Source organism: Paraburkholderia fungorum, from assembly GCF_046027605.1.
Lineage (GTDB): Bacteria > Pseudomonadota > Gammaproteobacteria > Burkholderiales > Burkholderiaceae > Paraburkholderia > Paraburkholderia fungorum_F.
Genome location: NZ_JAQQEF010000009.1, coordinates 1 through 55,040, shown reverse-complemented (window position 1 = coordinate 55,040; position 55,040 = coordinate 1). Strand labels below are relative to the sequence as shown.

Genomic DNA, 55,040 nt, shown 5'->3' with positions numbered 1-55,040 from the left:
GCCAATCTCGGTGTGGCCGTGTTACCTGCCGTGCTGCTCGATTCGCTCGCCTATCACACGCTGACCGCGCGGCGTATCGAACAACCCGTGGTGCCGCGCGATATCCAGTTGATCACGCATGCCGAGCATTCGCTGTCGCCGGCCGCACTCGGCTTCGTCGAGCTGTGGTACGAGCGCATGGGCAGGCCTGGCGATCTGACGGTGCACACGGTGCCGCGGGCGACGTCCGCGCAGTTGGAGCATTGAGCGCAGTTGGAACATTGAGCGTAGTTGGAGCACTAAGTCCCGCTTGCCACCGCCCCCTGGCCACGCGCTATCGCTCGTTCCCCGCTAGCGGACCGGCACATCGAACGTGTGACACAGCGCTTCGAGCGCGCTTGCGTCGTGGCATGCGTTCATCGCGGTTTGCACGAGTGCGCGGCCGCGCCTGCCGCCGATCACTCGCGTCGCCTTGTCGATCAACGCCGCGGCATCGAACGGCAAGGCCGGATCGCCCGGGCTGTCCACCACCAGGATCTGCTCGCGACGCTGCCCGGCGATCACCGTGACACGCGCGGGCCATTGCCGCGGATACAACGCATCGAGCGCCGGCTCCGCGCGCACCGTGACGTTCGCGGCGAAAGCGCCGAGCGGCCCACTCCAGTCGAGCGTGTCCCGCGATACATCGTCGAGCAATGCGGGTCGCAGCGCGGCCAGCGCCAGTTGTCCCGGCGCACTGACGATGCTCGCAATGCGGCTCACCGCCGGCGATTCACGCGCAATCATGCCGGCGTAAGCGCTCGGCACCTCAACCTCGATCGCGTCGATACGCGCCGGCTCGAGTCCACGTGCCAGCAGTTCGCGCAAGCCGTGTATCGCGGCAAGACTTTGCTTCGCGCTGCAATGCGGTTTGATGCTGGTCTGCGCACTCAGCGGTGACGCGGCATCGAGCTCGCGCAGTGGCGTCGCGTCAGCCGGCGCACCACGAATGCCGGCCAGCCACCCCTCGGTGAGCAAACCCGTGTCACCATCGATACCGTCCGCCGCGGCCAACGCGGAGAAGCAACCCGCACGCACCGCGTTGCCGAACAACGCCCAGCGTCCAGGGCACGGCGTGCGCGGCGAGCGGCCCACGGCACGCGGTGTCTGCGCAAGCGCCATCGCGAGAGCCTCGGCGGTGCGAGCCGCGTTCAGTCCCAGCAGCCGGGCCGTGGTGGCCGCCGCGCCAAACGGTGCGACGAGATAGCTCGGCCACAGTCCCTGCGCGAGCAACGCCGCACCGCCCATCGCGAGTGCAAGGCGCAGCGCCACTTCCTGACCCACGAAAATCGCATCGATGAAACGCGCCGGATCAGCGTCGGTTGCGAGCGCACGCATCGCGAGCGCGCACGGCACGGCGATTGCACTGGCGGTGACGGCGCTCGGCCGGTGGATGTCGTCGATCTCGGAGAGCCGCATCACGGCGGCGAGGCGCGCGCTATGCGCAAGCGGCGAGGCTTCGGTGCGATGGATCAAGGCTGCGACGGCATGGCCCTCGGTACTGCGCATGCCGGCCATCAGTGCGATCGACGCGTCGGCCAGATGCAGCGCAAGCCGGTCCCGACCGGCGCCGGCCGAGGCGTCAGCCGTGAACGCGGCAAGCTCGTCAAGCAGGGGGGAGGTTTTCATCAGGCGCGATTAAAGGTCGAGTACTAAATGTCGAGCAAGCGGCTCGGCTCACCGGCTCGCCCCATCACCAGCGGCACGCTGGCACGCCATGGGCCGTCGTCGAGCCGCAACTCGACCGACAGCATCGCGAGCGCACCGGGCGGCAGCGCGTGCAGGCGGCCGGTGTGTCGCGAGGCGACCCGTTCGAGCGAATGCAGCCCGATGCAGGCTTCAAGTGTCCAGTCCTGTACTTCGCCGGGCGCGCCGTCGAGATTCGGTTCTTCACTATCGGCGTGAAACACGGCGGCCGTCGCCGCGAACCAGCGCTGTGCGCGTTGCCACGAGATTGGCATGTGCACTGGCATCGGCAATGACAGCGGTATCGACGCCGGCAAAGGCAACGTCTCACGCACAACGCAGCGCGCGGCGCGCACCCACACGCCCTTGTACGCAAGCGACAAATCGATCGCATAGCGCGCGCCCAGCGGCACATGACCCTCGATGCGGCGTGGCGTCGGATCCGCCGCAAGATCCGGCGCGATCCGTTGCAGCACCTCTTCGGCACCCGCGAGCCGCGCCGCGGCTTCGATCGCGGCAATCACCCCGGGGGTGCAGTGCGCGTCGGCCGGGACGGCACGCATTGCACTGCGAGCAATCGACACCGCACGCACCGCGAGGTCGATTTCGGCCTGATCCGCCGGCTGCCGCAGCGTCGCGTAAAGTTCGCTCGCGTCGACCAGCGTTTCGCCACGCCCTGCGTCGATCAATTGCTTCGCGACGGGCCACGGCAGCGTCTCGAGTGCGATCACCCCGATGCGCTGACCCACCGGCACCCGCTCGTCGAGCAGTGCCTGAACGTTGGCCCCAAGTCGCGGCGCGGTCATGACGCCGCCGGTATGGGACACCGCGTGAATCCATGGATGCACACGGCGCGTGAGTGCCGTCAGCAGGATCGGCGGTCCTTCGGGAAACACGGCCAGCATCGCATCGCCCCAATAGGGCAGAAAATTCGACAGCCACTGCACGGCGGCCGGCTGCGCAAACGACCCGTAGGCGAGCACGGCATCCAGCCGCTGCGCGCGCATGGCCTGCTGAAGCCGGCCCACGCGCGCGTCCAATGAGGTTTGCGAAAGCTCCTCGCGCGACCAGCTGACGAGTCCACGACGCATGAATTCACTCCTCGATATCGAGGCGCGCGGAGCCGCTCGCGCCGTCGACGGGTTCAATGGGCTTCAAATGAGCTTCAAACGGGGACGGAAAACAGCTCGCGGGACGTCGCCGTCAGCACTTCGCAACCGGTTTCGGTGACGCGCACCGTGTCGCCCAGCACGATATAGCCGGCGTCCGGATGGTAGGTGTTCGGATGCACGATCAGCGTCATGTTCGGCTCCAGCACCTGGTCGACGCCCTCAAGCACATGCGGACCGTCGACATAGAGGCCGATGCCATGGCCCCGCACGCGCGTATATTCGGCGCTCACGTAGTCGCCGAGGCCGTGCCGGCGGAACACGTCGTTCTGTGCGACGGCAATCTCGCCATGCGTCACACCCGGACGCACCCGCGCAATGCCCGCCTCCATCGCTTCGACATAGACCGCGAAGGCGCGCCGCTGGATGTCGGTGGGCTCGCCGATCGTCAACGTGCGGCAGATCTGCGAGTAGTACCCGTCGACGCACGGCGTGAGTTCAGTCGTCACCAGATCGCCGGGCGCGAGGCGCCGCTCGCCGGGCGGATGCATGCTGCGCACTTCCTGCTGGCCCGAGCCCATGATGATGAAGTTCTCCCGACAACCTTGCGCGCGCAGCCATGCCTCGACGTCGGCGATCACTTCGTACTCGCGGCGCCCTACTCGCGACGCGGCCCGAAACACCTTGTAGCCTTCATCGGCAAGCGCGGCGGCGCGCGCGACCGCGGCGGCCTCGGCGGCCGACTTCGCGACCATCAGCCGGTCGAGCAGCTTCGTTGCCGCATCGATACCGGACCCGAACGCACCGCGCGCCAGACACCAGGGTGTCGCATGCGCCGGGGCCACGGCCGTGCGCAACGGATCCGCCGCGGCCAACAGCGACGCGGCATAAGCGGCCGCGTTCGGCGCGCACAGCACGTCGTAGGACGGTTGCTCGGCGGCGAGACGCGCCGCCTCGAACGGATGCTCGACCACCAGCCGCGTGCGCGCATCGCGTGCGAAAAGTGCGACCGCCTCGCCTTCCATCGGCGTGACATCGAGGGCAAAGCGCAGATAGTCGCTGCGCCATGCGTTGCCGGAAACGACCAGCAGATCGAGTCCGGCATCACGCATCGCCGCGCGCAGACGCGCGCGCCGCTCGTCGGACAATGCCGTGCTCACGAAACGTTCTCCCGCGGTTCCATTTCGTAGCCGTAATCGCGCGCGGCCCCTTCGACGCTCACGTAGCCGAGGCGCACGTCTTCCGCCAGCGCCTCTTTTGCGCGCTCGAACGGATCGCCATAGCCGCCGCCGCCGGCGGTCCAGAAGGTGACCGTATCGCCCTTGCCGAGCACCACGTTGCTCTCCTTCGTGACCGAGCGCTCGCTGCCGTTGCCGCTGCGGATCAACGACGCGTTGCTGCGTCCCGGCTTGCCGCCGCCCACGCCCCACGGCGGATCGATGATCCGTTCGAGGTTGATATTGACCGTGCTGTTCTGCAGACAGCGATAGCGCAATTCGACGCCGAGTCCGCCGCGCTGCCGGCCCGGACCACCACTATCCGCACGCAACTGATGGCATTCGACGAGGAACGGATAGCGGATCTCCTGCAACTCGACCGGCGTGTTGCGCACATCGCCCTGGCAGATCGACACCGAGGCGGATTCGCCGTCGGCCGTATCGCGGCCGCCCCATCCTCCGCCGAAGATATTCATCAGCACGTAGCGCTCGCCGTTTTCCTCGCGCTGGCCGTAGAACGAGCAGCCGCCCATGTCGCCCTTGTGCGCGGCCGGGATGAACTCGGGCAACGCCGGAGTCAGCGCGCGCAACAGCGTATCGATCACGGTCGGCAGCGCGACGCTCCACAGCCCGAGTGCCGCCGGCGGCCGGGCGTTGAGCATGGTGCCGAGCGGCGAGATCAGCGTGAGCGGCCGGAAGCAGCCTTCGTTGACCGGCGCATGAGGCATCGTGAGGCACTTGAACGCCACGCGCGCCGCCGATAGCCCGCCCGAATAACCCGAGTTCAAAGGCCCAGGCACCTGCTCGTTCATCTCCGAGTAATCGATCGTCAGATTCGAGCCTTCGACCTTGACCGTCACCTTCACGCGCAACGGTACGTTCAGGCGGCGGCCGTCGCTGTCCAGATGCGATTCGGCGCTGTACACGCCGTCCGGAATGCTTTCGACCACCGCGCGCGCCTCCGCCTCGGCCTGATCCCACGAAGCGGAGATGCAGTCGCGCACCGTCGCAATCGAATAGCGCCCGAACAGTTCCGCGAGCCTGCGTCCACCGAGCTGGCATGCCGCGATCTGCGCGCGCAGATCGCCGAGCGACGCCTCCGGAAAGCGGATGTTGTCGGAGATCATCTGCCAGACGCCTTCGTTGCGTTTGCCGGCGTCGTACAGCTTGATCGAGCGCATCTGGATGCCCTCGTGAAAGATCTCGTAGGTCTGCACGTTGCCAAAACCGGTGCGCAGGCCGCCGACGTCGACCCAGTGCGCGCGGTTCGCCGCGAACGCCACGACCTTGCCTTCATAGAAGCACGGCGTGTAGACCACGACGTTATTCAGATGCTGTCCGCACACGCCGGCGTGGTTCATGATCACCACGTCGCCCGGCGCGAAACCGTCGAGGCCGAAGCGCTCGATGCCGTCGCGCACGGCGATGTCGAGATCGGCGAGAAAGATCGGCAGGCCGCCGGAGTTCTGGCAGATCATCCGCCCGTCCGTGTCGATCAGGCCGCAACAGAAATCGCGCACCTCGTAGATCATCATGTTGTAGGCGGACTTGCAGAGCGCGAGCGCCATTTCTTCCGCGTATGCGATCAGCGAGTTCGTCACGACTTCGAGCGTAATAGGATTCACCCGGCGAGCGGTCGAAGGCCCCGGTGTCGAGTCGTGCGCGAGCGGTGCGGCTGAGGTGGAGTCGGCTGTCATTGCGTTTGCTCTTCCGGAAGTTTGATGGCGACCACGATGTGGCCGTGTTCGGTGACACGCGCGACGTCGCCCGGAAACAGCACCGTGGTCGAATGCGGTTCCTCGATGATCGCCGGTCCCTCGACCGTGAAGCCGGGTGCGAGACTCGGGCGCCACAGGATGCGGGTGGCAAGCGGCCGCGCCGGATCGTCGAAGATCACGTCGCGGGTCTGCTCTGCGCGCGGCGCTTCGACTTCGGGTGCGGCCCCGAGCAGGTTGTCGACCGAGCCGCTCGCGCGCTCGACGGTGACCGTCAGACGCAGATTGACGACCTCGATGATTTCGCCCACCGCTGAATGGCCGTAACGCTTGTCGTGCAGTTCGTCGAAGCGGTGGCGCATGTCGGTGTTGGTGTGCGATAGCGCGTCGGGCGCGGCGAGCGGCACGGTGATGCTGTGCTCCTGGCCGCGGTAGCGCAGATCGACGCCGAACTCGAATTGCGCTGCGGCCTCGTCGAGCTCGTCGCCGGCGAGTTGCTTGCGCGCGGCTGTGCGCAGTTCCTCGAACGCGTCGGCGACGGCCTGTGAATCGATTTGTCCGAGCGTGCCGACCAGCGTGCGCACCAGATCATGACGCCACGGTGCGAGCAGCATGCCGAGCGCCGAGAAGTTGCCGGGCAGCTTCGGAATCACCAGCGTCGGAATGTAGATCTCCTTGCACAGCGATGCCGCGTGCACCGGCCCGGCGCCACCGAACGCGATCATCGCGGCCTCGCGCGGATCCACGCCCTTGCGCACCGACACCGCGCGCACCGCCAGCGCCATCGCGGAATCGGCAATGCGGACGATGCCCATTGCCGCTTCCGCCGTCGTCAGGCTCATCGGTTCGCCAACGCGCGACGCGATCGCACGTTCGGCGCCGGGTGCGTCGAGCGCCATGCCGCCGTCGAGAAAACGGCCCGCGTTCAGGCGGCCGAGCACCAGGTTGGCGTCGGTGATGGTCGGCTCCGCGCCGCCGCGCCCGTAGCACACCGGTCCGGGTGCCGAACCGGCGCTTTGCGGACCGACGTGCAGGCCGCCCGAGCCGTCGCGCCATGCAATGCTGCCGCCGCCGGTGCCGACCTCGACGATCGCGACGACCGGCAACTGCATCGGCTGGCCCGTCGCATAGCCGCCGATGTAGTAGCCCTCCTCGATCGACATCTCGCCATCCGTAATCAGCGTCGCCTTCGCGGTGGTGCCGCCCATGTCGAAGCCGATCGCCTGACGCAGACCGAGCAATCTGGCGATATGTCCGGCACCGATCATGCCGGCGACCGGTCCGGACTCCATCATCGAGACCGGCTCGACGCAGGCATGCGCGAGCGACATGCTGCCGCCGCTCGAACGCATCATATGGATCGCACCGCTGAAGTCGCGTTCGCGCAGATGCGTTTCGAGCGTGCGCAGATAGCGCTGCACGCGTGGCCCGACGTAGGCGTTGAGCACCGTCGTGGAGGTGCGCTCATACTCGCGGCATTCGCGCAGAATCTCATGCGACAGCGTGACGAACAGCTTCGGAAACGCTTCACGCAGCACGTGGCCGGCCGCCCGTTCATGCACCGGGTTCGCGTACGAATGCAGGAAACACACCGCGACCGATTCGACGCCCGCAGCAACAAGCTGCTCGCCGAGCGCGAGCACTTCGGCGTCGTCGAGCGGCGTCAGAACCTCGCCGCGCGCGTTGAGCCGCTCCTGCACTTCGTAGCGCAACTCGCGCGATACCAGCGGGCGCGGCCGCTTGAAGTGGATATCGAATGCGTCGGGCCGGTTGCCGCGGCCGATCTCGTAGACATCGCGAAAGCCTTGGGTCGTGATCAATGCGGTGGCGACGCCGCTGCGCTCGAGTACCGTATTGATCGCGATGGTCGACCCATGCAGGAACTCGTCGATTTCACCTAGCCGGGTGCCGGCCAGATCGAGTGCATGCGCCACGCCCTCGGTTGGGTTCGCGGGCGTGGTGAGCGTCTTCGCGAGCACGAGTTCGCCCTCTCGATAGCCGACCAGGTCAGTGAAGGTACCGCCGATGTCTACGCCTATCAGGTTCATTTGCAGTTCCACGTTAACGGATGCCGGAATGCCGGGATGCCAGGTATCACTGAGCGCCCGTCCGGTGTTCGCACGACAGGTGACCCGCTGCCGGGCCGACGTTTTTTTGTTTGTTAAACGAGACTAAATGAGGGGTGCCAGGCCGGGCAATCCGCTATCGGGCTATGAGTTCATAGTAAGATGGCTATGAGCTAACAGGCTTCACAAGGGGAAGTAAATGCGACCGGTCACGATGCGGGGCCTCGAAGTTTTCGTCGCGGTCGTCGACACAGGCGGCTTCGGTTCGGCTGCGAGCGCGCTCGATATCACGCAGCCTTCGGTGAGCGTTCACATGCGCGAACTGGAGAGCAAAGTGGGCGGCCCGCTGTTCGAGCGCCATCCTGGTGTTTCCCCGCAGCTCACACCGGTCGGGCGTAACTTCTATGCCTATGCGGTGGACACGCTGGCGCGCACGCGGGCCATTTCGTCCGACGCGGGGCAATCCAAACGCAAGCTTCATTTCGCTGCGCAACGCTTTGTCGCGAACGCACTGCTGCGGCGGCCACTGGAAGAATTCACGTCGTTGCGCACGCAGGTCGAGCTGATCGTACGCACCGGCACGTTCGAGGAAGTCCACGCACTGTTCCTGAAAGGCGCGGTCGACCTCGTGTTCATGCTCAGCAACGGTGAAGTACCGGGATTGCAGACCGAGCAGATGGGCCGCTATCGGCTCGCCTTCGTCGCGCCGCCGAACCATCCGCTGGCGAAAGCGCAAAACATTTCGATCGATACGCTGTCGGCCTATCCGTTCGTCGCGGCCTATGAGCTGTCGTATTTCGGCCGGATGATTACGGAGAAGCTGCGCGCGGTGGGCCTGACCGATCCGATCATCGCGTCACAGGCCCAGGAAATGGGCACGGTACGTGACATGGTGGTGGCCGGCATGGGGATCGCCTGTGCGTTACGGCGTGCATTGCAGCCGGATATCGCGGCAGGCTCGCTGGTCGAACTGGATGTCGACGTCGAGCCAATGTATCTCACGCTCAACTATGCGCGCCGCGTGCGCCCGGAATTGCCGGAAATCGACAACCTGATCGAGATGATGCGGCGCTCGGAGGGATTACATGCTTGAGGCGTCGGCGTCGGCGTCGCCACGCTGACGCCGATCTCGCCTCTCTGAAAACCGGCGCCGGCATCACGAAGAATTATTACCGCGCGTTACGCGCGCATCACACGTGAGCCGGCTCACGCAGATTCAGAATGCGCCGCGCGTTTTCACCCAGCACCTTGTTCTGATCCGCTTCCGAAAGACCCGCTTCGCGCAGCACCTTCAACGCGGCATCCGGATCCCAGCATGGATAGTCGCTGCCGTACATTACATGATCGGCGCCATAGAATTCGACCGCGAAGCGCACCCCCATCTCGTGCGGCGACACCGTGTCCGTGTACATCCGCTTGATGTAGGTGCTCGGCGGCTGTGGCAGCCTGGCCTTCTTCGAATTCTTGTCCATGCGGCCAGCCTGATACGGTAACGCGCCGCCGGTGTGCGACATGACGATCTTCAGCGCCGGATGGCGCTCCATCAGCCCCGACAGGATCAGCCGGCAAGCGGACACGCTGACGTCGATCACGCGCCCGAGACTCAGATAGAGCGCGCCATCGTAGCCGTCGAGAATATCGTTGAAGACCGCGTCGGTTGGGTGCAGAAACATGGGAATGCCGAGTTCCTCGACGCGCGCATAAAACGGTTCGAGCCGCTCGGCGTCGATACGCGGATCCGCGCCGATGCTGCCCGGCAGATTCACGCCCATCAACCCGAGGCGGGTAATCGCATGCTCGAGCACTTCCAGCGCGACCTGCGTGTCGACTAGCGGCACCGCCGCGCTCGCCCACACGCGACCCGGATAGCGGCGCTGCGCGTCGGCCATTTCTTCATTCCACTGCATGGCCGCCGCCCGGCCTTCTTCGACAGGCAGATCGGAAAAGTGAACCGAGAACGGGCCGATCGAACACACCACGTCGATCTCATGGCCGGTTGCATCCATGCGTGCAAGTTGCTTCTCGATGTCGAACCAGTCGGCGCCAAGGTCAAAACCCGGCACGCCGTTGTCGGCGCGCCAATACTTATAGCCGCCCCGGCCGTTGGGCTCGGCGCGCGGGAAACCTTCCCGCTTGCACAGCGCCTCGAAAATGGACCGTGGCCACCAATGAAAGTGCGAATCGACAATGCGCATCGACATTCTCCTGAATGCAAGGGATCCGGCCGCGAACTCATGAACTCGCAAATTCGCAAACTCATTTCACGAGTCTCACGCTGACGCTTCGATTCTACGATCGCGGGAACGCCCACGGCCACTCGTCAAAAAGCTATGGGTTCGTAGAAGGAAGGTTATGAGTCCGCCGATATCCGGGACAACACTGAGCGGGACAACACCGAGAACCGATAAGAAAACTTTATGCAAGCATTAACCCATAGCCTTCTTTCTATCTACTCATAGCCCAAGTGTAGATTGCCGGAACAATATGGTCTAGTTAGCTTACGTCTCAATCCCCCGTCCAGGACTGGCGGGTGGATCTGGAGCATGCGAGCAAGACATTGTCATGACGCTCCAATAGTTTGGCTGAGGTTCGATCCGGAGCATCAGGTTGCAGATTTCACCATTAGGACTGCCACCCAACAATCATATCAATCGGGATGTCTGTGCTACCCAAACTGTCTTTCCAACCGCTCGCCATGTTTGATACCAGGCGCGGGCACGTCGATGTCGGTCTGTTCAAACGAAAAAAATAGGGGAAGTCGCGATGAAGAAGCAAGCAAGAGGATACGTGTCGCAGCTCGCAGGCGCGCTTGCAGCACTGAGCCTCGCAGGAGCCGTCCATGCGCAGTCGAGCGTCACCCTGTACGGCGTCGCGGATGCCAGCCTCCGATATCTGACAGGTGCAAACAAAGCCGACGATTCCCAGTTCTCGCTGGCCAACGGCGCGATCTCCCAAAGCCGTTGGGGGATGCGCGGCCGCGAGGATCTCGGTGGAGGCACCTATGCAATGTTCGACCTGCAGAGCGGCTTCAACCTGCCGAACGGCTCGATGTCCAGCGCGGGCGTGATCTTCAACCGTAATGCTTATGTCGGCGTCGGCAACCCGACCTACGGTTCGCTCAAGCTCGGTATCATGGACAACCCGACCTATCAGCTGCTCACCGACGGCTGGGATCCGCTGACGGTCGGCAACTACCTGCAGAACGAGTGGTTGCCGGTCGCGTTCTCCGGCGCGCTGCGCGGCGGCAGCAACATGGCGTTGTACACGCTGGATCGCGGCCCGTTGACGATGCGCGGCTCGTTCAGCCTCGGCGGCGTGGCGGGCAATTTCAATTCGGGCACGCTGAAGGTGCTGGCCATCGCGTACGATCCGAGTCCCTTCGGCGTCGAAGCCGGCTTCGTGCAGGGCTACAACGCAGCCAACTTCTCGCAGCGCGCGTTCAACGTCCAGCTCCGGTTCAAGGGTCTGCAGGCGTGGGAGTTCTGGCTCGGCTATTACAACGACGACGACCACACCGGCTCGGTTGACGCGTTCCTGACGGGCAACGCGGCGGTGGGCACGGCGGTCGGGCGCAAGGACAACGCGTTCGTCGCAGGCGCGGCGTATTACGTCACGCCGGCCTTCAGACTGACCGGCGCGGCCTACTACGACAACGCGCAGAACGTCTCGGCCGTCAGCGGCGCGGACGGCAAGCGCTATACCTATGTGGCGCTCGCCGAATACTTCCTGTCCAAGAAGGTGACGTTGTACGGCACCGTCGACTACAACCGCGTGACCGGCGCGACCACCAACGAAGAGCCAAACGGCAGCAACCAGTTCGGCGTCGGCACGGGCATCCGGTATCGGTTCTGATCCACGCGCGCGGCTTCGTGCCGCGCGCTCGAACCATGCAGTCACTTTATGTCCGCATTTCTTTATTTCGTTTGTCGATGAGGACAGCCGCCATTACAGTAAATTGCCGACCGCTCAACGCACCGCGCCAGCCGGCGTCGAACCCTGTATCCGGGTAGACCCTTCCCGGCTTGCCGCGAGCCACGGTCGGCAATCGTGCCGGGTGGACTGGAGGAGACCGATGCTGCATCGCACTCATAGCTTTCCGGCGATGCACTCATAACCCGATCGTCACTTGCCTCGTCAATATGGCGTGTTTAAGGTTGTCGGCACGCCAAGGGCAACAGGTACCGCAATCCGTCGGGTTCCGCGTCAGGAGACGATGCGGCGCGGCACATCAACATTCAAAACAAAGGATGAGGTAGGCATGTCAGAGTTTTTAACGCAGTGCGCGCCGCACATTCTCGACATTCCGCCGTATGTGGCGGGACGGCCGGTTTCCGATGTCATGCGCGAGTTCGGGCTCGAGCGTTCGACCATCGTGAAGCTGGCGTCGAACGAGAATCCGCTTGGCATGTCGCCTCACGCGCGCGCCGCCATCGTCGACGCGCTCGCCGAGGCGAGCCGTTATCCCGATGCAAACGGCTTTGACCTGAAACAGGCGCTGGCCAAGGCCTATTCCGTCGACGCCGCCTGCATCACGCTCGGCAACGGCAGTCACGATCTGCTCGAAATGGCCGCTCACGCCGTGCTGCATCCCGGACAATCCGCGGTGTATTCCCAGTATGCGTTCGTGGTCTACGGCAACGCGACTCAGGCCTGTGGCGCCGAACATATCGTGGTGCCGGTCGACGCGTCGATGGGTCACGATCTCGACGCGATGCTGGCGGCCATCAAGCCGAACACGCGGCTGATCTTCATCGCCAATCCGAACAACCCGACCGGCACGTTCATCGCCGGCAGCAGGATCGAGGCGTTTCTCGAACGCGTGCCGGCGAATATCGTCGTCGTGCTGGACGAGGCCTACACCGAGTATCTGGACGACGAGGACCGCTACGACTCGCTGCACTGGATCGAGCGTTTTCCGAATCTCTGCGTCACCCGCACTTTTTCGAAGGCATTCGGACTGGCCGGTCTGCGCGTTGGCTTCGGCGTTGCCGGTCCCGTGTTGACGGGTCTGCTCAACCGGCTGCGGCCCGCGTTCAACGTCAATTCGCTGGCCCAGGCCGCGGCCATCGCCGCGCTTGACGACAGCACGTTCCTCGAACATTCACGCGCGATCAACCGGCAAGGCCATCAGCGGCTCGCCGCGGCCTTCGACGAACTCGGCCTCACGTACGTGCCGTCATCCGGCAACTTCGTGATGGTCAAGGTCGGCGAGGAGAAAGACTCGGGGCAACGTGTCAACACCGCGCTGATGCGCCGCGGCGTGATCGTGCGTCCGCTCGCGAGCTACGGTTTGCCGCAGTGGCTGCGCGTGACAATCGGCACGCCTCATGAAAACGAGCGCTTTATCGCCGAACTGAGCGCGATTGTCAGCCCGGCGCGTGTCGCGTAAGCACAAGTCCGCGAATCACCGTGCGATGCCGATGCGCCGGGGCACACCGAAGTACTCCGGCGCGCAAGCGGAGATGCCCTGTGTTTCGTTTATCGCTCGCCCCTTCCTATCCGCGAGATCGCGTCCATGAATACCTATCGCTACTTCCATGTCGACGGCCAGTTGCGGCCGAGCACCGGCACGAACACGATCACGCTGGTCAGCCCGGTCACTGAACAACCGGTCGGCGAACTGTTGTCATGCAGCAAGGCCGACGTCGACGCGGCCATCGACTCGGCGCACCGCTGCTTTGCGCGCTGGGCGTCGAGCAGCATCGAGCAGCGCGAGCGGGCGTTGCTTGCGCTACGCGCGGCCATCGCCAAACGCACCGAGCGGATCGTCGAGAGCCTGGTTGTCGAAGTGGGCGTACCCGTGTGGGTCGGCCGCTCGATGCAGGTGCCGATGCCACTCGCCAATCTCGATGCCATCATCGAAGGCCTGCACCAGGTGAACTGGGAAGAGCAGATCCGCACCTCGCGCGTGGTGCGCGAACCAGTCGGCGTGGTGGCCGCGATCACACCGTGGAACTACCCGCTGCATCAGATCGTCGCGAAGGTCGCCGGGGCCATCGCCGCCGGCTGCCCCACGGTGCTCAAGGCGAGCGAGATCGCACCGGGCGCCGCCCAGCTCTTCATGGAAGCCGTCGAAGAAGCCGATCTGCCGCCGGGACTCGTCAACATGGTCTGGGGCGGCGCGGATGTCGGCGAATGGCTGGTTGCCGATCCACGCATCGACATCGTGAGCTTCACCGGCTCGGGCGCGGTCGCGAGACACATCCTGGCGAGCGCCGCGGGTTCGTTGAAGCGCGTCGCCCTGGAGCTCGGCGGCAAGTCGGCCGCGCTGATTCTCGACGATGCCGATCTCGACGCCGCCGTGCCCGCGGTCGTACGCCGCTGCATGAACAACTCGGGCCAGGCATGCGTCGCGCAATCGCGTCTGCTGACACCGCGCCATCTGCAACAGGAAGTCGCGCAACGCGTCACCGCAGCACTGAAAGAATGGACCCTGGGCGACCCCGCGGATGAAACCACCCGGCTCGGGCCCGTGGCGAGCGCCCGGCAATTCGACAGCATCAACCGCCACATCGGCGCGGCGCTCGCCGCCGGCGCAACGCTGCTCGCCGGCGGCGCGGGCCGCGCAGCCGGTTTCGAACGCGGCTACTTCATCGCGCCGACGGTGTTCACCGATGTCGCACGCACGATGGCGCTCGGCTGCGAAGAAGTGTTCGGCCCCGTGCTCGCCATGATGCCGTACGACAGCGACGAAGACGGCATCGACCTCGCGAATGCAACGCCGTACGGCTTGTCCGGCGCGGTGTGGTCGGGCAATCAGACGCGTGCGATGAATGCGGCCCGGCGCATGCGCACAGGCCAGGTCATTCTCAACGGTGCGCCGCCCAATCCCGCCTCGCCGTTCGGTGGCGTCGGACAATCCGGATTCGGCCGCGAAAATGGCCGGTTCAGTATCGAAGCATTCCTCGAGTTCAAATCCATTCAGCAATAACGGCAACGGCGCCGCGCGTACCGACTCGGCACGTATCAGCGTACAACCACATGGGGAGCGGCAATGGAAGCAGCAGGCAAGGGTGGAAACTGGCGGGGCGCGGTCGCTTCGACGATTGGCAACGTACTCGAATGGTACGACTTCGTGCTATTTGGCTTTCTCACACTGGTGATCGCCAAACAGTTCTTCCCATCGAGCAGTCCATATGGGGGACTGCTGATGACCACGGCGACATTTGGTGCGGGCTTCGTGGTGCGGCCAATCGGCGGCGTTCTGCTCGGCGTCTACGCGGACCGCCATGGACGTAAGGCGGGTTTGACGCTGGTCATCATGATGATGACGATCGCGTCCGCGATTGTGGCGTTCACGCCGGGCTTCCATCAGATCGGCATCGTCGCGCCGCTGCTGGTGGTGTTTGCGCGATTGCTGCAGGGCGTGTCGGCCGGCGGCGAATTCGGTACCGCCACGGCCATGCTGGTCGAGTATGCGCCGAAGGGCCGTCGCAGCTTCTACGGCAGCTGGCAGATGTTTGCGCAGGCGTTGGGCGCGTTGATCGCGATTGCAATGGGCGCGCTGTTGACCGGCTTTTTCTCGCAGGCAACGGTCGAGTCGTGGGCGTGGCGTCTGCCCTTCGCGTTCGGCTTGCTGATCGGTCCGGTCGGTATCTACATCCGTAACCGGATGCCTGAAACCGAAGCGTTCCAGAAACTCGGCAAACCCGCGCGGGCGCCGCTAGGCAAAGTACTCACCGACTACCCGAAAGAGGTGTTCATTTCGACGTCGATGAGCGCGGCACTCAACGTGATGTCGTACGTCATCTTCACGTTCCTGCCGATCTTCGCGGTGCAAACGCTGGGCATGCCGATCAAGCTGCCGTTCACCGTGTTGCTCATGTCGGTCACGCTGCGTATCGTGACGATTCCGCTGTTCGGCTGGCTAGGCGATCGCGTCGGTCAGAAGCGCGTGATGAGCCTTGCACTGGTCGCGTTCCTGATAACGCTGTATCCGTCCTACTACTGGATGATTCACTCGCCTTCGATGATCTCGATCCTCACGGTGGAAAGCGTCTTCGCGGTCCTCACCAGCGCCGCCACCAGTTCGGTGCCCAGCGCATCGGCGCAACTGTTCCCGACCTCGGTGCGCTCGACTGGCCTTGCGATCTCGTACAACATCGGGGCATCGCTGTTTGGCGGCTTCTCGCCGTTCATCCTGACGTGGCTGCTGCATGTAACCGGCGACAAATTCATGCCGGCCCACTATGCAACGCTGTTCTTCGCGCTCGGCCTGATCGGCGTGCTGATGCTGCGCAGCGACAAGGACGACAAGGCGGTCGCCGAGCCGGGCCCTGAAGCGGACGATCAATCTCCGGCGCTGAAGCAGGCGCATTGAAGACGATGAAGCATGCGGTGCGCAGAGCGCACCGCATGCATGAGCAAGAACACGAAGCCATAGCAAGCGATAACAAGCCTCAATCAAACACATCGCGCCGCAATAAAAAAGGCCCCGGCAGCAATGCCGGGGCCTCAGTTTTCGCCAAATCGATTGCGACTTGAACGACTTGATCCTGCGGAACCACCGGAGCGAAGCGCCCCGGTTCGCGAAGCAAAAGCGTTACAGCTTGAGATTAAAGATCCGCTCAGCATTGTTGCCGCGTACCTTGTGACGAACCGAGCCGGGCAGTTCGTTCACGCGCGCGAGAATGCCGCCCATGTCGCTGATGTTGTGCGGGAAATCCGAACCGTACAGCACGTTGTCCTCGCCGACGCAGTTGATCGCCATTTGCAGCGCTTCACGCGAATAGACCACCGAGTCGAGGAACAGACGCCCCATGTAAGTGGACGGCCGCTTGCTGATGGTGGCGCGGGCGCTGTCGATCTTCTCGTGGCAACGGTCGAAGCGCGAGATCAGGAACGGCAGCGCGCCGCCGCCATGCGCACCGATGATCTTGAGCTTCGTATAGCGATCGAAGAACCCGTCGTAGATCATCCGGCCGAGCGCCAGCGTGGTATCGAACATGAAACCGATCGGCACGATCAGCATGTACTTCTGCATATCGAGGCCGTGCACTGCCGGCGGTGCGGTCGGATGAATCAGCACCGGCAGCGCGTGGTCGTCGATCGCCTTCCATGTGGGCGCGAAGAGCGGATCGGTCAGCGATTTCTCGCCGACGTTGGCCAGCACCAGCACACCGCTCGCACCGAGTTTCAACGCACGTTCGAGTTCGGGTTTGGCGAGTTCCGGGTGCTGCCAGGGCAGCGTCGCGAACCAGCGGATCCGGTCGGGATGCGCGGTCTGAGCGGCGGCGAAGTCGTTGTTCATCGCCTGGGCTGCCTTCAGGCTGATTTCGGGCGTGCCCCAATAGACGCTCGGCGCGGCCAGCGAGACGACGCAGATGTCGACGCCGTGTTCGTTCATCGCCTTGACGCGTGCATCGAAATCGAAGAAGGCCGGGAAGATCGTATTGAATGCCGCGCCGTCGTGGTGAATGGCCTCCCGGCCGCCTGCCACCTGCTTCACTTCGTAGCGCGGCTTGCCGTGTTCGCGCAACAGGTTGAGCCAGTTCTCACTGTAGTTATGCGTATGTACGTCGACAACAATACTGTCCATGACAGGGTCTCCAGGATTCAGGGTTTTCATTGCCAGTACGCGTCCTCAGCGGACGACTGACGCCTGCCAGTCTAGGGACTGCGTCGAAGCACGGCCAACGAGTAAAAGTTGTCCCCGGATAAGGTGAAGTTATGGCCACGGAAACGTTTCAGATTGGCAATGTTTCGCTCAAGCAATTGCGTGCCTTCGTGGTGGTCGCGCAGGAAAAGAGCTTTACGAACGCCGCCGCTCTGCTGCATGTCACGCAGGCCGCCGTCAGCCTGCTGCTGCATGAACTGGAGAAGGAACTGGGCGTGCGCTTGCTCGATCGCACATCGCGCGCCGCGCAACTGACCGATGCGGGCGCTGAGTTTCTGCCTACGGCGTTAAGGCTGCTGCACGAATTGAGTTCAGCCATCGCCGACACGAAAGAGTTATCGAACAAGCGCCGAGGCCGCGTGAGCATCGCGGCCTCGCCCCTGCTGTGCTCGCTGATGCTGCCGTCGATCATCGCCGGCTATAAACGTGACTATGCGGAGATCGCGGTGGTGTTGCGCGACGTGCCCTCCGGCGACGTCAGGCGCCTCGTCGAGGATGGCGCGGTGGAACTCGGCCTGAGCAATCCAGGCGGCGCCGGCGATCTGGTGACCGGCGAGACGATTCTGCTCGATGAAGTGCTATTGATCGTGCCGACGGATCATCCGCTTGCGCAATACGCTGAAGTGTCGTGGAAGGACATTGCGCGCTATCCGCTGATCGCGCTCACCGCACGCAATGTGACGCGGCAATTGATCGACCGGAGCGCCCTCGAAGCCGGTGTGCGGCTGGTGCCTCAATACGAAGTGTCACAGGTATGGACCGTGATCGGTATGGTCACGGCGGGACTCGGCATCGCGTTTGTGCCCGGCTATGCGTCGGTCGTGCTGGATGCACGCCACGTGGTCACGCGCAGGCTCTCCTGCCCGCCTATTACGCGGCCGATCGCCCTGCTGCATCGGCGCGGCCGCAGCCTGAGTCCGGCCGCCCAGACGTTCCGCGATTTTATGTTCGCTCAGGTGGGCAATAAGGATGACAGTGGGTCACCCTGCCCTGTTTGGGCGGCGTGTGCCTTGCTGAAGTAGATGAGAACGCCTTGGCGGTGTTCCGAAGACATACCGCCTAAATGGTCTCCGTGCCCACTGCGCCCCCAAGCCGGACCTGCAATCGACGCACTACGGCGGACATGGCCGTGCACACACAGAAGTAGCATGCACCGGCAAACAATATCAACTCGACTGTCGTGCCATCCCGTGCCCCAACGTTCGAGGCGATCGTGAAGAAGTCGCCAAGACCCACCACGTAGACGAGAGACGTGTCCTGAAACAGGATGATGGCCTGCGTCAGCAGCAACGGAACGATCGCCCGCAGCGCCTGAGGAAGCACGATCAGCCGCATGCTCTGGAGCGGTGTCATGCCGAGCGCCTGCGCTGCATTGAACTGTCCGGGCGGCACGCTGTTGACGCCTGCGCGAATGATCTCCGCGTAGTAAGCCGCCTCGAATAGCGAAAACGCGATCAATGCCGAGACGCGGCGTATGTCGGTGCCTGCCGGCAGATGCAGGAACGCCACCAGCAGTTGCGGCACGACGAGAAAGAATACCAGCAGCACCACCGGCAGCGGCACGGCGCGAAAGGCCGTCACATAGGCACGCGCAAACGCCGACAGCAACCGCGAGCGCGATAGTCTGAACAAGGCCAGCAGCACGCCAAGCAAAAATCCGGCGACCAGCGCCACCGCCGTGATTTCAAGCGTAATGTGCAGCCCGCGGACCAGTTCGGGCAAATCCTTCGGTATGACAGTCCAGTGAAAACTGTATGGCATCACCTATCGCCCGGACGCAGCCAGTCGGACCGTCTTTTCGATTCTTCGCCCGACAATCATGATGAGGCCGGTCAACAGCGCATAGCCGCCGATGATCGCGGCGAACGATTCGTATGCCTGGGACGTGTAGTCGATCATTCGCTGCGCCTGTGCGGTCAGTTCGAGCACGCCGATCGTCGAGGCCACCGACGAATTCTTGACGATATTCAGAAATTCGGATGTCAGAGGCGGCACGAGGTTGCGCACCGCGACGGGCAGCAGCACGTACCGGTAGGTCTGGAACCCGCTCAGTCCAAGCGACAGCCCTGCGGCCCGCTGCCCGGCCGGCAGCGCCTGCAGGCCCGCCCGCACCTGTTCGCATACTCGCGCCGACGTGAACAGCCCGAGGCAGACTATCGACGTCAGCACGCCGGATTGCTCCGGCGGCATATGCTTGAGCGTACTGCCGAGCGGGCCAGGCAGCAGCTCGGGAACGGCCCAGAACCACAGGAAGAACTGCACGATCAACGGAATGTTGCGAAACAGTGCGACATAACTGGCTGAACACCAGCGCAGCCCTCTGCCCGGTATGGTGCGAACGACGCCCATCGCCGTTCCGACCACAAGCGCAATGACCCAACCGGCGATCGCAATGCCGACCGTCGTTTCCACCCCTGAGACAATCCATCCGAGATAAGTGGATGGCTCGCCCGTAGCGACAGGCTGGAGAAAAACCGCCCAATCCCAGCGATAACCCATGTCCGTTTCCCGTTATGTTGACAAGGCACGGCCGACGGGTTCGCCAGGCGCGGCCAACCGCGCGATCAGCTCAGCGGCTTGTCGTTGGGAGCCTTGAACAGGGACTTGAGATCGTCGCTCTCCGGCAGATGCAGATTGACCCGGCTCGGCGCAATCGGGCTCTCGAACCACTTCCTGTAGAGCGCATCCGCCTGGCCCGACGTCTGCAGCCGCGCGACCGCGTCGTCGACCAGCTTCTTGAAGTCAGGATCGTCCTTGCGGAACATGCACCCATACGCCTCTTTCGATTGAGGCGTACCGACGATCACGTAATCGTCGGAATTGGACGCCTTCGCCCGCTCGCCCGCCAGCATCGCGTCGTCAAGCATGAACGCGTCGGCGCGCCCAGTCGACAGCGCGAGGAACGACTCCGCGACATCCTTCTGCGTCGTGATGACGATGCCCAGGTGCTGCTCCACGTTGAGCCGGTGCAGGATCTGTTCGGACGTCGAGCCCGCGTTCGTCACGACGGTGCGTCCCTTGAGGTCGGCGAAGTCTTTGATGCCTGTCTCTTTCTTCGTCAGGAGGCGTGTGCCGATAATGAAGATCGTATTGGAGAAGGCTGCCTGTTTCTGCCGCTCGGCGTTGTTCGTCGTGGTACTGCATTCGATGTCGATCGTGCCGTTCTGTAACAGCGGAATGCGGTTCTGCGGCGTAATCGCAATCGTCCTGACGGCCAGGTTCGGCAAATTCAGTTTCTGTTTGACGGCGTCCACGATGGCGAGCCCGACGTCCTGAGAATAGCCAATCGGCTTCTGCTGATCGTCGTAATACGAAAACGGTACGACTGCGGGACGCACGCCAAGAACTATCGTTCCGCTATCCTTGATCTTCTGCAGCGTACCGGCGCTTTGCGCGTGAGCAGATCCGATTGCTGCCAGCGAGGCGGCAAGCAGCAATCGAAGCGTGTTCTTCCGAATCATGTAAATGGTCTCCTGGAGTACAGTTCGCGTTAGTTGCGAATTCAAGCAACTCGCTAGTAGATATCAACCACGCCGGTGACGGCAAATACTTATAGTGGATTTGCTATTCGGTCTTTTTGCTAAGCCTCAGACCCGCCATGAGCCTCGACGAATCGAATCATTTGTAAACTGCGCTAATCACAGCCCCTTTTGATTCCATTGATTGTGCGGCGCGGCTCACGTACGCTGTGGCCCGAATCCCGGCCAATCCGCCAGTGCACAACGTTCAGGAGATCCTCTCGCCGATGCAGGCCCCCAACCTATCCCGCGCGCCGAGACACAACTCAGGACACGGCTCGCTGATCGTAATGCTCGTCGCAGCCGCTTTTTTCATGGAGAACCTCGACGGCACCATCATCGCCACGGCGCTGCCGCAGATGGCGCGCTCGTTCGGTGTGCATCCGGTCGATCTGAGCCTGGGCATCACGTCGTATTTGCTGACGCTCGCCGTCTTCATTCCGATCAGTGGCTGGGCCGCCGACCGCTTCGGCTTGCGGACCGTGTTCAGCAGCGCGCTCGCCGTGTTCACCGCGGCGTCGGTGCTGTGCGGCATGACCACGAGCCTGCCTGAATTCACCGCCGCTCGCGTGCTGCAAGGCATCGGCGGCGCCATGATGGTGCCGGTCGGCCGGCTCGCCGTGTTACGCGCAACGCCGAAGGACGGCCTCATGCGCGCTATCGCCTTCATTACCTGGCCGGGGCTCGTCGCGCCGGTGATCGGGCCGCCGCTTGGCGGCTTCATCACGACCTACTCGTCGTGGCACTGGATCTTCTACCTGAATCTGCCGCTCGGCTGCATCGGCCTGCTGTTGTCGATCATGTATCTCGACAACACAAAGGAGAACGCCGGGCGCCGCTTCGATACGGCTGGTTTTGTACTGACGGGCGTCGCCGGGGCAACGCTGATGTACGCGATGGAATTGCTTGGGCGCAGCAATACGCCGTGGTCCGAGATAACGGGCCTGCTCGCCATCGGGGTGGCCTCGGGGGGCGCCGCATGGTTTCATGTGAGGCGCGCGCACGAGCCGGTCGTCGATCTGTCGGCCTTGCGTGTGAAGACCTTTGCGGTGGCCATGGGCGGTGGCTCGCTCTTTCGTGTATCGATCAGTGCAGTGCCGTTTCTGCTGCCGCTGCTGTTCCAGGTGGGCTTCGGACTGAATGCGTTCGAGTCGGGGCTGCTCACGCTTTCGGTGTTCGCCGGCAACCTGTCGATGAAGGTGGTGACGACGCCCGTCATGCGGCGCTTCGGCTTTCGCAGCGTGCTGATCGTCAACGGAATGTTCGCCGCGATCTCGCTTGCGGCAATGAGTTTGCTTTCGCCTGCCACGCCCAGGACGGTGATCGTGGCCGTGCTCTTCCTGAGCGGGCTGTCGCGCTCGTTGCAGTTCACGGCGTTGAATACACTCAGCTTCGCCGACGTCCCGAAGGCCCAGATGAGCGGCGCATCCGCGTTGTCGAGTACCTTGTTCCAGATGACGATGGGTATCGGCGTGGCCCTTGGCGCGATCGCGTTACGCGTCGCCGAATGGCTGCATGGGCACGACTCGCATTCGATCGCGCCGGCGGATTTCAGCGTCGCGTTTCTGATCGTTGCGGCCGTGGGTCTGCTCGGCATCTTCGATCTGTTCGGGCTGGCGCGCGATGCAGGGGCCGAGGTCAGCGGGCAAGCGCCACCGCGCCGCCCCGGCTAGCAGATCGAAACGGTATTCACACAAGCAGGCCGGCACGCGCTACGCGCCCGCATTATGCGTTTTGCCAACGCGCGTCGGTGACGACCAGCTTCTTCGGGATCAGCCTGATTTCGTAGAGTGCGTCAGCGATCTGCTGCTGATACGCGAACCGGCCCGGGTCGACCGGCAGCACGCCGTAACCCGTGCGGCCCAACGCGAGTTCGAGCGTCCCCGTGTCGAGCCCGGTAAGCGGCGCGAGCTGGGCGGCGACGGCCGCCACGTTGTGCTCGGCCCAGCCGTCGAGCTGCTGCAGTTCGGCCAGCACGGCGTGGACCGCATCGGCGTGCTCCGTCGCGAACGAACGGCGCGCGACATAATATTCGACGTTGCGCACGAGGTTCTCGCCATTCGTCAGCACGCGCGCGCCCAGTTGACGCTCGGCGGCGGCTAGATACGGATCCCAGATCGACCAGGCGTCGACACTGCCGTTGGCAAACGCGGCGCGCGCATCGGCGGGAACGAGGTAGGCCGGCTGGATCTCGTTGTAGCCGACCTTGCCGTGCTCCAGCGCCTTGACCAACAGGTAGTGGGCATTCGAGCCCTTGGTAACGGCCACCTTCTTGCCGCGCAGCTCGGCGATCGAGCGGATCGGCGAGTCCTTCGGCACAATTAGCGCTTCGCCGCGCGGTGCGTCCGGCTCGGCGGCGATGTACACGAAGTTCACGCCACCCGCCTGAGCAAACACAGGCGGCGTCTCCCCCACCACGCCGATATCGACGGCGTTCGCATTCACGCCTTCCAGCAGCTGCGGGCCCGCCGGAAACTCGAGCCACTGAACGGAAAAGCCGAGCGGCGCGAGACGCTTTTCAAGCGTGCCGCGCGCCTTGAGGACGATGAAATTGCCGTATTTCTGGTAACCGATGCTCAGCACCTTGCGGTCCTGCGCGCGTGCCGCGCCACTCGCGGCAAGCGTCACGCCAGCAGCGCCGAACCCACGCAGGGCCACGCCCGCGCCAAGGCCTGCGGCCACCTTCAGTAACGAACGGCGGCGCGCGCGCGTGCCGTTGGGCTTCGATTCGGTATGAGACATAAGCCGGAGGTCCTGACAGGATCAATAAGCCATGGGCGCAGAAAAGCGCTGCCTTTATAGCCGCAGCTTCGACGCATGAACGAGCGCGAATCATGCGCAATGGTCAATGCGCCGTCAAAGAATCGTTTCTGCTATAGATCGAGGATATACGCATATGTGCCGTCGCCGGCCTGTCGCGCCGGCGTGCCTTGGGATCTGTTGCGGGCAGCCTGGCGTAGATGCGGCGATCATCCGGCCATCACATCGTTTCCCGTTTTAGCGACCAGTAGAATCCGCTTCCTGAGGGTTCCCCGTGTCCACCTCGATGTCGCCATCCATCCACTCATCCCCGTGCAGCTCGGGCGATTCATAATCAAGCAACGCTGTGTAATGACTGTCGATATCTTCCACAAAGAGTTGTGTGGCTATTCCCTCGGCAAGCCTTCGCGCGCCGACACTCACGCCGGGAATGTCACCCGATAGTCTGCCGTGGCTCATCAACGCGGCAGAATTGAAACAGTGAATTCTGGACAATGCGGGGCACGCGCCAGGATGCCGCTCGCGGAACTCGAACAGCGGCCCCAGATCAGGGGCCAGGCCCAGGTCTCCGGTACGCTCGTTATCAGGCGGCGTAGAGCGCTCTTGCCAGAGGCGAATCTGCGAAGCGAAGGAAGCGAGTTCCGGGCGCCGGGTGATATCAATGCTGAAGCCCGTTGCGAAAATAATGAAATCAGTCTGGTATCGTCCTTTGGGGGTTTGAACCACAAGTGAATCCGATTCGACGGTAAGCGTCTTCACCGGACTGCCCAAATGGAAAAACGCGTTGCTGTGCCGCGAGACACGCAGTGTGCTGCCTCTGGGCGGAGGAATTTGCGTTTTCGCCGAATAGGCGTTGACTCTCCATTTCCACGCGTCCGGCAACGCGGCGAAGCCGTGTTCAAGTCCCGGACTGCCAATACCCGTGAGCTTATTGACGCGCGGAATGTCTTCGCGCCGGATGAACAGATCGACACGGTGTGCGCCGGCTTCGAGAGCGGTCGCGGCGTTGTCCATGGCTGACGCGCCTGCACCCACCACTGCCACGCGTTTTCCCGCCAGTGCGCCGAAATCGATCTGGTCGGCGGAATGCGCATAGTAGCGGCGCTCGATGCCGTCGGCGCAGGACGGCAAATAAGGCGCGCCCAAGCCGTCACGGCCGGTCGCGAGAATGAGACGCCGGGTTACGATTCGCCCGGTTCCTTGAGCGTGTGTGAGGTATGCGTCCACCAGTCCATCCTGGCGGGGCTCGACGCGCGCAAGTTTCACATCGTTGTCAATCGCGATACCGAGAATTGTCCGATACCAGCGCAGATAGTCCATCCACATCAGCGTGGGAATTTTGTCCAGTCTTTCCCATGCCAGCTGGCCGAATTGTGACTCGAACCAGGCACGGAAGGTCAACGCCGGCAGACCCAGCGCCGGCCCCGTCAGATCCTTCGGCGAGCGCAGGGTTTCCATCCGCGCAAATGTCGACCACGGACCTTCGGCGCCACGGCGCCCTCTATCGATCACCTTGACGTTGTTTATACCCAGCAACTTAAGCGCTGTCGCTGCCGCGAGACCGCACATTCCTCCACCGACGACCAGCACATCGATTACGCGAGTGCCGTCAAGCATGCGCTCCGGCACCCATGGTTTCGGTGGCAGACCAAGCCATGCGAGATCCTGTTTTAGCCGCGCCTCAAGCTCCGAAAGACTACGCGGGGGAGGACTCATCGCCTCAGTCAAGTTGACTCTCCTTATCTGATTTTGTATTGATACTGCGGCATCGAGGTTGGCTGCATCAACGGTTTCCCACGGCCACGCGCCAAACAGTCGGTCCACGCGAACATCGCGGCCACGCGAGTCAAACCGGGCGCCACCGCCCGGACTCCACAGCGGCGATGGCGGTTCACTGGCCTAGTGGATGCATTTGCCCGTCACGAGCGATCATTTGTGGCACCCACTTTCCGTTTATGACCTTATAGAGCGTTGCTGGCGGATCTTTCAGATCGCCGTTCGGCATGAACGAAATCGGTCCCGACACGCCCGCGAACGACGTATGAACAACCTCGGGAAGGTACACCTTCGGCTCTGTGGAATTCGCCTTCTGCATAGCGTGGATCAGCGTCCAAACGGCGTCGTAGGCGTTCGGTGAATAGGCAAGAACCCCTGCGTGGTAACGAGATTTCATCTTTGCGTCAAAACCAGCGCCGCCTGGCATCATGTTCAGGGACACGCCCGGCTCCCACGATACGGTGCCCTGTCCAGTCGGCCCTGCGAGAGAGAGAAAATTGTCGTTGGTGAAACTGCCGCCTCCCAGGATCGTGGCCTTAAGGTTCAGCTGGTGAATTTGCTTTGAGAGTTCGCCTGCCTGCTTATCCAGGCCGGCAAAGAAAACCACGTCAACGCCTTTGGCCTTCATCGCCGTTATCTGGGCACGAAAATCCTCGGATTGGTCGGCGGTATATTCCCGGTCTGCGATCGTTGCGCCAGCCGCGACGACTGCCTTTGAGAAGGCGTCCGCCAATCCCTGTCCAAATGCGGTTCGATCGTCGAGCGTGCCGATGTGCATGGCATGCATATTCTGCACGGCATATCGTGCCGCATAGGCGCCCAACTGCGCGTCTGAATTGACGAGACGGAATACGTTATTAAAGCCTTGCGAGGTCAGCGTGGGATTGCTCGCCGTTGGCGATACCATCGGAATACCGGCGCTATGGTAGATCGCTGATGCCGGGAGCGTAGTGCCTGAGTTGAAGTGGCCCACCACCCCCACCACCCCTTCGTCGACCAGTCGCTGAGCAACAATGGTGCCCATGCGTGGGTCGCTTTGGTCGTCCTCCACAACGAGTTCGAATGTGACCGGCTTACCGTCAATCGTGAGGTGGCTTGAATTCGCTTCGTCGATGGCAATTTTCGCACCTCTCTCGAGATCGACACCATAGTGCGACGAATCCCCGGTGAGTCCCGCGGCAAACCCGATCCTGACTTGAGCATGGCCCAGCAGAGGCGTTGTCGCCAGCAATACGACCGAAGAAAATTTTCCTAAATGGCGCAAAAAACCGTTCATGACTGTTCCGTATGTGTCGACGAAAGATCCGGACGTCAGTAGTCCGCAATGCATTGCGTCAGCGATGATCTGGAGGATCGCCAGGCCGTCGATCCGTCGATCCGAATTACGTGCGGGCCCAGCCGGTCTGTAACGTGGGTGTCGCGCTGCATCGAACCCGAGCAACGCTGGCCGTGTCCAGACACTTGCGCAATGCGCGAGGCAAGCCTTGGCGGTCATTGAGCGGGCTCGACCAGCCGACCCGCTCACGAATATCCACAGCTTGCTCTGCGTGGGTGTGACGGCACCACGCGCCGATCGAGGGTTTTCGACGTGCGCTCCCCGGTCAGTTCAAAACGAAGGTCCCGACGCGTCGGCGAACCGAATCAAAGTTTAAGTTGCAAGTTCCAACTATCAATGCAGATAGATTTAATCTGTTCTTAACTTTGACTTTTCAATTAGCACGGTCCAGGAGTTGCTCCATTCTTTCGACTACGTCGCTTGCCTTGCACACAGTCGCCCGCTTTCGGGATGTCGGCGTAGTTTCGCCAAAGCTGCGCCCACGTAGCTTTCTATCGTCGCGACACCGGCGCAAGCACGCAGCGCTGACAACGTCGCGTGTCGAACACCACGCTGCACACAACGCGCGCGGCTACCGCGCCAGTCAAGCGCGCGGTCACGTCCATCAACGGATGATGTCAGTGAGAGGTTGCGGCTTCGGAGGTCCGCGCGTCGATGCGGAAGGGCTCGAGTTCATCCGGCGCGCACTGCGCGATCAGCCCCGTTTCCCACGCGAGATAGGCGCGTGCCGCATCGAGATTGCCTTCATGGCGGTCGTGCACGAAGAACAGATGATCGATACGTTCGCTGTCTGTCGGACTATCCGGCGACGACTCGAGCGCAAGGCCCGCCTCGACCCAGGTCGCAAGGCTATTCGTCGCGATCGAGACCGACGTGAAGCCGGCCTCCCGCAGATCACGCGCGGCCAGCGCGGCGAGCGCGGGCGTGTCGGCGAACAGCACGACTGGGTCGGAAGTACTGGCGCCAGCGAGTGTTTCAGACAGCCTGGGGCGGATCGACCAGCGCGCGCCTGCGGCATGTTCTCGCCGGTAAGCCGAGCTGGACCGCAAATCGATGAGGTGCAGCGCATCGACGCCACTCAGTTTGCGCAAACCGTTCGCGTCGATAAGAACAGGATCGGGCGATCCAGGTTGACCGCGGCCCGATGCCACGCGCTGCAACGCTGCAGCATCGCGCGCGGCAACCAGTGCGGTCTCGATGCCCAGTTGCGTAAGCCAGCTGGCAATCACCGGTGCCCGGACCTTGTCATGGTCGACCAGTAGCACACGCGCGCGGCGCACGCCAATGGTCTGATCGGTTGCCTGCAGGAGTTGACCGCCTGGCGCATGCACTGCGGCCGGCACGCCGTCGCGTGCAAATTCCTCAGCGCTGCGCACATCGAGCAGATAGGTGGTGCGTTCCGGCGCATCGAGCCACGACTGCGCGGTCTGCCGATCCAGCGTCGCGAGCGCGAAGCGTGCGGACAGTGCCGATGCACGTTGACGTGCGTCAGCCAGCGCGGTTTCATCGACGTCATCGGAATAGCGGCGCACGCTGCCGTGCTCCAGCTTCAGACCGGCAAGCGCCCAGCCTTGCGTACCGTTTTCGAGCGCGATCACCGGATTCGGCACGCCGAAACTACGCAGCAGTTGTGCTCCAATGATGCTGCGTGTACGCCCTGCACAATGAATCACGATCGGCGTGTGCGGATCGGGTGCCAGTGCGCCAATGCGATAGGCTAGCTCGCCGTTCGGGCAGCTTAGGCCGCCCGGAATCGTCATCTTCGTGTGTTCTTCGACGGTGCGTCCATCGAGCAGAATCAGCGGCACGCCCTCGGCCTGCTGTTGGGCGAGTTCCGCTGCTGATATGTGCGGTGTGCCATACGCATGCTCGACGAGCTCGCCAAAGGTTTTCGACGGCACGTTCACGCCTTTGAAAAGCGTGTAGCCCGCGGCCTGCCAGCCGCGCGAGCCGCCTTCGAGAATCGAGACGCGCGTATAACCAAGCGCGCCGAGCCGGCGCGCCGCACGCCGCGCTAGCGCCTCTTCACCGTTGCCATCGTCGATCAGGACGATGCGCACATTGCGACGCGGCGCGAGCCGTTCGATATCGAGTTCGAGGCGGCTGTACGGCAGCGGGATCGCGAAGAACGGGTGCCCCTCGCCGAACTCGCCGGCTTCGCGCACGTCGAACAACGCGATTTCCTTCTCGTCGTTCAACCATTCGCGCACGGTGGTTGCGGAAATCAGTGGAGAAATGTCTGCCATTGGGAATCGGTGAACAAGATAAATTGGAAGGCGATGCGGTCTATTTGAGTACGCGGCGAAACGCCTGACTGAGATCGGCGATCAGATCGGCGGGGTCTTCGAGGCCCACATGCAGCCGCACGATCGGCTCACTGCCGCGCCAGTAGCTGTGCTCGTTCAGACGTGACGGCGGCGCGATCAGCGCAAGGCTTTCGTAGCCGCCCCACGAAGCGCCGATATCGAACAGCCGCAACGCATCCACGAAAGCACTCGCCTCGGCCGCTTGCGCGTGACGGAACGCAAACGAAACGAGACCGTTGGCGCCGGTGAAATCACGCTGCCACAGCGCGTAGCCAGGATCGTCGGGTAAAGCGGGATGAAACACGCGAGCCACCACGTCGCTTTCGCTTTGCAGATAGCGGGCCACTTCGAGCGCATTGCGGCCGTGCTGCGCAAGCCGCACGGCGAGCGTGCGAATGCCACGCAGCGCGAGATACGCATCATCGGCGCCCACGCTCAGGCCAAGCGCGTCGTGCGTGTCGAGCAGGCGGCGGCCGAGCGCTGGGTCCGCCGTGGATACCGCGCCTTGCATCAGGTCCGAATGGCCGCCGAGATACTTGGTAAGCGCCTGCACCGAAATGTCGGCGCCAAGCGCAAGCGGCTGATAGAGCAGCCCCGCGCCCCACGTGTTATCCGCTGCAAGCAGCACGCCGTGCTCGCGCGCGAAAGCGGCGAGAGCCGGTAAATCGATCACTTCATACAGGAACGACGACGGCGATTCCGCGTAGATAAGCCGCGTGGCAGGCCGCAAAAGTGTCACAGGTACGCCATCGCGCGCATTGAAATAGCTGCAGGACACACCCAGGCGCGTCAGCAGCGGTTCGATACGCTCGCGTACCGGACCGTAGACGCTATCCTGCACCAGCACGTGGTCGCCTGGCGACAACAGCGCGATGAACACCAGCGAAACGGCCGACAGCCCCGAAGGCGTGAGCAGCACATTGCTCGCCCCTTCGAGTGCACCGATCGCGGCTTCCAGCGCGCGATGGGTCGCCATGCCATGCCGCCCATACGTGCTGACGGCCTCGCCCGCCTCGCGCCGCCGCTGCAGCGCGGCGCGCTCCTTGTTGTTCTCGAAACGAATCGTGCTGCTCCGCACGACCGGCACGTTGACCGGCGCGGAGCCGTTTTCGAATGGCGGCGAACCTGCGTGCAGAACCCGCGTCAGCAAACCATCCTCACGCGCCGACATCAGCCGACCGCCTGGGTGGCGCGCTGCATGTGCGTCGCGTTGTAACGCACCACGAGGCCTGTGTCCGTCTCGAAACCAAGGCGCCCCGTCAGCGTTTCCAGCGGGCGGCCATACAGGTGGAAGTGCAGCGTCGGCTCCGCACCGCCGACGTGAATGCTGTGGATGTCGTCAGGCAGAAAAGCGATCGGCACCCCAGGACGCACCACCACTTCCTGCGCCAGTTCGAGCTGCGCGCGCTCCGGGTCGCGGCCATCGTCCGTGCGCCGGTAGAGGCGGTTGAGTTCCGCGCCGTCGATTGCCGCAATCACGGCCCATGTGTCATGGTTATGCGGAATCGTCGTCTTGCCCGGCAGCAGCGAGTTCAGATAAAGCGCGAAACCGTCTTCGCCGGGATTGAGCCGGTAGCGGGTCGAGGTGTCGCCACTACCGGGTTGCGGCGGCGGGAAATCGGCCGCATCGAACAGCGTGCGATGCGTCGCCAGTTCCACGAGCCGTTCGCTGAGCGCTTTCAGCGCAGCGCGCGTCACGCCTTGTTCGTGGATGATCCGGCGGGCGTCGGCGAGCAGCGCTTCGACGATTGCGCGTCGTTGAGTCGAGACGTCGTTGCCGGTTTCGTGGGTAGTCGTTGTCATGATCGTGAGAATGGAACGAAGGTTGAAGAAACGGCTGCGCCTCAGACGCGGCGCCGCGCACGGGCCACCCGGTCCTCGCCGCGGGCACGCTGCAGGAAAAGTCGCGCGCGGTCGTTGGTCGGGTTGCCGAAGATCTGCGCCGCGCTACCGTGCTCGACGATCACACCGCCTTCGGTGAAGAACACCTCGTCGCTGATGTCCTCGGCAAAGCGCATCTCGTGCGTGACCAGCACGCAGGTCTGCCCTTCGTCGGCCAGTTCGCCGATCACGTTCAGCACTTCCCCCACCGTTTCCGGATCGAGCGCCGATGTGACTTCGTCGAACAGAATCAGGTCGGGGCGCATCGCCAGCGTGCGCGCGATCGCCACCCGCTGTTGCTGGCCGCCCGACAACGCGCCCGGGTATGCACGGGCTTTGTCCGCAAGACGCACTTTCGCGAGCAGCGCGTGCGCGTCGCTTTCGGCCTCGGCGCGGCTACGCCCGAGCACGCGCATGGGCGCGATGGTCAAATTGTCAAGCACGCTCAGGTGCGGAAATAAGTTGTACTGCTGGAATACGAAGCCGATGCGTTTGCGCAACGCGATGCGTTGGGCGTCGGTTTTCTGCGCGCGGACATCGATCCCGTCGACATGGATTTCGCCGCTTTGCGGAACGATCAGACCGTTGATGCAGCGCAGAATCGTCGACTTGCCCGAGCCGGATGGCCCGATGATCGACACAGCCTGACCGCGCCGGACCGCCAGATCGATACCCCTGAGCACCGGCGTGCTTCCGTATGACAGATGGACGTTGCGCAGCGCAAGTAGTGCGCCGTTGCCGCTTTGTCGCGCGGCATTCGGGGCGTCGATATCGGCCGCCGTGAGCACCGCGTGCTCTTCCAGGGCGATGCGGTTCATAGCGCCTCCGTGATGGGTGTTTCAGGACTGCGTGCAGCGGCGGCGCGACGCACGCGCGCGGCGCCCCCCGCAGCGAGACGCCGCACGCCCTCCTCAATTGCGTCGATGCCGATGCGGGCGGCGCGCTCCGGGAGAATCAGTTTCGTCATCCGTGGTCCTGTCGTGAATGCAAGGCGGGCGGTAAAGCCGATCACCGGGCCGCCGGATCGCCTAAACCAGCAGCAAATAATTTTAGGAACACAAATGACTTTCGCTAACCAATGAATGCGCGAAACCTTATCTATCGACCTGCTATGTCAGCGGAAAACTTGCGCCAGCGCTCGCGTCCACGCTTTAACGTCCGCGTGCTTTGCTTAGCAGATTCATTTCGTTTGTCGTGCGCCAATATTGCTCTAGGGTATGCGGCTGCAAGGGCGCCGTCGCAGCGGCGTGCGCGCCGGCTCCCACTCCATTTATCCGATCGCTCATGACATTACTGAACGCGGCACGACTCAAACGAATCGCCCATCCAGCGCTGATCGCGGCCGCCTTCGCCGCAGTGGCAAGCTCACCGGCTCATTCCGACCAGACTTTGGACAAGATCGCGTCCCGGCATGAGATTGCGGTCGGCGTGCTGATCGGCGGCAGCCCGTTCGGCTCGCTCGATCCGCAAACCCAGCAGCCGCGCGGCATCAACGTCGACCTTGCGAACGAGATCGGCAAACGGCTTGGCGTCAAGGTTCAATTGGTGTCGGTGCAGCCGTCGACCCGCGTGCAGTTCCTCCAGCAAGGCAAAGTCGACATCCTGATCGCGAACATGGAATACAACCCGCAGCGCGGCGAGATTCTCGACCATGTGCCAACGCCCTACTATCGCGTGGGCGGTACGGCTATCACGCTGAAATCGAGCGGCATCACGAAGTGGGAAGACCTGCGCGGCAAGCCCGTGTGTATTTCGCAGGGCAGCAGTTATATCCGTCCGGTCGTGGAGAAGTACGGCGCGATTCCGCGCGCCTTCCCTGGCGCGTCGCAATCCCTGCTCGCGTTGCGCGGCGGGAGTTGCGTCGCCGCGGTGCACGACGCCGCACCGCTACTTTATCCGCTCCAGCAGCACGACCCCGAATGGCGCGACTACCGCACGATCCAGCCGGAGCTCGAACCGGCCCCGTCGGTGATCTGGGTGCGGCAAGGCGAAAAGGACACGGCGGCGAAGCTCGACGCGATCGTGCGTGATTGGCACAAGAGCGGCTGGCTGATCGACGACGAGGCGAAGAATGGGCTCACCCCGCCGTCGCCGGCGCTGGCCGAATGGCATCGTCAGTTGCCCGCCGAGCAATGAACGTGGCGACATCGCTCAATGCACTGATCGACGCCACCGCGCACGCCGGGCTCGACTTTCGCTTTCTGCTCGACGCCTACGAGCGCGTGCCATTTCTCCAAGGCATCGCAGTGAGTGTCGAAATCGTCGTGTCGACGATGTGCGGCAGCGCGTTAGCCGGCCTTTTGCTGCTGCTTGCACTACGTGGCAACAACCGCTGGATTGCGGGCGCGGCGCATGCGTTTGTCGAACTCACGCGCAACACGCCGACACTCGTGCAGTTGTACTGTGCATTTCTGGTACTGAACACGCTGATCTCGCAATGGCTGCGCGACAGCCACCTCGATAATCCGTTCAAGCCATTCTTCTGGGTCGTGCTGGTGTTGTCGCTGCATAAGGGTGCTTTTCATGCGGAGGCGCTGCGAGCGGGTTTCGACGCGCTGCCTTCGCAAACGCTCGAAGGCGCGGCGTCGCTCGGCTTCGACCGCGCCACGCGCTTCTGGCGCATCGAATTTCCGCTTGCGGTTCGTACCGCACTGCCGGCGCTCGTCAATAACTTCGTCGAGCTCGTGAAGGCGTCGTCGCTCGCATCGGCAATCGCGGTGGGCGACATCACGTATCAGTCGATCATGATCTGGACGCAACGCGACAACGTGCTCGCACTGATGATCCTGATCCTGCTGTTCTTCGGTTTGCTGACATGGCTAGTGAGCCTCGCGGGCCGCTGGCTTGAACGACGTCTATGGATCCCCGGTTATGGCGCCTGAAGCAATCGTCACGTCGACGCTCCCTGAAATTACCGCGGCGCGCGAAGAAGCAGCGCTCGGGAACTCGCCCACCCGGGGCTTGGCCTCGGGCGCCGTCGCTGTGCCAGGCGTGCTGATCGTTGGCGCGCTGCTGTGGAGCGTTGCGCCCGATTCCGGCTCGCGCGCCGAGACGCTCGCGCGCTTCGTCGAATGGGCACCCGCGCTCGCGCACGGCTTTGCAGTGAATGTGCTGATCAGCCTCGGCGCCATTGCGATCGGTTCGATCATTGGCCTCGCGATCGGCGCGCTCGCGCTGTCGCACTCATTCGCCGGACGTTTCGCGAGACTGTGGGTGCAAGCGTTTCGCAACGCGCCGTGGCTGGTATTGATCTACTTCACCACCTATGTGTTTCCGTTCGAATTCACGGTATTCGGCGCGACGCTGCCTTTTCCCGACTGGCTCAAGGTGACGCTCGGCCTCGCGCTGCCGGCCAGCGCGAACATTGCCGAGGTATTTCGCGGCGCAGTGGTCTCCATTCCGACCACCCAGTGGGAAGCCGCCAGCTCGCTCGCGCTTTCGCGCACGCAGATCCTGCTGCATATCGTGTTGCCGCAATGCGTGCGGCGCATGCTGCCACCGTGGATGAACGTCTACGCGATCATCACGATGGGCACGGCGCTCTCGTCGCTGGTCGGCATCCACGATCTGATCGATACCGCGCAGATTGCGAGCAGCACCGTCGCCCGTTCGAGTTTCACCGTGCTCACTTACGTCGCCACACTGGTGATCTTTTTTGCCTACTGCTATCCGATTTCACAATTCACGCGCTGGCTGGAAAAGCGGTTTTTCGCGGCGTGATGCGCAGACAACGTGTCGATCAGATGGACGTTGCCTGCGGCGATCCGATCGAGACGTAAGCAGTCCGTCGACTTGCGCGGCCACCCGAGCTGCGAGCCGTGGTCGACGAGGCGCTCGCGCTCGAGCGGACAACGAGCCTGTATGTGTTCGGCAATACGGCGGGCCAGGTGTATACGCGTAGCGGGTGGAATACCAGCTGGTCGCGCTTGATGGATTACTGCGAGATTGAGGCTAAGGCGCGCGGCATAACGTTCGAACGCTTCTCGCTGCGCGACATGCGGCCGGCAGCTGTGACCGATCGTAAGGAGGAAGGCGACGACCGGATCATAGATGCGACGGGCCACGCCGACGAGCGCATGGTGAATCAGGTCTACGATCGGAGGCGCGCCCGTAAGGTGCGCGCCACCCGCTGAGCGTGGCCGCGCAGACACGCATTTACTTGACCCAAATTTCCAGCGGGCCCATGTTCAGACCTGCGCGTTTTGCGTTTGAGTGGGCAATGGCGAATCCCACAGGCGTCAGGATGGTGTTTCCGAGTGCGCCTTGATCCAATCGAGCCGCAACTTCCGCAAAACCAGGGATCATTTCGGCCAAAGCGGCTGCCCGCTCTGCCGAAGGGATCATAAGCGGGACGAGTTTCGCTTTAAGCTCGACCGCAAGGTTAGGCGGGATTTCAAGTTGCCGGATCCGCTCATTTAAAGCATCCTCATTTGCTACCGCAAGTTCGACTTTGGCGGCATCCCTCGCGCTTGGACGCAATAATGGTCCGACACGGTAATCTCGCTTCGTAAGCGCTTCGCCTTCCGCCGCATCAAAGCCCTGACTTAAAAAGCCCGACCCACGTGTGCTCATCGTGTCAACGATACTTGCTTTCATCACTCCAACACTGGCAACGCCAACATAATCGAGATAGGAGTACACGTTGTCCTCAGTTCCTTCAGGCGGCACGAACTGAAGCATGTTGGTCTTCCATATCTCTGCGAATTCGCTACGATTCCGCGCTGAGACGCTGGTATACCTCATCAAAAAAATGAATGTGATGATGTCAACATGCTCTTGCGTGAGCTTTGCAACCGTGTCGATGCTCTCGTTAAGCACAATCTGACGAAGGTTGCGCTGCGGCTCTCCGGATCGCTCAACCAGAATGTCTACGAGCAATCCCTCGAGATCCTCGTCGCCTGATCGTGCAAAGGCCTTTTGTGCCTCGAACAGGGCTGACTGGAAATCTGGGTCATTGACCTGCTGAAGCCCTTCCGGAGCCTGCTTTTGCTGTTGACGAAGATAGTCTTCGATGAGCCGTTGCGCGCGTCCAAGGGCTAGGTCGGCCGCATCTCGGCCTAGCTGAAGAAAGTTTTCGGTGTAGACGTTGAGCGCTATCTGACGCGCGCCTTCTTCAGTCACGCCTTGGACAACGATGTCGCCCTGAGCCTGATAGTTATTCGAGTTGTCCCCGGAAGACTGGCTCTGTTTCTGGCCGCCAAGCTTCATGGTCGACGCTTCCGCGGTTTCTCGACGCCGATGTTCATATCGCCGCCAGACTGATAGTTGGTGGTGTTGCTACCGCTTCTTTGCGTCTGCCCGGAACCGTTCTCGGATTTACCGAAGATCCGGTGGTAAAGCCAGCCCAGGAGGGCCATCACCACCAAGCTGCCAAAGCCGTCGAACACCCAGTGGCTTTCGTCGACAATCCACTTCCAGATATTTTCCATACCCCCCCGATTGCGATCCGTGAGACGCAAAAAGGCCCGCTTTTGGCGGGCCTATTCTTTCTGCTCATCTTCCAAAAATTGGAATTTCAAATTCCAAAAGTTGTAACAAGCTAGTGACTACTATCGCGGAAACCCGCGTAATTCTTTGGGGTGGCTGATGGGGCTCGAACCCACGACAACAGGAATCACAATCCTGGACTCTACCAACTGAGCTACAGCCACCACTGACATCTGCTTGACTTGCTAAGCAACTCATTGCTGAGAAAACTTGGCTCGCCGATGAAGAAACGAGATTATACGAACAAGAATCTCGTTTGCCTAGTCCTTTATTCAAAAATTTCGACGGGCTCACGCAGATGCTGCCTTGCCTCGTCGAAGATGGTCAGATCACGCGCCGCCAGACGCTTGCTATCGGACAACACGCGACGCCATCCACGCGCACCCGCCTCGCCACGGTAAAGACCAAGCGCATGACGCGTGATCGAGCCGAGGTACGTGCCGCGCGCCATTTCAGCCGCGCAATAGTCGATCAGCTTTGCCTCGACCTGCTCACGCGTGAGCGGCGTATCCGTCGCGCCGTAGAAGCGTGCATCGACATCGGCCAGCACATAAGGGTTGTGATAAGCCTCGCGCCCGAGCATCACACCGTCGACATGCTGGAGATGCGTCTCCACTTCATCCAGCGTCTTGATGCCGCCATTGATGATGATCTCCAGATGCGGAAAATCGCGCTTCAACTGATACGCGTAGTCGTATTTGAGCGGCGGAATCTCGCGGTTCTCTTTTGGGCTCAAGCCCTTGAGAATCGCGTTGCGCGCGTGCACGACGAACACGTTGCAGCCGGCGTCCGCGATCGTGCCGACGAAGTCGCGCACAAAGGCATAGTCCTCCACCGCATCGACGCCGATCCGGTGCTTGACCGTGACCGGGATTGACACGGCATCGCGCATGGCCTTCACGCAATCGGCGACGAGCCGCGGCTCGTTCATCAGACACGCGCCGAACGCCCCGCGCTGCACGCGCTCAGATGGGCAGCCGCAATTCAGATTGATCTCGTCATAACCCCATTGCTCACCGAGCTTTGCCGAACGCGCGAGGTCGTCAGGTTCACTGCCGCCGAGCTGCAAAGCGACCGGCGCTTCATCGGGCGTAAACGCGAGATGGCGCGGCACATCGCCGTGCAGCAGTGCGCCGGTGGTGACCATTTCGGTGTAAAGCCACGTATGCCGCGATATCACGCGATGTAAGGAGCGGCAGTGACGATCGGTCCAGTCCATCATCGGCGCGACGCAAACGCGGCGCGGACTGGGAGTTTGAGCTGAAGACATGGGGCGGCCAGGCGGCTTGAATCAAACCGCGATTTTACCGCAAGTCGTCAAATGCCCCAGAAACGCCTGCGACTGCCCAGAAATTTTCGACAACACGCTGATAACCCACCCTGTCAGGCGGGTCTTCGAGCGCCGAAAACGCGTCGCCGACGGGGTCGGACCACGGCAGAGGCTTGTCGCCTATACGTCTGAGCGATTATTTCAATAACAAGAATAGTAATTTCAGATTATCAGCATAAATTTTCGATAGTAGGGGTATACACTACATCCCATCGACGTTGCAGACACACCTCACCGGCCCCTGCGACGCCTTCCTGAAATGAAATCGAAACGTACTCGGAGTCACACCATGAAGACCAAGCTCATCGCCGCCCTGCTGGTTGCTGTTTCTGCCTCGATCGCTGCTCCCGCATTTGCTAGCGGCTACGGCCCGGCACCGTTTTATCGTCCGTCGGTCGGCGCACCGGCTTCGCAGCAAGGCCAGAACGCGCAAACCGTTGCAGCTGAACGCGCTAGCGCCGAAGCCAACGCATACGGCGGCGTGAACAACGTGTCGTCGCAATCGGGTACGCGTGCACAGCCTTCGTCGGGCCCGCAATCGGTTTTCTTCGGCCACTAATCTGTCGCCGTTGAGGGTTGCCGTCCACAAGACGGCAGCCGAACTGGGCGCCGCGCATGCAGCCATGCATGCCGGCGCCCAGTGCCGTTTACAGGGCGGCGCGGCATCGAGCCCCGCGCCCTCCTTCATCACGCCTCGCGCACATCAGCTGGCGGCGATTCGCAGAAACGAATCCGGTTACCGAACGGATCAATCGTTTCCAGCACTTTCCCCCACGGCAACGCTTCGACACCCGGCTTCCCGTACTTGTAGTCCTTGCGTTGAAGTTCGGCATGCAGCGCGTCGATGTCCTGCACCGGCACGAAAATCGTCGAGCCTGGCGTCGCGTCGCCATGGTGCTCGCTCAAGTGCAGAATCAGATCGGAGCGGCGCATCTGCATGTAGAGCGGGAAATTCGCCTCGAAGCGGTGTTGCCAGTCGACGGTGAAGCCGAGAAAGTCCACGTAAAACTCCCGGGCTTTCTCTTCTGAAAAAATACGGATGATCGGAATGGCACGTGCAAGATGCAAAGCGGCCTCCAGCGAGTCGTCAAGAATCCGTCAGCTTAATCGAAGCCGTTTGCCGACTCGCACGTTGAGGCTATGGGACGAGGTCGGCATCGATCATTTCACGCGCCGCCCGGAAACCCGCCTCGGCGGCGGCATGCTCGGTAGACCATAGGCTGTCGATGTGCACGAGCCGCCAGTCGACCACCACCGCGTCGCCCCGCAAGATCCGAAAATGCGCCTTGACGCCGGTGAGCACCTGTTCGACCGCGACTTCGACCTCGTAGTCCAGATAGCGCTCCTGATAGTCGCCCATGTCGAGGCCCTTGGGCTCCATGTTCGCCTCCTGGCGTCTTTAGCGACGTTGGTGAAATCCGCAGGCCACAGTTGTCCGCCGGGCCGCCTGCGCGGCTCGGAACACACAATGGGCCGCCTTATCCGACGATCAATCGCAATCGCCGGAAAGGTACTGCCGTCCGTTGCAGGTGATTTCGACTTCCCCGCCGCTCGCCTTGGCAGCGAGTCCATTCGCCAGCAATTCCGCGGTGACGGATTGCGCGAACTTCGGCATGGACTGTCCCACGCCGACATCGTTCAGGCGCCGCAATGCTTCAACCGCTTCAGGACTCAATGACTTCGACATGGCCGTCTCCGTCGTGATGCTCAATTCATCCTAGCAAGTTTCGCGGCCGCATGCAGTGGCGCGTCGAGGCATAAGCGTTGCGTGCAGTGTGTTGCGCGGTGGCACTGCATGCACGCCAGGGCGTGCCCGGCATCGTGTTGACTAAATGTGGACGGGATGCGCCGGGGTCGGAACGCAGCGCAACACGCGAATTTTCCGCGCTGCCGCGGGTCTACGCCCACAAGCGTGGACGCAGAAATCCAATAAACCGCATCGGAAAGGAGAACGAGGTGGAGAAATACAGAATGACAGCGCTGACGGCGGGCGTCGTGCTCGCCGTAGTCGGCGCGTGCGGCACCGTGGCGTTCGCACAAATGTCAAACCCGCCGCTCAAGACGCAGGCGGCCCCGCGGAATGACGGCGCTTCAATGGTCAAGCCGCCCGAAGCGGCCTCCGGCTCAGGCGGTGCGAGCAATCCGGACAATATGCCGATCAAGCGCCCGCGCAAGCCGACCAACGACAAGATGATGCACGAGCCGCCCGCCAGTGCCGCCAACGCGAAATAGCGCTTACAGACGCGCGATCGACACCTCCGTCGACTTCACAAGCGCGACCACCTCCGAGCCGACCTTCAGGTCGAGTTCGTCGACCGAACGCGTGGTGATTACCGAGGTGACGATACCGAACGGCGTATCCACATCGACTTCGGACACGACCGGCCCGCGGATGATTTCCTTGATCTTGCCTTTGAACTGATTTCGTACGTTGATTGCGGAAATGCTCATGTCGAGTGGCTCCTGGAAAAGCGATTGAAAAACGGTCAGTCAAGGGATCTCAGACGGCCCAGCGGACGTCTGTCGGCCGCCTGAGGCGGTCCTCGTCACGTGCGTCGTAAGCGCGCCAGGACAGCGCGTCGTCGTTCGACGCGGTCTTCAGTACGCGTTGCAACACATGATCTTCCAGCGCGGCAAAACCGGCCGACGCACGCGCCCGCGGGCGTGCCAGCGGCACCGGCTGATCGAGCGCGATGCGCCCGTCTTCGATCAGCAGAATCCGGTCGCCTAACGCGACGGCTTCGTGCACGTCGTGTGTCACCAGCAGCGCGGTAAATTGATGTTCGCGCCACAGTCGTTCGATCAGCGCGTGCATTTCGATGCGGGTCAACGCGTCGAGCGCGCCGAGCGGTTCGTCCAGCAGCAGCAATTGCGGCCGATGCACCAGCGCGCGAGCGAGCGCCACCCGTTGACGCTGACCGCCGGACAATTGCGCGGGCCAGTCGTTGGCGCGTTCGAGCAAGCCGACTTCGGCGAGCACGGCACGCGCATCGTCACGGGCGCTGCGGCCGAGGCCGAGCATCACGTTTTGCAGCACGCTTTTCCAGGGCAGGAGCCGCGCGTCCTGGAACATGATGCGGGTGTCGAGCGGCCGGCCGTCGTCGGCGCGCTTTTCGAGCACGCCCGAGGTGGTCTTTTCCAGACCCGCGACCAGCCGCAACAAGGTCGATTTTCCGCAGCCGCTGCGCCCGACAATCGCCACGAAACTGCCGCGCTCGATCGACAGATCGAAATCGGACAGCACCTTGCGCTCGCCGTACTGCTTGCCGACGCCGCGCAGCTCGACCGAATAATCGGCGGATCGGCGTGCATCGTTGCGGGTTAGCGCGCCGGCCCGTTGGCTATCGCGCGCCGCCGGATCGGCGCGCTCGAAACCGGCGGCTTCGTCTGCGTCGTGATCGACGGTGCGCGGTTGCGCCAGTTCGGCTTCGAGATCGCTGCCCGCGATGCCGCCGAACGACGCCGACAAGGTCGTTGCGTTCATGCTTTCGCTCCTCGTTGATAAGCCGGATGCCAACGCAGCGTGACCCGCTCGAGGCCCTTGGCCAGCACGTCGGCGAGTTTGCCGAGCGCCGCGTACAGCAGGATGCCGACCACCACCACATCGGTTTGCAGGAATTCACGGGCATTCATCGTCATATAGCCGATGCCCGATTGCGCGGAAATGGTTTCGGCGACGATCAGCGTGACCCACATCAGCCCCAACGCGAAACGCACGCCGACCAGAATCGACGGCAACGCGCCCGGCAAGATCACGTGCCGGTACAGTGCGAAACCCTTCACGCCGTAACTGCGCGCCATCTCGGTCAGATTGGCGTCGACCGAGCGGATGCCGTGAAACGTGTTCACGTAGATCGGGAAAAACACGCCCAGCGCGACGAGAAACAGCTTCGCCTCTTCCTCGATACCGAACCACAGGATCACGAGCGGGATCATCGCCAGCGCGGGAATGTTGCGGATCATCTGCACGGTCGAATCGAGTGCGATTTCGACGGGCTTGAAGAGACCCGTTGCAAGGCCGAGCACGAGCCCGATACTGCCGCCGACCGCAAAGCCCGACACCGCGCGCCACGTGCTGACCTTCACGTCGGCCCACATTTCGCCGGACTGGATCAGCGACCACGCGGCCTTCACGACCGCCAGCGGCTCGGGCAGCACGCGCGTCGACAGAATCCCGCTGCGCGCGGCGAATTCCCACGCCAGCAGAATCGCCAGCGGCGCGAGCCACGGCGCAAGATGCGCGCCGATGCGGCGCAGCAGGCCGGTACCCGCGCTTGCACGCCCGCCAGAATCCGCCTGCGCACCCGCCTGTGTGCCTCGTTCCACACTCACAGTGGATTGAGCCATGATGATTTCCTCATTGCCTATCGATGAACGTTGTTGCCGAGGCGGCCGGCGATGCTCAGCTCGAGCTCGCCGCCTTCGGCAGATGGTTGCCGCCGACGATCTCGCCGAACGGACCCGACAGCGGACCGCCCGCCGTCTTGCTCTTACGGCCCGGCAGCAGCGGAAACACCAGTTCGGCAAAGCGATATGACTCTTCGAGATGCGGATAGCCGGACAGGATGAACGTGTCGATGCCGAGATCCTGATATTCCTTCATCAGCGCCACGACCTGCTCGGGGTTGCCGACAATCGCGGTCCCCGCGCCGCCGCGCGCGAGACCCACGCCCGCCCACAGATGCGGATAGACCTCGAGCTCCGCGCGACCGCCTCGCTTGCCGCCGTGCAATGCCGCCATCCGGCGCTGTCCTTCAGAATCCATCTTCGAGTACGAAGCCTGCGCGCGGGCAATGGTTTCGTCGTCGAGCTTGCTGATCAGCTTGTCGGCGGCGGCCCATGCTTCTTCCTCGGTCTCGCGCACGATCACATGCAGGCGAATGCCGAACTTGATCTTGCGGCCACGCGCTTCAGCGCGCGCGCGAATGTCGGCGACCTTTTTGGCGACGGCCGCGGGCGGCTCGCCCCACGTCAGATACGTGTCGATGTGATCGGCCGCGATGTCGTGCGCAGCCGCCGACGACCCGCCGAACCACAGCGGCGGATGCGGCTTCTGCAGCGACGGAAACAGCACCTTGCCGCCCTTCGAGGTCAGATGCTTGCCTTCGAAGTCGATCGCTTCCTTGGTATGCGCGGCGCTCAACAGATTGCGCCAGACATGCAGGAATTCGTCGGTGATTTCATAGCGCGTGTCGTGATCGACGAACACGCCGTCGCCTTCCAGCTCACCCGGATCGCCGCCGGTCACGACGTTGATCAGCAGACGCCCATTCGACACCCGGTCGAAGGTCGCCGCCATGCGCGCCGCCAGACCCGGCGACGAAATGCCCGGACGGATCGCGACGAGAAACTTCAGACGTTTGGTGGCGGCCATCAGGCTCGATGCGACGACCCATGCGTCTTCGCACGAACGGCCCGTAGGCAGCAGCACGCCCTCGTAGCCGAGCGTATCGGCGGCCACGGCGATCTGCTGGAAGTAGTCGAAATCCGCTGCGCGTGCGCCTTGGGACGTACCGAGATAGCGGCCATCGCCGTGAGTCGGAATGAACCAGAACACATTCATTTACTGCTCCTGCTTGTTCGAAACTGGATTGAATGGAGACGTGTGTCACGACCGTGCGTCAAGTGAAAAGCCACACGCTGGCCGCGCGCCGCTGGCCGCGCGCCGCTGGTCGCGCGCCGCTAGCCGCGCGCATCCACCCGACACGCGGCCGGAGATGCGAGCGCAAAAAGGACGGAAATACGGCGATGAGGCGCGGACTAGTTCCGACAGCGCGTCCGCGAACGCGCGTGCGCCATGGAGCGGTTGAAGATCGGCATCAGGCAGGACATCGCGACGGCTTCCCTCGACCAAACGTGCGCGTGATGCGCTCGATTAAATGGGCGACGGCGGCAAACGCCGTCTGCATGGAGAAACAGTCTATGGATCGGGGCGCGGCTTTTGAACGATTTTTTTGAGCTTAGGTTTTCCACTTTCGTGATTAGCCCGACGCTAAAGCATACGGATGTTGCGCCTCACCCACGCTGAAAGCGCGGTACCCCTCTATATAATGGCGCCACGTTTCCGATAATCCGGTGCAGGCCGCGCAGATCACGCCGCCTGAGCTCTCGCGGTGCAATGCATGCAAAAACTCATCCTACCGTTCGTCGCCGGTTTTCTGGCTTCCCTGTTCTTTCATGAATCGACGCTGGCGCTGCTGCACGCAGCCGGTTTGATCGACCCGAACGGTTTTTCAACCGCACCGTTTTTGCCGCTCGGGTTGCCCGAGTTCATCGCGAACGCAATCTGGAGTGCGTTCTGGGCGGTGCTGATGGCGTGGCTGCTGCGCGTGGCGCCTGGACGGCGTGCGCCGTGGGTGCCGGCGTTCGTGTTCGGCGGCATTGCGTTGACGGCGGCGAGTGTGTTCGTCGTCGATCCGCTGCGCGGCATCTGGCCGAGCGGCAATATGCTGCCGCGCCTTGCTGTGGGTTTCGCGGCGAACGCGATGTGGGGCTGGGGCGCGCTGGTGTTCATGCGCGCCTTCATGGCGAGCGAAGACGAGGACTGAGCGTTTCGGCTCCACTCGCGGGGCTATGCTGGTTCGGCGGTTTGCGGTTTGCGGCTCGCCGGACCGGCACAGCTTCTGCCGCTGGTATCGCCGTTGCCGTTGTCGTTGCCCGAGTTTATTCAGGCGCGCAGATCGCGCAACGGATGCTCGTTTGCCGGCCACGGGCTTTCGAACATCTTCGCCACATCGGCGGCGTTCACGTCTTCAATGCGCGCAAAGCGCCAGCGCGGCGCATTGTCCTTGTCGATGATGCGTGCACGAATCCCTTCGATCGTGTCGCCCTGCGCAAAGCTCGTGCGTGTCAGATCCAGATCGCCGCGCAGCACCTCCGCCATCGAACCCTCCGCGCGCGTCACCACTTCCAGCGACACCGCCATCGACAACGGCGAACGTTCGCGCAACACGGCAATCGTCTGCTCGGCCCAATCGGCGGCCTCGCCGCCATGCGCCCGCTCATGCTCCAGCGAAGCGAGAATCCGCGTCATGTCGGGCAATGCGAAATGGCGGTCGATCAACGCACGCGCGCTCGCGAGCGGCGAAACATTGGGTTCCGGCACGACCCGATGCGCGGCTGTCTCACGCTCGATGCACGCCACCACGTCGACGCCGCGTTCGAACAGTTCGCTGCGCAACGTATCGACTAGCGCGGGCAATGCCGCGTCGTCGATATAGGCATCGGCGAGGCCTGCATAGAGTGCATCGGCGGCGCCGATCGTCTCACCGGTGACCGCCAGATAACGGCCGAGCGCGCCTGGCGTGCGCGCCAGAAACCAGCTCGCGCCGACATCGGGAAAAAGTCCGATGCGGGTCTCGGGCATTGCCATCTTCGTCGAGTTGGTGACCACCCGCAGGCCGCCGGTACGATGCGCGCCCTGCGAAATCCCCATGCCGCCACCCATCACGACGCCGTTCATCAGCGCGATATAGGGCTTCGGGTAGGTGAAGATCGTGTGATTGAGCCGGTATTCCTCGATGAAAAACGTATCGCGCGCGGCCTGCTCGCCGCGCTCAGCCGACTCGTACAGAAAGCGGATATCGCCGCCCGCGCAGAACGCGCGCGGATGCTCGCTGCGCACCACCACGGCGAGCACGTTGGGATCTTCGCGCCACTGATCGAGCGCCGCGTGCATGGCGCGAATCATGCCGGTCGACAGCGCGTTGAGCGCCTTCGGCCTTTCCAGTTCAATGAAACCGATGCGGTTGGCTACGTAAGTCGCGACTTCGTCGCTGACGGCGGGCGAGGCGGAAATGGACATTGAGAGCTAAGCGCGATGGCGCGAGATGAGTCGGAACTGAACGTTATCACGCACGCGTTGCTTTCGGCTTGGTGGTGGACCTGGTCTGCGCTTTGGGTTCTGGTTTGGACGCCGCTTTGGTGGCGTCGTGGATCTCCGCGTCGGTGGCGGTTTTGAGGTTGATGGCTCAGGCTACTTCGTGGACTTCCTGCCGGACGGCGCGGCGGCCTGAGACGGCTGAGCGGCCAGGTCGCCGCCCAACTCGGGGGTCGATTCCACCGGCGCGTCAGCGGACTTTCTTTTACGCGCGCGCGAAGAACTGGTGATGCCTGACGGCTGACCGGCATCTGAGGTACCCAGCCACGCATCAAGTGCGAGACCCACCACCGTATCCAGCGGCGCGGTCGGAAACACCGGGCATGTGAGGTTGAGTGCGACGATGCCGTGCAAGGTCGCCCAGAACGCCTCGGCCCACACTGCCACATCCATGGACGCGGACAGGCGCCCCGCCGCTTTCAATTCTTCGAGCGCGGAGAGCATGATGCGCAACGAGGCATCGCCGGGGTCGTCATCGGATTTCGCGGGCGCGAGACTCGCTGTTCCGGAAGCGGTGGAACCTGCGGCCGTTGTTTCTGCTGCGGTCGTTTCTGCCGCGGTTGTTCCTGCTGCCGCTGTTCCCGCCGCCGTTGTTCCTGCGGCCGCTGCCCTGGCCGCCGGCATCGCCACAGCTTCGTCCGTCGCCCCCGCATCCGCGATCGCAGCCACCGACACACCCGTGCCCGACACCGCGGCCTTCCCGCCCAACGCCGCGCCCGTATAGCTGGGGTCTTCCATGAAGATCAACCGGTAGGTTTCCGGATGCGCGACACCAAAAGCCACATAAGCGCGCCCGAGCGCCCTCAATCGCTCAGCCGGATCGGCGATCTGCGCTAACGGCACGAACGTCTCCAGCAATTGCGCATAACCTTCCGCGCACAACGCATGCGCGATCTCATCGCGGCTCGCGAAATGAAGATACAGCGTGGCGGGCGAATACTCGATGGCGTCCGCAATCTTGCGCATGGAGAGCGCGGCAAAACCTTCGCGCATGACGATGCGCCGCGCGGCATCGAGGATGCGCTCGCGCAGCGCCTGTTTCTGACGGCTTTTTCGTTCGACGATTCCCATGACGAACATTCTCCGGTTGACAAACTGAAAAGTCAAATTAAACTGAACGGTGTTTACTGAACGATGTTCATTAAATTTTCACCGATCAACCAAGATCGTTGAAAATCAGTCACAGTCCCCCAGGCGCGATACGGCGCCGCTTCCAGGAGTCGTCATGCAAGCCACAGGGAAAGTCGGATTATTCGGTGCCGCGGGCGCGGCCGGTCAAGTCATCGCAGCGGCGCTAAGCGCGGCGGGCCGGGATTATCGGGTGGTCGGCCGCGCCCGTGCGCCGCTCGAGGCCGCTTTCGGCGATGACCTGCATGCGGAAATCGTCACGTGGAATCCGGACGACCCGGCCTCGATCCGCGCCGCGGCCGAGGGCCTGCAGACCGTGATCTATCTGGTGGGCGTGCCCTACGATCAGTTCGCCGCGCATCCACCGCTAATGGAAAGAACCCTGAGCGGCGTGACGGCGGCGGGCGTCGAACGCTTCATTCTGATCGGCACCGTGTATCCCTACGGCCGCGCGCGCGGCAATCCGATTAGCGAAAATCATCCGCGTGAGCCGCATACGTTCAAAGGCAAGATGCGGCTCGCGCAGGAAGATCTGGTGCTGGCGGCACATGGGCGTTCAGGCGGACGCACAAGCGGAAGCGCGAGTGAGAGCACAAGCGGGAATACAAGCGCAAGTGGGCGTGTAAGCGGAGGCACAAGCGGATCGCCCACCCTGTCGACACTGGTGCTGCGCCTGCCGGACTTTTACGGTCCTGGCATCGAACGCAGTCTGATCAATGGCGTGTTCGAGGGCGCGGCGCACGGCAAGCGCGCGCAGGTGATCGGGCCGGTGGACGTACCGCACGAATTCATCTACTTGCCGGATATCGGACCGGTGGTCGAGAAACTCACACGTACACCGGAAGCATATGGCCGCTGGTGGCACCTGGCCGGCACGGGCACGATCACGCAGCGCGAGGTGGCGAGACAGGCTTATGCGCTGGCGGCCCGCGAGCCCAAGCTGATGGTGGCCGGCAAGACCCTGCTGTGCATGCTCGGCCTCTTCAATCCGCTGATGCGGGAACTGGTGGAAATGAATTACCTGATGACCGAGCCGCTCGTGCTCGACGACGCTGCACTCACACAACTCATCGGTCCGATCGCCAAAACGTCGTACGAAGACGGTATCCGTCAGGCGTTCAACGCTGCGCGCGCCACGGCATCGGCCGGTATGGACACGCATCGGGACGCCGCGAAAACAGCCTGACTGGGAGCGGACCTTCCTGCGCGGAAACGACGCAAGCTCGTGCGGCCCGCACGCATGAAATACACGTGAAAGGGACGGAAGCCCGAACGGCCTGCACGCACGAAATACACACGAAGGCGGCGCCGACGCGAACAACCTCACGCGTCGAACACCACCCGCGCAATCGACCAATTTTGAACGCGCGTGTCTATCTGCCGTGTCGCCACGAGCCCGCGTCTAAACCGCGACGTTTCCCGGCGGGAAATGGCCGCTCTTGAGCAGCACAGGTGTGCCGTTGCTGATCTGCAAATGTTCGCGCGCAACCGCCTCGATATGCGGACGCCCGGCGTCGAACGCGCGCATCCAGCCTTCGAGATCTTCGCTGTACGCGCCGAAGTGATCCTCGAGCGCTTCGACCGAGATCGCGCACGGCACCGTTTCGCCGTCCACGAGCGCGGGAAACACCACCGTCAGATTGGAGTCGCGGTAAGCAGGCGCGTCCGCGGGAAACCGAATTTCCATGGTCGCCTCATCAGAAGTATCCGGCAGGATATGGACACCGGTCAGAACCGGCTGCCCCCGGACATGCCCGATATGGTACTCGCGCGGCTGGACCGCGGTCCAGCCTCCGGCGCCGTCTTCCTGAGTGCCGCGCGCCGCCATCAGGCAGCTCCGAGCAGGCGGTCGACATAGTCGCGCGCGGCCCGTTCGACGAAAATCAGCGCGTCCTCTTCGCTGCCAAAGCGCTGCGCATCGCCGAGTTCGAGCAGGGTTTCCATCCGGTGCGGATCGTCCGGCCCCTGTTCAGCCAGACTCACCGAACCGACGTACGTACCGGTTGCGGCGCCGGCGCCCGGCGCGGATGCTTCGACAGCCGGCACGAGGCGCGCGGCAGCGCTGATGTAATAGCCGCGATAAGGGCCGCTGACGCGTTCAGCCATGTTCTTTCTCCTCGCTTGCAGTGGATGGACGGACGCCACGTGGACGGTTCACACGCATGCGCTCGCGGCAGACAAGTAAGTAAGGCGCGCCCCGAGCCGATAAGTTCTCTCTGCAAAGTGATACGCCGGATTGCACTTGTGCCGCTCGCCTCTGTCGAACCAGTTCACCGGCACATTCACGGGCACGATCGGTGCTGACGCTGTGACGCCATTTCAAGTCCAACGAGCGCAGTATGGGAAAATATTTTCTGCAGAACCACGAACTGCCTGAGCCGGATGCCGCAAACAAATGGTTTGCGTACGCCGAAAGCCATGGCATCGACATCCCGAAAGCCATCAGCATCTGGGAAGACGCGGCCACCGAAAGCGGCGCGGAAAGCCGTCAAAAGATTGGCGCGGCGGGCATCACGATCGAAACGCCTTAGCCTCGAGCGCACACTTCCGGTGTATGAGGCGAGACTCGATATCTATTTGAAAGGAAACATCACGATGCATTTCATGACGCAACTGCGCCGCCCCGGCCGCTTCCGACCCCGCAGCGCCGCGCTTGCGCTCGTCCGCGGAGCGTCCCTGTCTGTTGCCGTGCCCGCCGCCCTGTTGCTTGGCGCGGGTCTCGCCGGCTGCGCATCGTCGAATACCACGTCGCTGATCAATCTGCCGAACGGCCAGACCGGCTTTGCGGTGAACTGCAGCGGCGCCGATGCCGCTTCCAGCTGGGCCTCCTGCTATGTGCAGGCCGGTCGCGCATGTGGCGCAACCGGCTACGACATCGTGTCGAAAGACAATGACGAAGGCGGCACCGCGGGCGGCAGCGTCACGAACGTCGTCTCGGCCAACGTGAAAAACCGGTCGATGATCGTGCGCTGCAAGTAAGGCTCAGTGCGCCTGCATCTTCGAGAACATATTCAGCACGGCGACACCGGCAATGATCAGCCCGAGCCCGATGATGGCCGGCAGGTCGGGCACTTGCCGGTACAGCACGAGCGCGACCAGTGTGATCAGCACGATACCGGCGCCGGACCACACTGCGTAGACGATGCCGACCGGAATAGTCTTGAGCGTCAGCGACAGGCAATAGAACGCAATGCCGTAGCCGATCACCACAACCGTTGCCGGCAACAGGCGCGAAAAACCTTCCGACGCCCGCATCGCGGAGGTCGCAATGACTTCGGCGACGATCGCAATGGCAAGCAATGCATAAGGAGGCATGCGCATCGGCTCAGGCCTTTGCAAGCGCGAGCTTGCTGTAGTCATGGCCAAGATGAGCACACAGCGCTTCCACTACCAGTTCATGATCGGCCCGCTGCGGCAATCCGGATACCGTGATCGAGCCGATCACGCCCGCGCCCGCGACCTTCAATGGGAAAGCGCCGCCATGGGACGCGTATTCCGTGGCCGGCAAGCCGTGCTTGTCAGCGAGCGTGCTGCCGGCCTGTTGCATCTTCAGACCGATCGCGTACGAACTGCGCCGAAAATGCGCGACCGTGTTGCCCTTGCGGCGCGCCCAGTCGACATTGTCCGGCGTCGCGCCGTCGAGCAAGCTGAAGAACAGCGGCTGACCGAACGTGCGCACGTCGATGGCGGCGGCGATACCGCGTGCTTTGCAGACTTCATGCAGATAGACACCGACCTGCCATGCGCGGTCGGCGTCGAATTGCGGGAACACCAGCGCGTGTTCCTGAGCGGCAATCACCTGTAGATCGTGAGCGATATCCATGGAGTTCAGAGCAAGGTAAGAAGTGAAGCGCGGGCCGTTGCAAATGCATCCCGGCGCGAGGAAGAGAATCTGAATTCTAGCGCAGCGTCTTACGAGGGCCTTCGGGCAGGCGACGGTGGCAATGCGCGTGGCGACTTTGGACGGCGCCGCGCCTGGAAGTTCGCTGTGCTTTGAAATTCGCTGTGCCTGGGAGTTCGCGTCGCGTTGCGAGCCGCCGCGCTTTGCAGTTCGCGTCGCTTCGGAAGTCGCTTCGCGTCGAAACCCGCCACGCTTGCGAGCCGCCTCGTATTGGCGCGTATTGAAGTCGGCTCTTAAATAGCTATTGCGTCGACCCCCGCTTTGTCCTATACTCTTTTCTTCGACGGACGCGGGGTGGAGCAGTCTGGCAGCTCGTCGGGCTCATAACCCGAAGGTCGTAGGTTCAAATCCTACCCCCGCAACCAAGTCACTTCCAAGTAGCTGAAGCGATTCGAAACGTCGAAACAACATCAAGGGCTTGCCAAATCGGCAGGCCTTTTTTGTTTTCTGCTTCGCTCTTCAGTTGCGTGCGTGCTCTCCTCTTTCCCTCACCCAGATACCGCACGCCTCACGTCCATGCATCGATCTAGTAGCAATCCTAACTCACCCGTCGTCGAATAGCGCGTAAAGGCGCCAGCGTTAGCCAATCGGACAAGGCCGTCATTGCCCGCCCCCGTCCATCGCATACCACGCGCCGCTGCCTTCACCTCCCGCCGGCCTGCCGCCTTCGCCGTCCCTCGGAAAATGCCGGCCCAGTGATAAACTCCCATCACTCTTTCTCGTCCCCTTCCTATGAAATTCTGTTCTGTCTGCGGCCACGGCGTCAGCCTGAGCATTCCGCCGGGTGACAACCGCGAGCGCTTCGTATGCGGCAATTGCGGCACGGTGCACTATCAGAATCCGCGCAACGTGGTCGGCACCGTTCCGGTCTGGGACGACAAAGTGCTGCTGTGCCGGCGCGCGATCGAACCGCGCTATGGCTACTGGACGCTGCCGGCAGGTTTCATGGAAATGGGCGAAACCACGGCCGAAGCGGCTTCGCGCGAAACCCTGGAAGAAGCCGGCGCGCGCGTCGAGGTGCAAAGCCTGTTCTCGCTGCTGAACGTACCGCACGTGCATCAGGTGCATCTGTTCTATATGGCGCGGCTGCTCGACCTCGACATCGCGGCCGGCGAGGAAAGCCTCGAAGTGAAACTCTTCGAGGAACACGAAATTCCGTGGGACGAGATCGCTTTCCCGACGGTCGGCCAGACCTTGCGTTTCTTTTTCGCCGACCGTGCCGCCGGCAGTTACGGCCTGCACACGGGCGACATCTTCCGCTCGCTGCGCGAAGGCTGAGCGGCGCGCATGGTTCCCTGGCTCGGACCTGACGATCCGTTCCCTCCCGTCGAGCGCGCGCTCGGCGCGGCAAGCGGCGCACCGGGCCTGCTCGCCGCCAGCGGCGACCTGCTGCCGTCGCGGCTGATCGACGCCTACCGGCGCGGCATCTTTCCGTGGTACTCGGACGGCCAGCCGGTGTTGTGGTGGAGTCCCGACCCGCGCATGATCCTGCGCCCCGCCGAGTTCAAACTATCGCCGTCGCTGCGCAAGACGCTCAAGCGGGTGCTGCGCGAGGACGCGTGGGAAATCCGCGTCGACCACGATTTCGCCGCCGTGATGCGCGCCTGTGCGCAAGCGCCGCGGCGCGGCCAGCGCGGCACCTGGATCACCGCCGACGTGGTCGAAGCGTATTCGTCGCTGCATCGGGTGGGCGACGCGCACAGCATCGAAACCTGGTTCGAAGGCAAGCGCGTAGGCGGTTTGTACGGGGTGTCGTTCGGCCGGATGTTCTTCGGCGAATCGATGTTCGCGGAGCTCACCGATGCGTCGAAAATGGCGCTGGCCGCGCTCGTCGGACACTTGCGACGTCACAAAATAGAAATGATAGACTGCCAGCAGAACACGTCGCATCTGGCGTCGCTTGGCGGCCGCGAGATTGCGCGCAAGGCATTCATCGCGCATGTTCGCGCGTCTGTCGACGCACCGCCCATTCCCTGGCGCTTCGACAAGACCGTGTTGCTCGATGTCGTCGCGCCGGCGGCGTAGTAAGAATCAGGCCGAATCCGGATCCGTTGCCTACCGGGCCGCGGGTCACGAGCCGCGGGTTGAAAAACCGCAAGGCGCCGGGTTTGCAATACCAGAGACGCTTCGAGAGCTGCCAACGTGACTCATCCCAACGAGCTGCCTCTTTCCCCGCTTTCCGCGCTGCAATTTTATGCAACGGCGCCCTATCCCTGCAGCTATCTGGATGGACGCATCGCGCGCTCGCAAGTCGCCACACCCAGCCATCTGATCAACTCCGACGTCTATACCGACCTCGTCAAAGCCGGCTTCCGGCGCTCTGGCGTGTTCACGTACCGCCCGTATTGCGATGGCTGCCGCGCCTGCGTGCCGGTGCGTGTGCCGGTCGACCGTTTCGAGGCGAACCGTACGCAGCGCCGGGTCTGGAAGAAGCACGGCGAACTGGTCGCAACCGTCGCCCCGCTGCATTACGACGAAGAGCACTACGCGCTCTACATGCGTTATCAGTCGGCGCGACATGCCGGCGGCGGCATGGACCGCGACAGCCGCGACCAGTACGAACAGTTCCTGCTGCAAAGCCGGATCAACTCGCGGCTGGTCGAATTCCGCGAGCCGTTGCCGGACCATCCGGAAGCGCCCGGCATTCTGCGCATGATCAGCATGATCGACATTCTCGGTGACGGGCTCTCGTCGGTATATACGTTCTTCGAACCGGGTCTGCCGCATACCAGCTTCGGCACCTACAACATCTACTGGCAGATCGAGCAGGCGCGCAGTCTCAAGCTGCCCTTCGTGTACCTCGGCTACTGGATTCGCGAGAGTCCGAAGATGGCGTACAAGGCGAATTTCCGGCCACTCGAGGGCTTGATCGACGGTGCATGGCAGGTGCTCGATCCTGCCAGCATCGATCTGCCGCCGGTCGATCTGGCGATTCAAGGCAAACGCGGGCCACTACGGCCGTAATGTCCGCGGGTTTCACTGGCCCGGCCAGCACGGTAGGACCCACGCACTCCGGCACCGGCGCCTCCACTTCCCTTTCAGTTAGTCTCATTAAAGCCTCAAAGCCGGTAAAATGGCGGGTTCCCATTTTCCGGCCGCCCGGCTTCGTCCTGTGTTCAGCTCCCTCTACCCGCTCGTACGCGCCCAACTCTTTCGCATGGACGCGGAAGACGCTCATCACCTGACTTTGCGCATACTCGGCGCCGCCGGCCGCACCGGTCTCGCCAGCGCGCTCGGGCCGCGCGTGCCGGATGCGCCACGCACCGTAATGGGGCTGACCTTCCGCAATCCGGTTGGGCTCGCCGCGGGCCTCGACAAGGACGGCGCCGCGATCGACGGTCTGGCCGCACTCGGCTTCGGCTTCATCGAAGTGGGCACGGTCACGCCGCGCGCGCAGCCGGGTAATCCGCGCCCGCGCATGTTCCGCCTGCCGCAGGCGAATGCCGTGATCAACCGGATGGGCTTCAACAACGCGGGCGTCGACCAGTTCGTCAAGAACGTGCAAGCCGCGCGCTATCGCGGCATTCTCGGGCTGAATATCGGCAAGAACGCCGACACCCCGATCGAGCGCGCCGCCGAAGACTATCTGTACTGCCTCGAACGCGTGTACCCGTTCGCGAGCTACGTGACGGTCAACATCTCGTCGCCGAATACGAAGAATCTGCGCCAGTTGCAAGGCGCGGGGGAACTCGACGCGCTGCTCGCCGCGCTGAAGGACAAGCAGCAGCGTCTGGCCGACATGCACGGCAAGCTGGTGCCGCTCGCCCTGAAGATCGCGCCGGACCTCGATGACGAACAGATCAAATCGATCGCCGACACGCTGTTGCGCCACCAGTTCGAAGGCGTGATCGCCACCAACACCACGCTGTCGCGCACCGCCGTCACCGGCATGCAGTACGGCGACGAGGCCGGCGGCCTGTCGGGCAAGCCAGTGTTCGACGCGTCGAACGAGGTGATCCGAAAACTGCGCGCGGAAGTCGGCGAGACTGTGCCGATTATCGGCGTGGGTGGGATTTTCTCGGGCGAGGATGCGCGCGCCAAGCTCGCGGCGGGCGCTTCGCTGGTGCAGCTCTATACCGGCTTCATTTACCGCGGACCGGCGCTGGTGGCCGAATGCGCGCAGGCGCTGCGCTGAGGCTAATGGCAGGCGGTGGCTTTCGGGCGCAGTGAGTTCGTGCGCGGCGTGGGGATGGCCAATCCCCGGTCCATACCCGGTCCATACCCGGTCCAAGCCGGCCATAAAGCGATCCGCTCCGCGCCATCGCCCAACCCCCCCCCACGCCCCCCCGCCACACAAACACAAAACGGAAA

Annotated in this window: 56 protein-coding genes and 2 tRNA genes (1 of these 58 running past the window's edge); 23 read left to right on the top strand and 35 right to left on the bottom strand. The window is 62.9% G+C overall.

The window, feature by feature from the left end; genetic code table 11:
• Positions 1 to 246, top strand: partial view of a LysR family transcriptional regulator gene (locus PQR53_RS16720; RefSeq protein ID WP_408455794.1) — the 3' portion only. Its footprint begins 702 nt before the window's first position; 246 of the gene's 948 nt are visible here — the last part of the coding sequence; its start codon lies off the left edge, out of view; the stop codon is at positions 244 to 246.
• An 84-nt stretch (positions 247 to 330) separates the two neighbouring features.
• Here PQR53_RS16720 and PQR53_RS16715 read toward each other — a convergent pair whose 3' ends face one another.
• The 5 genes from PQR53_RS16715 to PQR53_RS16695 all read right to left on the bottom strand — a co-directional run bounded on the left by PQR53_RS16715 (position 331) and on the right by PQR53_RS16695 (position 7,793).
• The gene (locus tag PQR53_RS16715) at positions 331 to 1,647 is read right to left on the bottom strand and encodes an MmgE/PrpD family protein (protein WP_408455791.1); all 1,317 of its coding nucleotides are present in this window, start codon (positions 1,645 to 1,647) and stop codon (positions 331 to 333) included.
• Positions 1,648 to 1,670: 23 nt separating this feature from the next.
• Positions 1,671 to 2,795, bottom strand: a complete 1,125-nt coding sequence (locus PQR53_RS16710; RefSeq protein WP_408455788.1) for an aminopeptidase P family N-terminal domain-containing protein — start codon at positions 2,793 to 2,795, stop codon at positions 1,671 to 1,673.
• A gap of 74 nt (positions 2,796 to 2,869) precedes the next feature.
• Positions 2,870 to 3,973: a M24 family metallopeptidase gene (locus PQR53_RS16705; protein WP_408455785.1), complete on the bottom strand. Its 1,104-nt coding sequence runs from the start codon at positions 3,971 to 3,973 to the stop codon at positions 2,870 to 2,872.
• Positions 3,970 to 5,727 carry a hydantoinase B/oxoprolinase family protein gene (locus PQR53_RS16700; protein ID WP_408455782.1) on the bottom strand — a complete coding sequence of 586 codons (1,758 nt, stop codon included), beginning with the start codon at positions 5,725 to 5,727 and terminating at the stop codon, positions 3,970 to 3,972. Before PQR53_RS16700 ends, PQR53_RS16705 begins: the two co-directional genes overlap by 4 nt.
• The gene (locus tag PQR53_RS16695) at positions 5,724 to 7,793 is read right to left on the bottom strand and encodes a hydantoinase/oxoprolinase family protein (RefSeq protein ID WP_408455779.1); all 2,070 of its coding nucleotides are present in this window, start codon (positions 7,791 to 7,793) and stop codon (positions 5,724 to 5,726) included. Before PQR53_RS16695 ends, PQR53_RS16700 begins: the two co-directional genes overlap by 4 nt.
• 217 nt (positions 7,794 to 8,010) lie before the next feature.
• On the opposite strand from PQR53_RS16695, the gene PQR53_RS16690 reads away from it, so the two are divergent.
• Positions 8,011 to 8,904: a LysR family transcriptional regulator gene (locus PQR53_RS16690; protein ID WP_408455776.1), complete on the top strand. Its 894-nt coding sequence runs from the start codon at positions 8,011 to 8,013 to the stop codon at positions 8,902 to 8,904.
• Positions 8,905 to 9,001: 97 nt separating this feature from the next.
• Here PQR53_RS16690 and PQR53_RS16685 read toward each other — a convergent pair whose 3' ends face one another.
• Positions 9,002 to 10,006 carry an amidohydrolase family protein gene (locus tag PQR53_RS16685; RefSeq protein WP_408455774.1) on the bottom strand — a complete coding sequence of 335 codons (1,005 nt, stop codon included), beginning with the start codon at positions 10,004 to 10,006 and terminating at the stop codon, positions 9,002 to 9,004.
• A 568-nt stretch (positions 10,007 to 10,574) separates the two neighbouring features.
• Between PQR53_RS16685 and PQR53_RS16680 the strand changes: the two genes are divergently transcribed.
• The 4 genes from PQR53_RS16680 (at position 10,575) to PQR53_RS16665 (ending at position 16,131) form a co-directional block, all read left to right on the top strand.
• On the top strand, positions 10,575 to 11,663 hold the full coding sequence (locus tag PQR53_RS16680; protein WP_408455771.1) for a porin: 1,089 nt from the start codon (positions 10,575 to 10,577) through the stop codon (positions 11,661 to 11,663).
• A 406-nt stretch (positions 11,664 to 12,069) separates the two neighbouring features.
• Complete coding sequence (hisC, locus tag PQR53_RS16675) at positions 12,070 to 13,200, top strand: histidinol-phosphate transaminase (protein WP_408455768.1); 1,131 nt, start codon at positions 12,070 to 12,072, stop codon at positions 13,198 to 13,200.
• A 126-nt stretch (positions 13,201 to 13,326) separates the two neighbouring features.
• On the top strand, positions 13,327 to 14,742 hold the full coding sequence (locus PQR53_RS16670; protein WP_408455765.1) for an aldehyde dehydrogenase family protein: 1,416 nt from the start codon (positions 13,327 to 13,329) through the stop codon (positions 14,740 to 14,742).
• Between the two features lie 63 nt (positions 14,743 to 14,805).
• A complete protein-coding gene (locus PQR53_RS16665; RefSeq protein WP_408455762.1) occupies positions 14,806 to 16,131 on the top strand; it encodes an MFS transporter in 1,326 nt (441 codons plus the stop codon).
• Between the two features lie 222 nt (positions 16,132 to 16,353).
• On the opposite strand, the gene PQR53_RS16660 is transcribed toward PQR53_RS16665, so the two are convergent.
• Complete coding sequence (locus PQR53_RS16660) at positions 16,354 to 17,349, bottom strand: amidohydrolase family protein (RefSeq protein ID WP_408455759.1); 996 nt, start codon at positions 17,347 to 17,349, stop codon at positions 16,354 to 16,356.
• Between the two features lie 131 nt (positions 17,350 to 17,480).
• On the opposite strand from PQR53_RS16660, the gene PQR53_RS16655 reads away from it, so the two are divergent.
• Complete coding sequence (locus tag PQR53_RS16655; protein ID WP_408455756.1) at positions 17,481 to 18,449, top strand: LysR family transcriptional regulator; 969 nt, start codon at positions 17,481 to 17,483, stop codon at positions 18,447 to 18,449.
• A 37-nt stretch (positions 18,450 to 18,486) separates the two neighbouring features.
• On the opposite strand, the gene PQR53_RS16650 is transcribed toward PQR53_RS16655, so the two are convergent.
• From PQR53_RS16650 to PQR53_RS16640, 3 genes are all read right to left on the bottom strand, one after another.
• On the bottom strand, positions 18,487 to 19,188 hold the full coding sequence (locus PQR53_RS16650; RefSeq protein ID WP_408455753.1) for an ABC transporter permease subunit: 702 nt from the start codon (positions 19,186 to 19,188) through the stop codon (positions 18,487 to 18,489).
• A 3-nt stretch (positions 19,189 to 19,191) separates the two neighbouring features.
• Complete coding sequence (locus PQR53_RS16645) at positions 19,192 to 19,926, bottom strand: amino acid ABC transporter permease (RefSeq protein WP_408455750.1); 735 nt, start codon at positions 19,924 to 19,926, stop codon at positions 19,192 to 19,194.
• Positions 19,927 to 19,991: 65 nt separating this feature from the next.
• Positions 19,992 to 20,888: a glutamate/aspartate ABC transporter substrate-binding protein gene (locus tag PQR53_RS16640; RefSeq protein WP_408455747.1), complete on the bottom strand. Its 897-nt coding sequence runs from the start codon at positions 20,886 to 20,888 to the stop codon at positions 19,992 to 19,994.
• Positions 20,889 to 21,172: 284 nt separating this feature from the next.
• Between PQR53_RS16640 and PQR53_RS16635 the strand changes: the two genes are divergently transcribed.
• On the top strand, positions 21,173 to 22,618 hold the full coding sequence (locus tag PQR53_RS16635) for an MFS transporter (protein ID WP_408455745.1): 1,446 nt from the start codon (positions 21,173 to 21,175) through the stop codon (positions 22,616 to 22,618).
• A 52-nt stretch (positions 22,619 to 22,670) separates the two neighbouring features.
• Here PQR53_RS16635 and PQR53_RS16630 read toward each other — a convergent pair whose 3' ends face one another.
• From PQR53_RS16630 to PQR53_RS16595, 8 genes are all read right to left on the bottom strand, one after another.
• Complete coding sequence (locus PQR53_RS16630) at positions 22,671 to 23,687, bottom strand: sulfonate ABC transporter substrate-binding protein (protein WP_408455742.1); 1,017 nt, start codon at positions 23,685 to 23,687, stop codon at positions 22,671 to 22,673.
• Positions 23,688 to 23,942: 255 nt separating this feature from the next.
• The gene (locus PQR53_RS16625) at positions 23,943 to 25,421 is read right to left on the bottom strand and encodes an NAD(P)-binding domain-containing protein (protein ID WP_408456259.1); all 1,479 of its coding nucleotides are present in this window, start codon (positions 25,419 to 25,421) and stop codon (positions 23,943 to 23,945) included.
• A gap of 175 nt (positions 25,422 to 25,596) precedes the next feature.
• The gene (locus tag PQR53_RS16620; protein WP_408455739.1) at positions 25,597 to 26,757 is read right to left on the bottom strand and encodes a branched-chain amino acid ABC transporter substrate-binding protein; all 1,161 of its coding nucleotides are present in this window, start codon (positions 26,755 to 26,757) and stop codon (positions 25,597 to 25,599) included.
• Positions 26,758 to 27,434: 677 nt separating this feature from the next.
• Entirely contained in the window at positions 27,435 to 29,063 is a 1,629-nt protein-coding gene (locus tag PQR53_RS16615; RefSeq protein ID WP_408455736.1) for a rhodanese-like domain-containing protein, read from the bottom strand.
• 40 nt (positions 29,064 to 29,103) lie between these two features.
• Positions 29,104 to 30,294, bottom strand: coding sequence for a cystathionine beta-lyase (gene metC / locus PQR53_RS16610; protein WP_408455733.1), 1,191 nt, complete (start codon positions 30,292 to 30,294; stop codon positions 29,104 to 29,106).
• Complete coding sequence (locus PQR53_RS16605; RefSeq protein ID WP_408455730.1) at positions 30,294 to 30,926, bottom strand: cysteine dioxygenase family protein; 633 nt, start codon at positions 30,924 to 30,926, stop codon at positions 30,294 to 30,296. Before PQR53_RS16605 ends, metC begins: the two co-directional genes overlap by 1 nt.
• A gap of 41 nt (positions 30,927 to 30,967) precedes the next feature.
• Positions 30,968 to 31,822, bottom strand: coding sequence for an amino acid ABC transporter ATP-binding protein (locus tag PQR53_RS16600; protein WP_408455727.1), 855 nt, complete (start codon positions 31,820 to 31,822; stop codon positions 30,968 to 30,970).
• Positions 31,819 to 31,971, bottom strand: coding sequence for a hypothetical protein (locus PQR53_RS16595; protein WP_408455724.1), 153 nt, complete (start codon positions 31,969 to 31,971; stop codon positions 31,819 to 31,821). Before PQR53_RS16595 ends, PQR53_RS16600 begins: the two co-directional genes overlap by 4 nt.
• A gap of 317 nt (positions 31,972 to 32,288) precedes the next feature.
• Here PQR53_RS16595 and PQR53_RS16590 point away from each other — a divergent pair, with 317 nt between their 5' ends.
• The 4 genes from PQR53_RS16590 to PQR53_RS16575 all read left to right on the top strand — a co-directional run bounded on the left by PQR53_RS16590 (position 32,289) and on the right by PQR53_RS16575 (position 35,137).
• The gene (locus PQR53_RS16590) at positions 32,289 to 33,140 is read left to right on the top strand and encodes a transporter substrate-binding domain-containing protein (protein ID WP_408455722.1); all 852 of its coding nucleotides are present in this window, start codon (positions 32,289 to 32,291) and stop codon (positions 33,138 to 33,140) included.
• Positions 33,137 to 33,886 carry an amino acid ABC transporter permease gene (locus tag PQR53_RS16585; RefSeq protein WP_408455720.1) on the top strand — a complete coding sequence of 250 codons (750 nt, stop codon included), beginning with the start codon at positions 33,137 to 33,139 and terminating at the stop codon, positions 33,884 to 33,886. Before PQR53_RS16590 ends, PQR53_RS16585 begins: the two co-directional genes overlap by 4 nt.
• Positions 33,876 to 34,724, top strand: coding sequence for an amino acid ABC transporter permease (locus PQR53_RS16580; protein WP_408455717.1), 849 nt, complete (start codon positions 33,876 to 33,878; stop codon positions 34,722 to 34,724). The genes PQR53_RS16585 and PQR53_RS16580 overlap by 11 nt, the downstream gene beginning before the upstream one ends.
• A gap of 98 nt (positions 34,725 to 34,822) precedes the next feature.
• Complete coding sequence (locus PQR53_RS16575; RefSeq protein WP_408455714.1) at positions 34,823 to 35,137, top strand: site-specific integrase; 315 nt, start codon at positions 34,823 to 34,825, stop codon at positions 35,135 to 35,137.
• 22 nt (positions 35,138 to 35,159) lie between these two features.
• On the opposite strand, the gene PQR53_RS16570 is transcribed toward PQR53_RS16575, so the two are convergent.
• From PQR53_RS16570 to dusA, 4 genes are all read right to left on the bottom strand, one after another.
• Positions 35,160 to 36,212, bottom strand: a complete 1,053-nt coding sequence (locus tag PQR53_RS16570; protein WP_408455711.1) for an LPO_1073/Vpar_1526 family protein — start codon at positions 36,210 to 36,212, stop codon at positions 35,160 to 35,162.
• Positions 36,209 to 36,433 (bottom strand): hypothetical protein, encoded by a 225-nt coding sequence (locus PQR53_RS16565; RefSeq protein WP_408455708.1) that lies wholly within the window; start codon positions 36,431 to 36,433, stop codon positions 36,209 to 36,211. Before PQR53_RS16565 ends, PQR53_RS16570 begins: the two co-directional genes overlap by 4 nt.
• A gap of 146 nt (positions 36,434 to 36,579) precedes the next feature.
• Positions 36,580 to 36,655 (bottom strand) — tRNA-His (locus PQR53_RS16560).
• Positions 36,656 to 36,759: 104 nt separating this feature from the next.
• Positions 36,760 to 37,761, bottom strand: coding sequence for a tRNA dihydrouridine(20/20a) synthase DusA (gene dusA / locus PQR53_RS16555; protein WP_408455705.1), 1,002 nt, complete (start codon positions 37,759 to 37,761; stop codon positions 36,760 to 36,762).
• Positions 37,762 to 38,110: 349 nt separating this feature from the next.
• Between dusA and PQR53_RS16550 the strand changes: the two genes are divergently transcribed.
• Positions 38,111 to 38,380, top strand: coding sequence for a hypothetical protein (locus PQR53_RS16550; RefSeq protein ID WP_179731339.1), 270 nt, complete (start codon positions 38,111 to 38,113; stop codon positions 38,378 to 38,380).
• Between the two features lie 128 nt (positions 38,381 to 38,508).
• Here the strand turns inward: PQR53_RS16550 and PQR53_RS16545 are convergent, their stop codons facing one another.
• The 3 genes from PQR53_RS16545 to PQR53_RS16535 form a co-directional block, all read right to left on the bottom strand.
• A complete protein-coding gene (locus tag PQR53_RS16545) occupies positions 38,509 to 38,889 on the bottom strand; it encodes a glyoxalase superfamily protein (RefSeq protein WP_408455702.1) in 381 nt (126 codons plus the stop codon).
• A 70-nt stretch (positions 38,890 to 38,959) separates the two neighbouring features.
• On the bottom strand, positions 38,960 to 39,202 hold the full coding sequence (locus PQR53_RS16540) for a DUF6566 family protein (RefSeq protein ID WP_408455699.1): 243 nt from the start codon (positions 39,200 to 39,202) through the stop codon (positions 38,960 to 38,962).
• Between the two features lie 108 nt (positions 39,203 to 39,310).
• The gene (locus PQR53_RS16535; RefSeq protein ID WP_408455696.1) at positions 39,311 to 39,508 is read right to left on the bottom strand and encodes a hypothetical protein; all 198 of its coding nucleotides are present in this window, start codon (positions 39,506 to 39,508) and stop codon (positions 39,311 to 39,313) included.
• Between the two features lie 284 nt (positions 39,509 to 39,792).
• On the opposite strand from PQR53_RS16535, the gene PQR53_RS16530 reads away from it, so the two are divergent.
• Complete coding sequence (locus tag PQR53_RS16530) at positions 39,793 to 40,053, top strand: hypothetical protein (RefSeq protein WP_408455693.1); 261 nt, start codon at positions 39,793 to 39,795, stop codon at positions 40,051 to 40,053.
• A 3-nt stretch (positions 40,054 to 40,056) separates the two neighbouring features.
• Here the strand turns inward: PQR53_RS16530 and PQR53_RS16525 are convergent, their stop codons facing one another.
• The 4 genes from PQR53_RS16525 to ssuD are packed head-to-tail and all read right to left on the bottom strand — an operon-like array spanning position 40,057 to position 43,384.
• A complete protein-coding gene (locus tag PQR53_RS16525; RefSeq protein WP_408222691.1) occupies positions 40,057 to 40,272 on the bottom strand; it encodes a TOBE domain-containing protein in 216 nt (71 codons plus the stop codon).
• Positions 40,273 to 40,321: 49 nt separating this feature from the next.
• Complete coding sequence (locus PQR53_RS16520) at positions 40,322 to 41,305, bottom strand: ATP-binding cassette domain-containing protein (RefSeq protein WP_408455690.1); 984 nt, start codon at positions 41,303 to 41,305, stop codon at positions 40,322 to 40,324.
• Entirely contained in the window at positions 41,302 to 42,168 is an 867-nt protein-coding gene (gene ssuC, locus PQR53_RS16515; RefSeq protein ID WP_408455687.1) for an aliphatic sulfonate ABC transporter permease SsuC, read from the bottom strand. The genes PQR53_RS16520 and ssuC overlap by 4 nt, the downstream gene beginning before the upstream one ends.
• Before the next feature lie 55 nt (positions 42,169 to 42,223).
• A complete protein-coding gene (gene ssuD, locus PQR53_RS16510; protein ID WP_408455684.1) occupies positions 42,224 to 43,384 on the bottom strand; it encodes an FMNH2-dependent alkanesulfonate monooxygenase in 1,161 nt (386 codons plus the stop codon).
• A 559-nt stretch (positions 43,385 to 43,943) separates the two neighbouring features.
• On the opposite strand from ssuD, the gene PQR53_RS16505 reads away from it, so the two are divergent.
• Positions 43,944 to 44,369, top strand: a complete 426-nt coding sequence (locus PQR53_RS16505) for a hypothetical protein (RefSeq protein ID WP_179731325.1) — start codon at positions 43,944 to 43,946, stop codon at positions 44,367 to 44,369.
• 119 nt (positions 44,370 to 44,488) lie between these two features.
• On the opposite strand, the gene PQR53_RS16500 is transcribed toward PQR53_RS16505, so the two are convergent.
• Positions 44,489 to 45,625: an enoyl-CoA hydratase/isomerase family protein gene (locus PQR53_RS16500; RefSeq protein WP_408455680.1), complete on the bottom strand. Its 1,137-nt coding sequence runs from the start codon at positions 45,623 to 45,625 to the stop codon at positions 44,489 to 44,491.
• Between the two features lie 171 nt (positions 45,626 to 45,796).
• The gene (locus tag PQR53_RS16495; protein WP_408455677.1) at positions 45,797 to 46,771 is read right to left on the bottom strand and encodes a TetR/AcrR family transcriptional regulator; all 975 of its coding nucleotides are present in this window, start codon (positions 46,769 to 46,771) and stop codon (positions 45,797 to 45,799) included.
• 154 nt (positions 46,772 to 46,925) lie between these two features.
• Here PQR53_RS16495 and PQR53_RS16490 point away from each other — a divergent pair, with 154 nt between their 5' ends.
• Positions 46,926 to 48,014, top strand: a complete 1,089-nt coding sequence (locus tag PQR53_RS16490) for an NAD-dependent epimerase/dehydratase family protein (protein WP_408455675.1) — start codon at positions 46,926 to 46,928, stop codon at positions 48,012 to 48,014.
• 216 nt (positions 48,015 to 48,230) lie between these two features.
• Here the strand turns inward: PQR53_RS16490 and PQR53_RS16485 are convergent, their stop codons facing one another.
• Complete coding sequence (locus tag PQR53_RS16485; RefSeq protein WP_408455672.1) at positions 48,231 to 48,656, bottom strand: DUF1488 family protein; 426 nt, start codon at positions 48,654 to 48,656, stop codon at positions 48,231 to 48,233.
• Entirely contained in the window at positions 48,656 to 48,934 is a 279-nt protein-coding gene (locus PQR53_RS16480; RefSeq protein WP_408455669.1) for a hypothetical protein, read from the bottom strand. The genes PQR53_RS16485 and PQR53_RS16480 overlap by 1 nt, the downstream gene beginning before the upstream one ends.
• A gap of 233 nt (positions 48,935 to 49,167) precedes the next feature.
• Here PQR53_RS16480 and PQR53_RS16475 point away from each other — a divergent pair, with 233 nt between their 5' ends.
• Together PQR53_RS16475 and PQR53_RS16470 are read left to right on the top strand one after the other, a co-directional pair.
• On the top strand, positions 49,168 to 49,359 hold the full coding sequence (locus PQR53_RS16475; protein ID WP_408455666.1) for a hypothetical protein: 192 nt from the start codon (positions 49,168 to 49,170) through the stop codon (positions 49,357 to 49,359).
• Between the two features lie 64 nt (positions 49,360 to 49,423).
• Positions 49,424 to 49,807, top strand: coding sequence for a hypothetical protein (locus tag PQR53_RS16470; RefSeq protein ID WP_408455663.1), 384 nt, complete (start codon positions 49,424 to 49,426; stop codon positions 49,805 to 49,807).
• A 3-nt stretch (positions 49,808 to 49,810) separates the two neighbouring features.
• Here PQR53_RS16470 and PQR53_RS16465 read toward each other — a convergent pair whose 3' ends face one another.
• Together PQR53_RS16465 and PQR53_RS16460 are read right to left on the bottom strand one after the other, a co-directional pair.
• Positions 49,811 to 50,143 (bottom strand): DMT family transporter, encoded by a 333-nt coding sequence (locus PQR53_RS16465; protein ID WP_408455660.1) that lies wholly within the window; start codon positions 50,141 to 50,143, stop codon positions 49,811 to 49,813.
• 10 nt (positions 50,144 to 50,153) lie between these two features.
• On the bottom strand, positions 50,154 to 50,651 hold the full coding sequence (locus tag PQR53_RS16460) for a heme-degrading domain-containing protein (protein ID WP_408455658.1): 498 nt from the start codon (positions 50,649 to 50,651) through the stop codon (positions 50,154 to 50,156).
• A gap of 366 nt (positions 50,652 to 51,017) precedes the next feature.
• Here PQR53_RS16460 and PQR53_RS16455 point away from each other — a divergent pair.
• The 5 genes from PQR53_RS16455 to PQR53_RS16435 all read left to right on the top strand — a co-directional run bounded on the left by PQR53_RS16455 (position 51,018) and on the right by PQR53_RS16435 (position 54,864).
• Positions 51,018 to 51,094: transfer RNA gene (locus PQR53_RS16455), tRNA-Met, on the top strand.
• A 367-nt stretch (positions 51,095 to 51,461) separates the two neighbouring features.
• The gene (locus tag PQR53_RS16450) at positions 51,462 to 52,007 is read left to right on the top strand and encodes an NUDIX hydrolase (protein ID WP_179731308.1); all 546 of its coding nucleotides are present in this window, start codon (positions 51,462 to 51,464) and stop codon (positions 52,005 to 52,007) included.
• A gap of 9 nt (positions 52,008 to 52,016) precedes the next feature.
• Entirely contained in the window at positions 52,017 to 52,754 is a 738-nt protein-coding gene (gene aat, locus PQR53_RS16445; protein WP_408455655.1) for a leucyl/phenylalanyl-tRNA--protein transferase, read from the top strand.
• Between the two features lie 117 nt (positions 52,755 to 52,871).
• Positions 52,872 to 53,693, top strand: coding sequence for an arginyltransferase (locus PQR53_RS16440; protein ID WP_408455652.1), 822 nt, complete (start codon positions 52,872 to 52,874; stop codon positions 53,691 to 53,693).
• A 193-nt stretch (positions 53,694 to 53,886) separates the two neighbouring features.
• Positions 53,887 to 54,864: a quinone-dependent dihydroorotate dehydrogenase gene (locus PQR53_RS16435; protein ID WP_408456256.1), complete on the top strand. Its 978-nt coding sequence runs from the start codon at positions 53,887 to 53,889 to the stop codon at positions 54,862 to 54,864.
• The last annotated feature ends 176 nt before the right edge of the window (positions 54,865 to 55,040 follow it).

Excerpts from the sequence above, each read along its gene's own strand:
- PQR53_RS16715 (WP_408455791.1), bottom strand. The coding sequence starts at position 1,647 with ATGAAAACCTCCCCCCTGCTTGACGAGCTTGCCGCGTTCACGGCTGAC.
- PQR53_RS16710 (WP_408455788.1), bottom strand. The coding sequence starts at position 2,795 with ATGCGTCGTGGACTCGTCAGCTGGTCGCGCGAGGAGCTTTCGCAAACC.
- PQR53_RS16700 (WP_408455782.1), bottom strand. The coding sequence starts at position 5,727 with ATGACAGCCGACTCCACCTCAGCCGCACCGCTCGCGCACGACTCGACA.
- PQR53_RS16695 (WP_408455779.1), bottom strand. The coding sequence starts at position 7,793 with ATGAACCTGATAGGCGTAGACATCGGCGGTACCTTCACTGACCTGGTC.
- PQR53_RS16690 (WP_408455776.1), top strand. The coding sequence starts at position 8,011 with ATGCGACCGGTCACGATGCGGGGCCTCGAAGTTTTCGTCGCGGTCGTC.
- PQR53_RS16685 (WP_408455774.1), bottom strand. The coding sequence starts at position 10,006 with ATGCGCATTGTCGATTCGCACTTTCATTGGTGGCCACGGTCCATTTTC.
- PQR53_RS16680 (WP_408455771.1), top strand. The coding sequence starts at position 10,575 with ATGAAGAAGCAAGCAAGAGGATACGTGTCGCAGCTCGCAGGCGCGCTT.
- hisC (WP_408455768.1), top strand. The coding sequence starts at position 12,070 with ATGTCAGAGTTTTTAACGCAGTGCGCGCCGCACATTCTCGACATTCCG.
- PQR53_RS16670 (WP_408455765.1), top strand. The coding sequence starts at position 13,327 with ATGAATACCTATCGCTACTTCCATGTCGACGGCCAGTTGCGGCCGAGC.
- PQR53_RS16665 (WP_408455762.1), top strand. The coding sequence starts at position 14,806 with ATGGAAGCAGCAGGCAAGGGTGGAAACTGGCGGGGCGCGGTCGCTTCG.
- PQR53_RS16660 (WP_408455759.1), bottom strand. The coding sequence starts at position 17,349 with ATGGACAGTATTGTTGTCGACGTACATACGCATAACTACAGTGAGAAC.
- PQR53_RS16655 (WP_408455756.1), top strand. The coding sequence starts at position 17,481 with ATGGCCACGGAAACGTTTCAGATTGGCAATGTTTCGCTCAAGCAATTG.
- PQR53_RS16650 (WP_408455753.1), bottom strand. The coding sequence starts at position 19,188 with ATGCCATACAGTTTTCACTGGACTGTCATACCGAAGGATTTGCCCGAA.
- PQR53_RS16645 (WP_408455750.1), bottom strand. The coding sequence starts at position 19,926 with ATGGGTTATCGCTGGGATTGGGCGGTTTTTCTCCAGCCTGTCGCTACG.
- PQR53_RS16640 (WP_408455747.1), bottom strand. The coding sequence starts at position 20,888 with ATGATTCGGAAGAACACGCTTCGATTGCTGCTTGCCGCCTCGCTGGCA.
- PQR53_RS16635 (WP_408455745.1), top strand. The coding sequence starts at position 21,173 with ATGCAGGCCCCCAACCTATCCCGCGCGCCGAGACACAACTCAGGACAC.
- PQR53_RS16630 (WP_408455742.1), bottom strand. The coding sequence starts at position 23,687 with ATGTCTCATACCGAATCGAAGCCCAACGGCACGCGCGCGCGCCGCCGT.
- PQR53_RS16625 (WP_408456259.1), bottom strand. The coding sequence starts at position 25,421 with ATGAGTCCTCCCCCGCGTAGTCTTTCGGAGCTTGAGGCGCGGCTAAAA.
- PQR53_RS16620 (WP_408455739.1), bottom strand. The coding sequence starts at position 26,757 with ATGAACGGTTTTTTGCGCCATTTAGGAAAATTTTCTTCGGTCGTATTG.
- PQR53_RS16615 (WP_408455736.1), bottom strand. The coding sequence starts at position 29,063 with ATGGCAGACATTTCTCCACTGATTTCCGCAACCACCGTGCGCGAATGG.
- metC (WP_408455733.1), bottom strand. The coding sequence starts at position 30,294 with ATGTCGGCGCGTGAGGATGGTTTGCTGACGCGGGTTCTGCACGCAGGT.
- PQR53_RS16605 (WP_408455730.1), bottom strand. The coding sequence starts at position 30,926 with ATGACAACGACTACCCACGAAACCGGCAACGACGTCTCGACTCAACGA.
- PQR53_RS16600 (WP_408455727.1), bottom strand. The coding sequence starts at position 31,822 with ATGAACCGCATCGCCCTGGAAGAGCACGCGGTGCTCACGGCGGCCGAT.
- PQR53_RS16595 (WP_408455724.1), bottom strand. The coding sequence starts at position 31,971 with ATGACGAAACTGATTCTCCCGGAGCGCGCCGCCCGCATCGGCATCGAC.
- PQR53_RS16590 (WP_408455722.1), top strand. The coding sequence starts at position 32,289 with ATGACATTACTGAACGCGGCACGACTCAAACGAATCGCCCATCCAGCG.
- PQR53_RS16585 (WP_408455720.1), top strand. The coding sequence starts at position 33,137 with ATGAACGTGGCGACATCGCTCAATGCACTGATCGACGCCACCGCGCAC.
- PQR53_RS16580 (WP_408455717.1), top strand. The coding sequence starts at position 33,876 with ATGGCGCCTGAAGCAATCGTCACGTCGACGCTCCCTGAAATTACCGCG.
- PQR53_RS16570 (WP_408455711.1), bottom strand. The coding sequence starts at position 36,212 with ATGAAGCTTGGCGGCCAGAAACAGAGCCAGTCTTCCGGGGACAACTCG.
- PQR53_RS16565 (WP_408455708.1), bottom strand. The coding sequence starts at position 36,433 with ATGGAAAATATCTGGAAGTGGATTGTCGACGAAAGCCACTGGGTGTTC.
- dusA (WP_408455705.1), bottom strand. The coding sequence starts at position 37,761 with ATGTCTTCAGCTCAAACTCCCAGTCCGCGCCGCGTTTGCGTCGCGCCG.
- PQR53_RS16550 (WP_179731339.1), top strand. The coding sequence starts at position 38,111 with ATGAAGACCAAGCTCATCGCCGCCCTGCTGGTTGCTGTTTCTGCCTCG.
- PQR53_RS16540 (WP_408455699.1), bottom strand. The coding sequence starts at position 39,202 with ATGGAGCCCAAGGGCCTCGACATGGGCGACTATCAGGAGCGCTATCTG.
- PQR53_RS16535 (WP_408455696.1), bottom strand. The coding sequence starts at position 39,508 with ATGTCGAAGTCATTGAGTCCTGAAGCGGTTGAAGCATTGCGGCGCCTG.
- PQR53_RS16530 (WP_408455693.1), top strand. The coding sequence starts at position 39,793 with ATGACAGCGCTGACGGCGGGCGTCGTGCTCGCCGTAGTCGGCGCGTGC.
- PQR53_RS16525 (WP_408222691.1), bottom strand. The coding sequence starts at position 40,272 with ATGAGCATTTCCGCAATCAACGTACGAAATCAGTTCAAAGGCAAGATC.
- PQR53_RS16520 (WP_408455690.1), bottom strand. The coding sequence starts at position 41,305 with ATGAACGCAACGACCTTGTCGGCGTCGTTCGGCGGCATCGCGGGCAGC.
- ssuC (WP_408455687.1), bottom strand. The coding sequence starts at position 42,168 with ATGGCTCAATCCACTGTGAGTGTGGAACGAGGCACACAGGCGGGTGCG.
- ssuD (WP_408455684.1), bottom strand. The coding sequence starts at position 43,384 with ATGAATGTGTTCTGGTTCATTCCGACTCACGGCGATGGCCGCTATCTC.
- PQR53_RS16505 (WP_179731325.1), top strand. The coding sequence starts at position 43,944 with ATGCAAAAACTCATCCTACCGTTCGTCGCCGGTTTTCTGGCTTCCCTG.
- PQR53_RS16500 (WP_408455680.1), bottom strand. The coding sequence starts at position 45,625 with ATGTCCATTTCCGCCTCGCCCGCCGTCAGCGACGAAGTCGCGACTTAC.
- PQR53_RS16495 (WP_408455677.1), bottom strand. The coding sequence starts at position 46,771 with ATGGGAATCGTCGAACGAAAAAGCCGTCAGAAACAGGCGCTGCGCGAG.
- PQR53_RS16490 (WP_408455675.1), top strand. The coding sequence starts at position 46,926 with ATGCAAGCCACAGGGAAAGTCGGATTATTCGGTGCCGCGGGCGCGGCC.
- PQR53_RS16485 (WP_408455672.1), bottom strand. The coding sequence starts at position 48,656 with ATGGCGGCGCGCGGCACTCAGGAAGACGGCGCCGGAGGCTGGACCGCG.
- PQR53_RS16480 (WP_408455669.1), bottom strand. The coding sequence starts at position 48,934 with ATGGCTGAACGCGTCAGCGGCCCTTATCGCGGCTATTACATCAGCGCT.
- PQR53_RS16475 (WP_408455666.1), top strand. The coding sequence starts at position 49,168 with ATGGGAAAATATTTTCTGCAGAACCACGAACTGCCTGAGCCGGATGCC.
- PQR53_RS16470 (WP_408455663.1), top strand. The coding sequence starts at position 49,424 with ATGCATTTCATGACGCAACTGCGCCGCCCCGGCCGCTTCCGACCCCGC.
- PQR53_RS16465 (WP_408455660.1), bottom strand. The coding sequence starts at position 50,143 with ATGCCTCCTTATGCATTGCTTGCCATTGCGATCGTCGCCGAAGTCATT.
- PQR53_RS16460 (WP_408455658.1), bottom strand. The coding sequence starts at position 50,651 with ATGGATATCGCTCACGATCTACAGGTGATTGCCGCTCAGGAACACGCG.
- PQR53_RS16450 (WP_179731308.1), top strand. The coding sequence starts at position 51,462 with ATGAAATTCTGTTCTGTCTGCGGCCACGGCGTCAGCCTGAGCATTCCG.
- aat (WP_408455655.1), top strand. The coding sequence starts at position 52,017 with ATGGTTCCCTGGCTCGGACCTGACGATCCGTTCCCTCCCGTCGAGCGC.
- PQR53_RS16435 (WP_408456256.1), top strand. The coding sequence starts at position 53,887 with ATGGACGCGGAAGACGCTCATCACCTGACTTTGCGCATACTCGGCGCC.